The following is a 54,605-nucleotide window of genomic DNA, read 5'->3' as shown; positions in this document are numbered from 1 at the left end:
GGTCTCGATCAGTTTCTCGAGCCCGCCCAGGGACTCGATCTGCGCCTGCTCCTCCGCTGAGAGCTGCTTCTCGAACTCCCGGCGCAGCCAGTCGTCGGGGATCAGCGCCTCGATGGCGGCGTCGAGGTTCTCCAGGCCCTCGAACCAGGCGGCAAAGGCGCGATCGAAGCGGTCGAAGTGGCGCTCATCCTTGACCATCACGGTGCGGGCAATGCGGTAGAAGGCCTCCATGTCGGCGAACACCACGCCGCGCTCCACCACCGCGTGGAGGTCGAGCAGCTCGCGCAGCGATACCGGCACCCCGGCGCGCTTGAGGGTCTCGAACAGGCCGATAAACATGGGTCAGCGCCTCTGGTTGCCCTGGCGGCGCATCATGAAGGCCAGCCGCTCCAGTAACTGCGTATCCTGCTCGTTCTTGACCAGTGCCCCGGCCAGCGGCGGGATCGCCTTGGCGGGGTCGCGCTGGTAGAGCGCCTCCCGGGCCAGGTCGTCGGCCATCAACAGCTTCAGCCAGTCCACCAGCTCCGAGGTCGAGGGTTTCTTCTTGAGTCCCGGCGCCTGGCGCAGCTCGAAGAACACCTCCAGCGCCTCGCCGACCAGCTTCGGGGCGATCTCGGGGAAGTGCACGTCGACGATCGCCTGCATGGTCTCGCGGTCGGGGAACTCGATGTAGTGGAAGAAGCAGCGGCGCAGGAAGGCGTCGGGGAGCTCCTTCTCGTTGTTGGAGGTGATGACGATGATCGGGCGGTGTTTCGCGCGGATGGTCTCGCCGGTCTCGTAGACATGGAACTCCATGCGATCCAGCTCCTGGAGCAGGTCGTTGGGGAATTCGATGTCCGCCTTGTCGATCTCGTCTATCAGCAGCACCACCCGCTCGTCGGCGGTGAAGGCGTCCCACAGCTTGCCGGGCTTGATGTAGTTGGCGACGTTCTCCACCCCTTCGACCCCGAGTTGGGAGTCGCGCAGGCGGCTTACTGCATCATATTCGTAGAGCCCCTGGGCCGCCTTGGTGGAGGACTTGATATGCCAGGTGTGCAGCTCGGTGCCTAATGATGCCGCCAGCTCCTCGGCGAGCAGGGTCTTGCCGGTGCCCGGCTCGCCCTTGATCAGCAGCGGACGCTCCAGGGTCACGGCGGCGTTGACCGCCTGCTTGAGGGCCTCGGTGGCCACATAGGTGGAAGTGGAATCAAACGCCATGAATCTTGCCTCGGCTTGTCGTCAGCGGGTCAAAGGGATTCGAACGAGTGTACGGAAGGGCAGTGGCGGGGACAAATATCGCCCTACATGGGAAATGGCGGGGCAGCCTCGGAGACCCGACCGCTATCTAGTTGCTGGACTACCCGGTTGATCAGCTCCGCGACAGTGGTGGCGAGGTAGGTTGAAAACCTGGCCTTGGAGAGAGTCCTGTCTAGCACGTCCTGGGGCAGGAAGCGCAGCATCTCTTCAGTAAATGGACGGCTCTGTACGATGTCGGCAAGCTGAGCCTGTCGTTGTCTTGCCCTCTCGAGGTAATGTTCCACTCGGTAATCCTCGAGCTTTCTCCGGACAAGGTCGACCTCGACCTTGGCGCCCTGTTGGGCTAGCCAGGCGAGATCCCAGATATCCCGGTGGCGGATATAACGCTGGTTGTTGACTAGCGATACCAGCTTGTCGGCCATGACCTCGTCGAGGGTTTCCATCATGACCAGGGTGTCGCGGTAACCATCCGGAAGGAAGTCATAGTTTAGCCGTAGTGGGCGAGGCTCCCGTGTATAGGCCGGCACATTGGCGATTTCCAGCTTGATGCGCTGCTGGGGAACATCGCGGCGTGCCGGAGCCGTCACTACGGATAGCTGCCATTTATCGACTCGCACATCCGCATAGTTTGGCTCCTGCCGAAGTTCTGCAGGTTGCTTGACGTTAACCGTCAACTGGTAGCGTTTCGCGACGTAATGCTCGAGACATCGCTTGATATCGGCCATCTGAGCGGAAGCGAACAGGCGACCACCGACGAAGTCTAGGTCCTCGCTGAATCGTGAGGCGCCGTGACAGAGTCGCAGTGAGGTGCCTCCCTGAAAAGTGAGGTCCTCGAGCAGGCCCTCCTGGTCGAGTGCGAAGAGCATGTCGTAATGCAGAAGTTCCTTCTCGATCACCGGGCGCATGGCCTTTAGCCCGCTGACCCGCATGGCTCTTTCCACCAGTGTTTCGAAATCCTCGGGCTCAATCCGCATGCAGGGTCTCCATATCGACCAGGTGGCGATTGCGCCCTACACGCTTGAGGTCGGACCAGGCCGCCTCGCGAGTGGCTACGCGCAGAGGTCGCCCAGCATCAACCATGCGCATCAGCAGTTCACGCACGGGGCGCTTGGTATGTGTGAACTCGATAGTGCCGAAGGGGGTTCGATAGGTCCCGCTGCGTCCGGTCGTCATGATAGTCAAGCGGTCAAGCGGAATCTGGGAGATGGCACCGTACTCCGACAAGGCAGACTCTAGGCTGAGGTAGTTGTACTCGCCCCTGCGCAAGGCGGCGGCTAGGCGTTCAAGGATATGGATATCGCCTCCGTCGCCATGTGGGTAGACGTATACTCCACGGCAGGCGCGCACCAGCAAGCCCTGCTTGACCAGCCGGTTGAGGCCCTCCTTGCGTGTTTTGGGGCTATCTTCAGGAAATAGCTTGGCCAGGTCTTGAACCAGGAAGATGTATTTCCCCAGCTGACGCCAGTGCTCAAATCGTACCTGTGCCGTCTTGTAGTCCATTAACAAGTCTACAGTTAGACTATTTGTATTTAGTCTAGTTGTAGACTTGTTGGCTGGCAACCTCACACCCCAGAGCAGACATCATGCGCCACAATATCTTTGCATTGCCTCCAGGCACCCTGGAATCGGAGCAGTTCGATGAGCTGGCGGCCGGCAAGGACGTGCGCATCGAGCGCATCGTCTCCCGTGGCCACACCTCACCGGAGGAGGGCTGGTATGACCAGCCGCAGCACGAGTGGGTGACGGTGCTGCAGGGGCGGGCGGTGCTCGCATTCGCCTCGGGGGAGGAGGTCGAGCTGGCGCCTGGCGACCATCTCACGATCCCGGCCCACTGCCGACACCGTGTGAAGTGGACGGATCCTCAGCAGGCGACTGTCTGGCTGGCGGTGCACTATTCCGCATAGAGCATCCTGCGGGTCATGCCGCCATCCACCACCAGGTTCTGGCCCGTAACGAAGCCCGCCTCGTCGGAGAGCAGGAAGGCCGCCATGGCGGCGATATCCTCGGGGCGCCCCACGCGCCCGACCGGGTGCTGGTCGCGATCGATATCGCGATGCTCGACGGGCGTGCGCCTGGCCGCCTTCTGCTTGTCGCCGACCTCGATCCATCCCGGGCTGATGGCGTTGACGCGAATCTCGGGGCCCAGGCTGACCGCCAGGGCGTGGGTGAGCGCCACCACCCCGCCCTTGCTGGCGGCATACGCCTCGGTGTTGGGTTCCGACTGTAGCGCCCGGGTGGAGGCCATCAGCACCATGGCGCCGTGGCTTGTGCGCAGGTGGGGCGCGGCGTGCTTGGCACAGAGCATCGCCCCGGTAAGGTTGGTGTCGAGGTAGGCCTGCCAGGTGTCGAGAGACAGCGACTCCACCGGGCCCTGGAAGGGGTCGGCCAGGCCGGCATTGTGGATCACACCGTCGAGCCGACCGAAGAGGGCCACCGTCCTGTCGAGGCTTTCGGCCACCTGGCGCTCGTCGCGCACGTCCGAGACCATGGCAAGCAGGCGATCGGGATGTGCGAGGCGCTCGCGGCACTCGGCCACCGCCTCGGCGTCGATATCGGTCAGCGCCACGCGGTAACCGCGGCCGAGCAGGTGCTCGGCGATGCCCAGGCCGATGCCCTGGGCGCCGCCGGTGAGATAGATCACGCGGGGTTCGCTCATGCGCCGCTCCCCTTGCGGGCGGGGCGGTAGGCCTCCACCAGGGTCGCCGGGTCGTGCTCGGCATGGCCGCGGGTGGCGTGGGCGCGCAGCAGCTGGGCGGCCAGGCCGCTCATGGGCGTGGCGCTGGCGCTGCGGCGGCTCTGGGCCACCGCCATGTCCAGGTCCTTGAGCAGGGTACGCAGGTGCCAGGGCGGGTCGGCGAAGTCGCTCGCCGCCATGCGCGGGGTGAGGATCCGGAAGGGGGTGGAGTCCGCGAAGCCGCCTGCCAGCGCCTCGGTCAATCGGCCGGCTTCCACGCCGCTGGCCTCGGCGAGTGCCACCATCTCGGCGAGCACCGCGGCCTGACAGCCCACCACCATCTGGTTGCACACCTTGGTGACCTGGCCGGCACCCACCGGGCCCATATGGGTCACCCGCGTGGCCAGTGGGGCGAGCAGCGGGCGCAGGGCGTCGATCCGCGCCGCCTCACCGCCGGCCATCATCACCAGGCTCCCCGCCTCGGCGCCGGCCACGCCCCCGGAGACCGGGCAGTCGACCCAGGCCATGCCGCAGCGTTCCTCGAGCCTCACGGCGAAGTCACGGGTCGCCTCGGGGTCGCTGCTCGAGAAGTCGATCAGGGTCTGGCCGTGGTGGCCATGCTCCGCCACGCCGCCCTCGCCGAACACCACGGCTTCCACTACCTCGGTATTGGCCAGGCAGAGCATCACCACGTCCACTTTCTGCACCAGCTCGCCAATGGAGCCGGCGACCCTGGCTCCGGCGCTGCCCAACGTCTCTGCCTTGGCGGGGGTGCGGTTCCAGACGGTGACCTCGAAGCCGGCGTCGAGCAGGCGGCGGGTCATGGGGTCGCCCATCAGGCCGAGGCCGATGAAGCCGAGCGTGGGGTGGGGCATGGAGGGTCTCCTGGCGAAGTGGACTGAGAGGCAGCATGCGTGATGGACGGGTTTTTCGGCAACTCGGCGTGTCCGCCAAGGCGCGCTTCCCTTTTATGCCACCGCTTCAGTTCCTGTTCGGCACCGCACCCCTGGGTGCGATGGAGTGGGGCGGCATCCTGGCCTTCGGCGTGGTGCTCTTCTTCCTGGTGGAACTGGAAAAGGCCCTCTTCAGGCGGCGCACCCGGAGCGTGAAGGGACGAGGCCGGCGAAGGAAGGGTCGGCCATGGCGCCGGCCAGGATTTCGGACTAATTTAATGAGATCTCAGGAAGTGGGTGGCAAGACTTGATGCCGCTCAAGACCAGTCGCCCCCCCCTGGCGGGGTCCCATCCCGCTGACACGCCATGCCCGCCAGTGGAGGCGGCATCGACCGGCCACCCAGACAAGGAATCCCTCATGCTGCCTGCCGTTCGCCCCTTGCCACCGCTTTCGCCTGCGACTCATCACGACCATGGGGCCTGTTGCTGCGGCTCCCCGCTGCTGCAGCGCTTCCATGAGCGGATGATGGCGGAGATCAGCCGCCGCCACTTCCTGGGTGGCACGGCCGCCCTCATGGCGCTGTTTGCCGGCCTTCATGCCCCCTTCGCGGTGGGGAAGAAGTCACGGGAGCGCGAGGGACCGCTGCTGCTGACCCACCTGAGGCTGTTCGACGGCAGCGGTTCGCCGCTGCGCGACAACTTGGCGGTGCGGGTGGTGGAGGGGCGTATCGAGGCCATCCTGCCCGGTGATGCCGACCCCGAGGGGGCCGAGGTGATCGATTGCGGTGGCCGTGTGGTGATGCCGGGGCTGATCGATGCCCACTGGCACACCACCCTGGCCGCTATCACCCAGGTGGCGGCGATGACCGCTGACGTGGGCTATATGCACCTGGTGGCGGCCCGGGAGGTGGAGCGCACCCTGATGCGCGGGTGACCAGCGTGCGCGACGTGGGCGGGCCCTCCTTCGCGCTCAAGCGCGCCATCGACGAGGGCATCGTGTCGCGCGGCCATACCTCGCCCGATACCGGCTGGTACGACCAGCCGCGCCACGAGTGGGTGCTGGTGCTCAAGGGCCAGGGAGTGGTGGCCTTCGAGAATGGCGAGTCGGTGAGGCTCGGCCCGGGCGACCATCTCACGATCCCGGCCCACTGCCGGCACCGTGTGAAGTGGACGGATCCTCAGCAGGCGACTGCCTGGCTGGCGGTGCACTACTCCGCATAGAGCAGCATGCCACCGTCCACCACCAGATTCTGGCCGGTGATGAAGCCTGCCTCGTCGGAGAGCAGGAAGGCCGCCATGGTGGTGGATCAATGCGGCTGATGCTGCTCGAGCCTCTCGGCCAGCCAGATCTTGATGATCGATTGTCGTGTCACCCCCAGCCGAGCTGCCTCGCGATCCAGAGAGTCGATCATCCAGGTAGGGAAGTCGACATTGACGCGCTTCTGTTTCCTGAGGGGGCGTCTGGCGTTGTCCAGATCCAGCTCTTCGGTGATGTCGTCACCGTCATCGAAGCACCTGTCGAGTTCAGTCGCTTTCATATAACTCAACCTCTCTGCTGCGGGCCCGCCTGACGGAGATAAAACGGATTCGAGCCCCGCGGTAGGTGATGATACCGGACCAGTGTTTCTCACCAATCCTGCCGATGACCACGTAACGAGGCTCATCGGTCGACTTTGCCGGTATCTCGAGCAGGTCGGGGTCCTGCCAGAGCAGCTGCGCCTCGACAAAATCGATGCCGTGCTTGTCACGATTCGCCTCGCTTTTTCGAGGGTCATACTCGAAGCTGGTCATGAGTAGAAACTATACCTTTTTTGGCGCTTCCGAAAAGCCATTATTCGAGCGGATGAGTGAATGTTTCATTGTCGAGGGCGGTAGGCCTCCACCAGAGTCGCCGGGTCGTGTTCGGCATGGCCGCGGATGGCGTGGGCGCGCAGCAGCTGGGCGCCCACCGGGCCCATGTGGGTGACACTCAAGGCCAACGGGGCGAGCAGCGGGCGCAGGGCGTCGATCCGCGCCGCCTCACCGCCAGCCTTCATCATGCGGTCCGAGGAAAATCACGGCAACCCGTTGCTACCCGTAGACCTGGAAGCTCCCGGCGTTGAGCCACAGGTGCACCAGGATGCTGGCGACATACCCCAGGGCGATTATCGGCGCCCAGCGCAAGTGGCCAGCGAAGGTGTAGTAGCCGCGGGCCTGGCCCATCAGTGCCACCCCGGCGGCGGAGCCGATGGAGAGCAGGCTGCCACCCACGCCGGCGGTCAGGGTGATCAGCAGCCAGTGGCCGTGGGACATCTCCGGCTGCATGGTCAGCACCGCGAACATCACCGGGATGTTGTCCACCACCGCCGAGATCAGGCCCAGGGCGATGTTGGCCCAGGTGGCGTCCCAGCCGGTGTAGAGCGCCTCGGAGAGCAGGCCGAGATAGCCCATGAACCCCAGGCCCCCCACGCACATTACCACGCCGTAGAAGAACAGCAGGGTGTCCCACTCGGCGCGCGCAACACGGTTGAAGACGTCGAAGGGCAACACGCTGCCGAGCTGGGCCAGACGCTTGTCGTCGCCCAGGCGCGTGTAGCGGGCGCGCTTGCGTTCCAGTGAGCGGGGCAGGGTACGGCGCAGGAAGAAGCCGAAGAACTGCAGGTAGCCCAGGCCCGTCATCATGCCCAGCACCGGCGGAAGGTGCAGCAGGCTGTGGCAGGCCACGGCGGTGGCCACGGTGAGCAGGAAGAGCAGCACGATGCGGCGTGCGCCACGCTTGAGTTCCACCTCCTCCTGCACACCCTCCGGGGTGCGATTGCCGATGAACAGGCTCATGGCGAGGGCGGGTACCAGGAAGTTGACCAGCGAGGGGCCCAGGAGGGCGAAGAACTCGTAGAACTTGACCATGCCGGCCTGCCACACCATCAGGGTGGTGATATCGCCGAAGGGGCTGAAGGCGCCGCCGGCGTTGGCCGCTACCACGATATTGATGCACGCCATGTTGATGAAGCGCTTGTCGCCCTCGGCCACCTTGATCACCACCGCGCACATCAGCATGGCGGTGGTCAGGTTGTCGGCGATGGGGGAGATCACGAAGGCCAGGCCGCCGGTGATCCAGAACAGCTGTCGATAGCTGAAACCCTTGCGCACCATCCAGGCGCGCAGGGCATCGAACACCCGGCGCTCCTCCATGGCGTTGATATAGGTCATCGCCACCAGCAGGAACAGCATCAGCTCGGTGAACTCGAGCAGGGTCTCGCGGAAGGCGTGCTCGGCATCAATGGGCATGCCGGCCTGCACATAGACCCAGCCGATCAGCGCCCAGATCAGGCCGGCGGCGATCAGCACCGGCTTGGACTTGCGCATATGCAGCTTCTCCTCGCCCATGACGAGCGCATAGGCGAGGATGAACAGCGCCACCGCCACGAATCCGGAAAGCGACCCGGTCAGGTCCAGGGGGCCGGTGGCGGCATGGGCGGGAGCGCCGGCAAGCAGCAGAACGGAAACGACGGACAGCAGAAGACCCGGCCGGCGGAGGTTCCGCGGCCAGGCTGAAGGGTGACAGCCGGTAGGCATGGCAGTGTGTCCTGGGAAGGAAGGGAAGGGTGGAAAAGCCCCTTCCTTATAGCACGCGATGCTGCGCTGCGGTATCGACGCGCACTCCCCAGGCCATGCCAATTCGGCATGATCCCTCTCGAGCTGCTTCCCGGCCATGGAGTGCGGTAGGCTCCCTCTTCCAATCAACCCGGCACTCGCATGCCCAAGGTGAGGTTAACGCGATGATCTGGATACTCGGTGTCTACCTGCTGGCAAGCCTGGTGGCCCTGGGCCTGTATGGCATCGACAAGGCCGCGGCGCGCCGAGATCGGCGACGCATCCGCGAGTCGACCCTGCAGCTTGTCGCTCTGGTGGGAGGCTGGCCCGGCGCCCTGCTGGCGCGGCGCTGGTTTCGCCACAAGACCCGTAAGCAGCCCTTCGGGATGATCCTCTGGGGATGCGTCGCCTTGAATCTTGGCGCCGTGACCTGGCTGGCCATGGCGGATTCCGCGGCAGGGCTGCGGCGACTGGTCGCCCTGGGGTAGCCCTTTGCCGAGTCGACAAGGATTCATCCTGACCCGCCACTGGCAGGATGCCGCCGAGGGCATCCGGGTGTGGCTGTGGCTGGCCACCGATGAGGGGCCACTGTGCGTCACCCTGCCAGTGCAGCACGCGGTGGCCTTCCTGCCGGCTGAGCAGCGTGCCGAGGCCGAAGCGGTGGTCGGTAGCGAAGCGGGCCTCGAGCTGCGTGGCCTCGAGCTGAAAGACTTTCGGCACCGACCGGTCCTTGGGCTATATGCGCGGCACTATCGTCAGCTGCAGGCGGCGGAGCGTCGCCTGCAGGAGGTTGGCGTCACGCTCTACGAGGCCGACATCCGTCCTCCGGAGCGCTATCTGATGGAGCGGTTCATCACCGCGCCCGTTGAGGTGCAGGGGTCTCCGGACGGGGAGGGTGGCCTGGTCGAGGCGCGCCTGCGCCCGGCCCCCGACTACCGCCCACGTCTGCGCACGGTCTCGCTGGATATCGAGACCAGCGCCCGGGGCGAGCTCTACTCCATTGCTCTGGAAGGCTGCGGGCAGCGCCAGGTCTACATGCTGGGGCCGGCCAACGGCGAGTCAGGCGAGCGGGACTTTTGTCTCGACTACTGCGCCACCCGAGGCGAGCTTCTCGAACGGCTGAACGCCTGGTTCGCCGAGTTCGATCCCGATGCCATCATCGGCTGGAACCTGGTTCAGTTTGACCTGCGTCTGCTGCATGAGCATTCCCGGCAGTTGGGAGTGCCGCTGAGGCTCGGGCGCGGCGGGGCACAACTCGAGCTGCGCGCCCATGGCCACCAGCCCAGCCATCTCTTTGCCACTGCCGAGGGGCGGCTGATCATCGATGGCATCGAGGCGCTGCGCTCGGCTACCTGGAGCTTTCCCTCCTTCAGCCTGGAGAACGTGGCCCAGGCACTGCTCGGCGAGGGCAAGGCGATCGAAGATCCCTACCGGTGCCTCGACGATATCCTGCGCATGTTCGCCGAGGACAAGCCGGCGCTTGCCCGCTACAACCTCAAGGATTGTGAGCTTGTCACTCGCATCTTCGCCAGGACCGAGCTGCTGACCTTCCTGCTGGAGCGGGCCACGGTGACCGGCATGCCCGCCGACCGCAGCGGCGGCTCGGTGGCGGCCTTTACCCACCTCTACCTGCCACGGCTGCACCGGCTGGGATGGGTGGCACCCAACCTCGGTGAGGGAGAGGCGGCCGAGAGCCCCGGTGGCTTAGTGATGGACTCCCGTCCGGGACTTTACGATTCGGTGCTGGTGCTGGATTTCAAGAGTCTCTATCCCTCCATCATCCGCAGCTTCCTGATCGACCCGGCGGGGCTGGTGGCGGGGTTGGCCGAGCCCTCTGACGCAGCTTCGGTGCCGGGTTTTCGCGAGGCCCGCTTCTCGCGCACCCGCCATGCACTGCCGGCCATCGTCGAGCGGGTCTGGGCGGGTCGCGAGGTGGCCAAGGCGGAGGGCAACGCGCCGCTCTCACAGGCGCTGAAGATCATCATGAACAGCTTCTACGGCGTACTGGGTTCCCGGGGCTGTCGCTTCTTCGATGCACGTCTCGCCTCGTCGATCACCCTGCGCGGGCACGAGATCATGCGACGGACGCGTGAACTGATCGAGGATAAGGGATATACCGTTATCTATGGCGACACCGACTCTACCTTTGTCTGGCTCGGGCGGGCCTGTGGAGAGGCCGACGCCGCGGCAATCGGAAAGGCGCTCGTGGACCACGTCAACGCCTGGTGGCGCGACCATCTGGAGGTCGAATATGGCCTGGCCAGTGCCCTGGAGCTGCAGTTTGAGACCCACTATCGACGCTTCCTGATGCCTACCATCCGCGGTACCGAAGCGGGCAGCAAGAAGCGCTATGCCGGACTGGTGTGCGATCCAGCAGGGGAGGAGCGGATCGTCTTCAAGGGCATGGAGACGGTACGCAGCGACTGGACGCCACTGGCGCAACAGTTTCAGCGCGAGCTATACCGGCGCATCTTCCAGGATGAACCGTACCGGGACTACGTGCGTGGCTACGTGGCTGCCTTTATCGAAGGCGCCAGAGGCACGTCGCTGGATGAGCGGCTGGTCTACCGCAAGCGTCTGCGGCGTCGCCTGGAGGAGTACCGACGCAACGTGCCGCCCCATGTTCGGGCGGCCCGCCTGGCCGATGTCGAGAATGATCGGCTGGGCCGTCCGCGCCGCTATCAGCGTGGTGGCTGGATTCGCTACGTGATCACCGTGGCCGGTCCGCAGCCTCTGGAGGCGTGGCATTCGCCCATCGATATCGACCACTACCTGAGCCGCCAGCTGCAACCTGTGGCGGATGCCATCCTGCCCTTCGTGGGCGACGACTTCGCCGCTCTGGTCGATCGCCAGCTGGGGCTGTTCGGCTAGCCCGCTCAGCCGCGCTCGGCGGCGAAGGTGTCGTAGGCTTCCAGCGCCTGGGCGCCGGTGGTGAAGGCCGGGCCGCCACCCATGTAGATACCCACGCCGATGGTCTCCATGATCTCGTCGCGGCTGGCACCGAGATCCGCGGCCGCCTTGGCGTGGAAGGCGATGCAGCCCTCGCAGCGGGTGCTGATGCCGATGGCCAGGGCCATTAGCTCTTTGTGCTTATGGGACAGGGCGCCATCGACGTTGGCCCCCTTGGCCATCTGCGTAAAGCCTTTGGCGACCTCGGGAACGCCCTTGCGTACCTCCTGCATGAGGGCAGAGAGGTCCTGGGTGGTCTTCTTCCAATCCTTGTGCATCGCGCAAACCTCAACGTGGTTATCAGGGTATTCGGTAGCGCGATATGCTAGGGCTCGGACCGATCCGCCACCGTGATCTGGGTCAACTCCCTCACCGTCCAGTGTCGGGCGGAATGTCGCACTCATGAGCCACTGGTGAAGGCATCGCGGGTCTCGACAGACAGGGAAGGAGGGCAGCATGCGCCGACCATAGCGGTCGGGCAAGGTACCCGCATGGCAACTCGGGGTGGCCACAGGGAGGCGCGACGGCGTGTCGCTTGAAGGGGAGGCGGGCAGGCGCCATATTCGAGAGGGATGATTTTCTGCCTGGAGACTCCACCATGTCCGACGCCCTGACCCTGGGATGCCCCTATTGCCACGCCGTCAACCGCGTCAGCCGGGCGCGCCTGAACGACGGTCCCACCTGCGGCAAGTGCAAGCAGCCACTCTTTACCGGCGAGCCGGTGGCGCTGACCTCGGCCAACTTCCGGGCCCTGGTGGAGCGCAGCGAACTGCCTGTGGTGGTGGACTTTTGGGCCGGCTGGTGCGGTCCCTGCAAGATGATGGCGCCGATCTTTGCCGAGGCGGCCCGCGAGCTGGAGCCGCGCATGCGCTTCGCCAAGCTCGATACCGAGGCGGAACAGGCATTGGCCGGGCGCTTCGGCATCCGCAGCATTCCCACCCTGATCGTGTTCAAGGGCGGGCGCGAGGTGGCACGCCAGGCCGGCGCGATGCAGGGGTCACAGCTGCGTCAGTGGTTGCAGCCCCACCTCGTGTGAGTCCTGCTGCCAGGGAGGCACACGGCTATCCCTGGCGCTTGAGCTGCTCCTTCAACTGCTTGGGCACCTGCTTGATGATCAGCCGGTCGCTCTGCTCGTCGTACTCCACGCTGGAGCCCAGCAGGTGGGAGTCGAAGCTGATCGAGACCCCGCCCGCGCGGCCAGTGAAGCGCTTGAACTGGTTGAGGGTCTTCCTGTCCGGCGGGATCTCCGGCGACAGCCCGTAGTCGGCGTTACGAATGTGGTCGTAGAAGGCCTTGGGCTGCTGCTCGTCGAGCAGGCCCGAGAGCTCCTCCAGGGTCACCGGCTCTCCGCGACTGGCTTGCTCGCTGGCATAGTCGACCAGCGTCTCGGTCTTCTCGCGGCTGGCCTCTTCGGCCAGATCCTCCTTCTCCACGTAGTCGCTGAAGGCCTTGAGCAGGGTGCGGGTCTCTCCCGGGGCATCGACGCCTTCAACCCCGCCGAGCAGCGCCGCAAACCCCTCGGCCAGCGCCTTTCCGCCGCGCTCGCGGGTCCAGGAGAGGTACTGCCGGGAATCGCCGCTTTGCCACTGGCTGATATCCAGCCGAGCGGCCAGGCTCATCTGCGTCAGGTTGAGCTGGCGTGCCGGTACCGGCTGCAGGGCCTCGTCGATGGCGAACCCCTCGCGATGGTGCAGCAGGGCCAGGGTCAGGAAGCGCGCATCGCCGAAACGGGTATCCAGCACCATCAGATCGCCGGATACCGAGAGGTGCGCGTCCAGCAGCCTGGCCAGACGCTCGGCGATGCCGCGCGTCAGGGTAACGAAGTCGCGCTTATCCGCGAGGTAGTCGGTGATCTCCGCGGCCAGCGGAGAGGCGGGCGCGTCGGCTTCCTCACCCTCCACGTTGCCGGCCCCCATTGTCGTATCGCTGAAGTGGCCCCAGGCCTTGCTCTTGGCGTGGTAGGCCCGCGTCAGGCCCTCGAGCATGGCCTCCAGGGTATCCGAGGCGGACAGAGGCTCGCTTGCTGCCAGCAGGCGGGCCGGGGCGTCGCCGGCTTTCTCGATGCGATGAACGATGGCGTTGAGAATCGGCATGGGGGCTCCCGCGGTGGTGGACGAGGAGCCGGATGATACCTGTCGCGGTGCCTTGCCGATAGGCGATGTCGCATCAGCGCCCCTCGAGATAGGCGGTCATCGAACCGGCCATCAGCAGGGCGATCAGGTCGGCCTGGCGATGGGTGTCGGTCTTCTGGAAGAGGTTGCGCAGGTGAAATGCCACGGTGGTGGGGGAGACGCTCATCTGCTCGGCGATCTCCTCGGTGCGCAGCCCCTCCAGCAAGGCCAGCGCAATACGGGTCTCGGTGGGGGTCAGCCCGAACAGGCTGGCCAGCACCCCGCGCGGCAGTGGTGGCCGCTGGTCCGGTGCCGACAGCAGCGCCACCACGCTGGCCTCGGTCCCGGCGGCATCCGTCGCTTGTCCCAGGGCGCAGACCAGTACCAGCAGGCCGTGATCCCCCGGTCGATGGGGGAGGCGCAGGGAGAAGACCGGCTCTTCTCCCTGCCGGCTGGCCTGGGTCGCCGCCGTGATGCACTCGCGCAGGCGACGGGCCATGGCCCCGCTTGCCGAGAGCGTCGCGTTCAATGCCAGCACGTCACTCTCGCTTGCCAGCTGTTGTGCGCGCTGGTTAGCGAAGGTGATGCGGCCCTCGCCGTCCAGCAGCACCATGCCGGGAGCGACCAGATCCAGGGCGCGGGTGGCCGCCTGGAAGGCCTGCTGTGAGGCTTCATGGTGGAGTGTCGCCATGGCCTCGCGCAGCTCCTGCAACTCATGGTTGGACTTGTCGCGCATGCGCCGCACCTGGCGCAGGCGGGCGGCAACGGTGGCCAGCAGCAGGTCGTAGTCGATGGGCTTGACCAGGTAGTCATCGGCGCCGAGTCGCTTGCCGTCGACCACGTCTCGAGGGTCGGAGAGTGCGGTCAGGAACACGAAGGGCGTATCGGCCAGGTGAGGTCGGCGTTCTCGCACGGCATCGAGCACCGCGTAGCCGTTGAGGCCCGGCATGTTGATGTCGCAAAGGATCAGGTCCGGGGTACAGGCATCCAGCTGCTGCAGGGTGGCGTCACCATCGGCCGCCTCGAGCACGGCATAGCCGGACTCCCTCAGCTCATCACAGATATCCGCACGCAGGTCCTCCTGGTCCTCGGCACACAGGATCAGCGGTGGACGGGTTGTGGGCTCAGGGCTGCTCATCGCCAGCCTCCCTGGTATCCGCGGCGGGCAGCCACAAGGTCACACGGGTGCCCTCATCCGGCGTTGAGAGCAGTGTCAGGTCGCCGTGCTGGATGCGTGCCAGGTGACGGGCGATGTTCAGCCCCAGGCCGGTGCCGTCGGTGCCCGTGGCGTTGCTGCCGCGGTAGAAGCGTTCGAACAGCTGCGGCTGCTCATCGGCAGGAATCCCGGGACCGAAGTCGGTGACCTGGCAGATTACCCGGTCGCCTTCGCGGGCGGTGGTGATGCGCACCGGCCGATCCCCGGGCGAATATTTCAGGGCATTGTTGACGAGGTTGGCCAGCACCTGCTCGGTCAGGGCGCGGTCGCACCAGGCCCAGGGCTCCGGTGTGCCATGCTGCGTTTTCAGGCGCTGTGTGCCGGTGGCCTCCGACTGCAGCCGGCAGAGGTGGTCGACGATACCGCTCAGGGAGTGGCGTCCCATGCTGGGTTCGACCTGCTTGCCGTCGAGTCGCGCCGCAGTCAGCGAGGACTCCACCAGGCGAGTCATCTGGGCTACCGCCTCGCGCAGCCGCGTATAGCGCTCGCTGCGCTGCTCCGGTGTGAACTGGTGATGACGGCGCAGCAGCCGTTGCAGGCCGGAGTCGATCACCGCCAACGGTGTCCTGAACTGATGCGAGACCATGGCCGCGAAACTACGGTAGAACTCGCTGACGCCGCGTTCGCGGTCGAGTGCCTGGGCAAGGGCCTCGGCGGCCTGTCGGTAGCGGTAGATATGCCGTTCCACCTCCTCCTCCAGGCGGTCACGGTGGGCCATCAGCCCGCGCTGGGCCGCGCGCCGTTGGCGCAGGGCGGTGACCAGCAACATGACCAGTATCGCACCGCTGAGGCCGATACCGACGATGGCGGCGATGACCTTCTCGAGGCTGTTGCGATAGGTATCCAGGCGTGACCCGGTGTTTTCCCACTCGGCCATCATCACCCGGTTGGCGATGCGGTTGAGGCTGGCCATCAGCGCATCCAGGTGAGGCGTGAGTCGCTCGGGCGCGAACTGCGCCTCGCCCGGTGTTGTCGTGATGGTCTCGCGCAAGGCCTGCATCCTGCCCAGCGCCTCGTCGAGACGCGGCTCCAGCCCCTCGGCCGCCAGGTAGCGCCGCTGCGGGCCATCATCCATCAGGGTCAGGCGGCTGGAGAGGATGTCCAGGCGCAGTTCGGGATCTTCGGCGCTGTTGCCCAGTGCCCGTCGGTTGACCGCCTGGTCCAGGCGGTGACTGGCCACCTGCGCCTGGGTGACGACCCATAGCATGTTCTCGTCGACGTTGACGCGCATGGCCTGTTCGACCTGGAAGAGGCGCACCAGGGCAAAGGCCAGGAAGGCGGTCAGGGCCGCGATCACCAGGCTGGGAACGGCGTAGGGTGGTATGGCACGCAGCCTGGTCATCACTCGACCTCGAGGCGGTGCAGCTGCCAGACCCAGCGATAGTCGTAGCGGATGTCCTGCAACTCGGCGTGATCGTCACGGGGATAGACGATCCAGAGTGGCCCCTTGTCGCGCCGGGTCAGGCGCTCGCCGTTCATGGTGTCGGCGAGCAGGACGTCATAGCGCTCGAAGTCCGCGACGGGGATCTCGGCCAGGTAGTCGTTGAGGGCCAGGGCCGTCACCGTTTCACCCTCGGCATGCAGGGCATCCAGCAGGTCGCGGGCCAGAAAGCCTTCGAAGGTCTGGGGGCCATCGGTGACGCTGGTATGGGTCGTCAGTCGTTCACGGGGCAGGGCCGCCAGCATGTCGGCATCCAGATGCGCCTCGTCAGCCACGTTGGTCAGGCCGACCTCGCCGCCCACCGTCAGGACGACCTCCCCCGAGGGCGGTGGCAGAGGGGCAGCGGCGAGGGATGGTGCGGTCAGCAGCACTCCCCAGAGCAGCAGGGCTATCCGCATTGCCTTCACATCGTTCCTCCTTTCCCCAGGCTTGCCCTCAGCCTAGTCGAAGCAACGGCCATGTCTCCCCTGCAAACGAAGGGGGGCGAGTCGGCAGAAAGTGGCTAACCTGCGTTTAACCTGCCAACTCTCGGCGGACTCGCCATGCATGGGCGCCACAGCAACAAGGAGAACCATCATGAAAGCAGGTATCACGTGGATGACGACAGGAGTCCTGGTCGCTGCACTGGGTGCCTCTTCCACTGCCCTGGGGCAGTCGGATGAGGTCACGGAGCAGATCGAGCTGGGCCTGGAGCTCTATCAGGAGCAGGAGTATGGCGCGGCGATCACCGAGCTGGAGTTCGCCATCAGCGATATTCGCAAGTTGATGGCGGGGCGCATCGGCGAGACCTTCCCGGAGCCTCCCGAGGGGTGGAGTGCCGCCGAGGTAGCCTCCAGCGGTGGCGGTGGTGCGGCGGCGATGTTCGGCGGCGGCGGCAGCATGCTGGAGCGTGAGTACCAGCAGGAGGGTGGAGAAGGGCGGCTGACCGCCAAGCTGATGATCGACAACCCCATGATTCAGGCGATGTCGGCCATGTTCAACAATCCGGCACTGATCGCCGCCCAGCCCAATATGGAGCGTATCCGCATCGGCCGTGACTCGGCGCTGCTCAAGTGGAACCCGGAGCGTGGTAGCGCCGAGGTCTCCTTCCTGATGGATGGCCGTATCCTGGTTCAGGTCGATGGCCAGCGGCTGGAGTCCAGTGACCCCGCAGTAGCGCTGCTCAAGGCGTGGGACCTGGACGCCGTTCGCGAGCAGGCCGCGCGCTAGGTTGTCGGCGGTCGGTGCCCATGGGGCCGGCCCCGGTGGCTACTCCACCCGGAAGCGCTGGGGGCCCCTTCATTCAGAGCGGATGGGCCAGTATGGGGGAGGCGATTACGGCTTCAGGCGGTACCCGGTGCGGAAGATCCAGGCCACCAGGGCGATGGCCGCCCCCAGGAACAGCAGGATCATGGCCAGACTGACCAGTGGGCTGACGTCGCTGATGCCGTAGAAGCTCCAGCGAAAGCCACTCACCAGGTAGACCACCGGGTTGGCCAGGGTCACCGCCTGCCAGAAGGGCGGCAGCATATCGATGGAGTAGAAGGTGCCCCCGAGGAAGGTGAGCGGGGTGATAACCAGCAGTGGCACCAGCTGCAGCTTCTCGAAGCCGTCGGCCCAGATGCCGATGATGAAACCCAGCAGGCTGAAGGTCGCCGCCGTCAGCACCAGGAATAGCATCATCATCAGCGGATGCTCGATGGAGTAGGGCACGAACAGTCGTGCGGTGGCCAGCACGATAAGCCCCAGGATCAGTGACTTGCTGGCCGCCGCCCCCACATAGCCGACCACCACCTCCCAGTAGGACATGGGTGCCGAGAGTACCTCGTAGATGGTACCCGAGAAGCGCGGAAAGAAGATCCCGAAGGAGGCGTTGGAGACGCTCTGGGTGAGCAGCATCAGCATGATCAGCCCGGGCACGATAAAGGCGCCGTAGCTCACCCCGTCCACCTCGCTGATCCGCGAGCCGATGGCGGCGCCGAACACCACGAAGTAGAGCGAGGTCGAGAGCACCGGCGAGACGATGCTCTGTAGCACGGTGCGCAGGCTGCGCGCCATCTCGGCAAGGTAGAGGGTCTTCACGGATTCGAGGTTCACGCTGTCTCCTTGACCAGGCTGACGAAGATCTCCTCCAGGGAGCTCTGGCGAGTGTGCAGGTCCTTGACGGCGATGCCGGCCCCCTCCAGGTCGCCGAGCAGCTCGGCGATGCCGGTACCGTCGTCCTCGCCCGCCTCGGCGTCATAGGTGTAGACCAAGGCGTGGCCCTCCTCGGTCAGCGTCAAGCCATGGCCCGAGAGGCGTTGTGGCACCGTCTGCAGCGGGTCGCGCAGGTGGATCGTCAGCTCCTTGCGACCCAGCTTCTGCATCAGCGCCTGCTTGTCCTCCACCAGCACCAGTTCGCCGGAGCGGATCACCCCGATGCGGTCGGCCATCTCCTCGGCCTCCTCGATATAGTGCGTGGTGAGGATGATGGTGACGCCGCTGTTGCGCAGCTGGCGCACCACTTCCCACATGTCGCGGCGCAGGGCCACGTCGACCCCGGCGGTGGGCTCATCGAGGAACAGGATCTCCGGTTCGTGGGCCAGCGCCTTGGCGATCAGCACCCGGCGCTTCATGCCCCCGGAGAGGGTGATCATGCGGTTATTACGCTTCTCCCACAGCGACAGCGAGCGCAGTACCTTCTCGATATGCGCCGGATCGGGTGGCTTGCCGAACAGTCCGCGGCTGAAGCTCACTGTGTCCCACACCTTGATGAAGGCGTCGTTGGTCAGCTCCTGGGGCACCAGGCCGATACGCGCCCGAGCCTCGCGGAACTGGCGCACGTTGTCATAGCCATCGACCAGCACCCGCCCACGGCTGGGGTTGACCAGTCCGCAGATCACGCTGATCAAGGTGGTCTTGCCCGCACCGTTGGGACCGAGGAGGGCAAAGATCTCGCCACGGCGGATCTCCAGGTCGATGTCGCGCAGTGCCTCGAAGCCGCCGGCAAAGCTCTTGCCGAGCTCCTCGACACGGATCACCGCGTCACTCAAGGGTGATGTCCCCGTCGAAGGTCAGTGCCAGGCTGAGGCCGTCCACCTCCACGGTGACCCGTGCCGGAAGACGCTCGTTGCCCTGCAGGTGGCCTGCCTCGAGACCTTCGGCGACCGCCTTCTCGATCTCCTGCTGGGTGGTCACGCCGACGTTCTTGAGCAGCTTGCGAATGCTGTGCTGGAAGGTGTCCTGGTCCATGGTGGGCTCCTTTAGCAAGAGAGGATGAATACCCATCCTACCGCTACTGATCGAGGCTGTCGTGGTGGCATTGACGGTTTCCGTGCCGTCTTGTGGGAGCCCAGATCCTGGGCGATGGCGCCGACAGGCGCCTGGCTGTGTTGTGGTGGCCACTTCCATCGCCGATAAATCGGGCTCCCACAATATCGGGCTCCCACAAGCAGGTATAAAAAAAGCGCCCCTTGCGGGGCGCTTCGTTCATCGACTTCGGGGAGAACCCGGGTCACCGCGGACGGTGGCCTACGATGTTGCGAGCATCGGAGTCGAACCTGAGGATATCAGAATACCGCGTATCAGGCTTCCTGGGCGATCGGAATCACGTTGGAAGCGGCGTTCTGATACTCCTCGATCTCGTGGAAGTTCATGTAACGATAGATCTCGCCGGCCATGGCGTCGAACTCGCCCATGTAACGGCGGTATTCGTCGACGGTGGGCAGGCGACCTTCCACGGCGGCCACGGCCGCCAGTTCCGCGGAGGCGAGGTAGACGTTGGCACCGTCGCCCAGGCGGTTCGGGAAGTTACGGGTGGAGGTGGAGACCACGGTGCTCTTGGCGGCAACGCGGGCCTGGTTACCCATGCACAGCGAGCAGCCCGGCATCTCCATGCGCGCACCGGCGCGGCCGTAGATGCCGTAGTAGCCCTCCTCGGTCAGCTGGTGCTGGTCCATCTTGGTCGGCGGGGCCAGCCACAGGCGGGTCTTCAGGCTGCCGGCCGGCTGCTTCTCGAGCAGCTTGCCCGCGGCACGGAAGTGACCGATGTTGGTCATGCACGAGCCGATGAACACCTCGTCGATCTTCTCGCCGGCCACCTCGGAGAGCAGGCGGGCGTCGTCCGGGTCGTTCGGGGCGCAGAGTACCGGCTCCTTGAGCTCCTCGAGGTCGATTTCGATGACCTCGGCGTACTCGGCGTCCTTGTCGGCGCGCATCAGGCTCGGGTTGGCCAGCCACTCCTCCATGCCCTGGATGCGGCGCTCGATGGTACGGCGGTCGCCGTAGCCATTGGCGATCATCCACTTGAGCAGGGTGATGTTGGACTTCAGGTACTCGCTCACGCTGTCCTCGGACAGGGTGATGGTACAGCCGGCAGCGGAGCGCTCGGCGGAGGCGTCGGAGAGCTCGAAGGCCTGCTCGACGGTGAGGTCCTCAAGGCCCTCGATCTCCAGCACGCGACCGGAGAAGGCGTTCTTCTTGCCGGACTTCTCGACGGTCAGCAGGCCGTTCTTGATGCCGTAGTAGGGAATAGCGTGGACCAGGTCACGCAGGGTGACGCCAGGCTGACGCTTGCCCTTGAAGCGCACCAGCACCGACTCCGGCATGTCCAGCGGCATCACGCCGGTGGCGGCGGCGAAGGCCACCAGGCCCGAGCCTGCCGGGAAGGAGATGCCCAGCGGGAAACGGGTGTGGGAGTCGCCACCGGTACCCACGGTGTCGGGCAGCAGCATGCGGTTCAGCCAGCTGTGAATGATGCCGTCGCCCGGACGCAGCGAGACGCCGCCGCGGTTCATGATGAAGTCGGGCAGGGTGTGGTGGGTATCCACGTCCACCGGCTTCGGATAGGCGGCAGTGTGGCAGAAAGACTGCATCACCAGGTCGGCCTGGAAGCCGAGGCAGGCGAGGTCCTTGAGCTCGTCACGGGTCATCGGGCCAGTGGTGTCCTGAGAGCCCACGGTGGTCATCTTCGGCTCGCAGTACATGCCCGGGCGCACGCCCTCCATGCCGCAGGCCTTGCCGACCATCTTCTGGGCCAGGGTGTAGCCCTTGCCGGTGTCGGCGGGCTGCTCCGGCAGGCGGAAGACATCGGAAGGGGCCAGGCCCAGAGACTCACGCGCCTTGGTGGTCAGACCACGGCCGATGATCAGCGGGATACGGCCACCGGCGCGCACCTCATCGAGGATCACCTGGGTCTTGAGCTCGAAGGTGGTCAGCACCTCGTCGGTGCCGTGCTTGCAGACCTTGCCCTCGTAGGGGTAGACGTCGATGACGTCGCCCATCTCCATCTTGGAGACGTCCATCTCGACGGGCAGGGCGCCGGAATCTTCCATGGTGTTGAAGAAAATCGGGGCGATCTTGCCGCCGAAGCAGAAACCGCCGGCGCGCTTGTTCGGCACGTTGGGGATGTCGTCGCCGAAGAACCACAGCACCGAGTTGGTGGCGGACTTGCGCGAGGAGCCGGTACCGACCACGTCGCCGACATAGGCGACCGGGAAGCCCTTGGCCTTCACTTCCTCGATCTGCTTGAGCGGGCCCTTGACGCCGGGCTCCTCGGGCTCGATGCCATCCCGCTCGTTCTTGAGCATGGCATTGGCGTGCACCGGGATATCGGGGCGCGACCAGGCATCCGGGGCGGGGGAGAGGTCGTCGGTGTTGGTCTCGCCCGGCACCTTGAACACGGTCAGAGTGATCTTCTCTTCCAGGGCGGGCTTGGAGAGGAACCACTCGGCGTCGGCCCAGGACTGGATGACATCCTTGGCCACGGCGTTGCCCGCCTTGGCACGCTCTTCCACGTCATGGAAGGCGTCGAACATCAGCAGGGTGTGCTTGAGCTGCTCGCCCACTTCCTTGGCCAGCTCGGCATCGTCGAGCAGTTCGACCATGGAGACGATGTTGTAGCCGCCCTGCATGGTGCCCAGCAGCTTGACTGCGTGGATCTTGTCGATCAGCGGCGACTCGGCTTCGCCCTTGGCGATGGCGGTCAGAAAGCCGGCCTTGACGTAGGCAGCCTCATCGACGCCCGGGGGTACGCGATTGGTCAGCAGGTCGAGGATGAACTCCTCCTCACCAGCCGGCGGGTTCTTCAGCAGCTCGACCAGGGCGGCGACCTGCTCGGCGTTCAGCGGCTTAGGCGGCACGCCTTCGGCGGCACGCTCCTCGACATGTTGGCGATAGGCTTCAAGCACGTTAGGGCCCTCATTGCTAGTGGGGCCAGAGTGTCGCGACCCGGCAAGAAAAGCATCGCCGGAACAAGCCTCTGGCGCGTGGAACAGGGGTGTGAACTCCCGTCTCAGGTGGCGGCGATTCTACGCGAGACTGTCGACAATGTTAAGCGAGGCCCATGGTGGCGGGCCTTGCACTTTGGTCGGCGGCATGTGGGTTCGGCTACAGGAAACTCCCCCTTGGGGCAGGTCCTAAGAGACTTTGGGGTCTGGCCCCACAGGGAAGTCACAGCTCCAGGCTGAGCTGGCGCCGTGCGTCGGCCTCCACCAGTCGGGTGCCGACACCCAGCAGGCGCACCGGCCGGCGGCCGCGCTCCCAGGCCTGTTCCAGCAGGCGCGCATAATTCTCCGCTGTCGGTGCCAGGCCCCGGCTCTCCAGGGTGGTCAGGCTGAAGTCGTCGAAGCGCACCTTGATCACGATACCGGAGAGGGGCGGGTGGCCATGGCGGGCCAGGCGCTCCTCGAGCTTCTCACACAGCGGCACCAATGCCTCCCGGCAGTGAGCCAGTTCAGGCAGGTCGTGGGCGAAGGTGGTCTCCACGCTCACCGACTTGCGCTCACGCTCGACCCTCACCGGCCGGTCGTCGATGCCGCGGGCCAGCTCGAAGAGGCGCTTGCCGAACTTGCCGAACTCCTCGACCAGCCGCTCCAGGGGCAGTTCACGCAGCTCCGAGCAGGTGCCGATGCCCAGCGCATCCAGCCTTGCCCCGGTTGCTGGGCCGACGCCATGGAGCTTCTTTACCGGCAGGGCAGTGATGAAGTCATCGACACGCTCGGGGGTAATCACCGTGAGGCCATCGGGCTTCTCCCAGTCGCTGGCGATCTTGGCCAGGAACTTGCTGGGTGCTGCACCCACGGAAACGGTGATGCCGGTGCGCCTGAGGCTTTCCTGCTTGATCCATTGCGCCATCCAGGTGGCGCTACCCGAGAAACGCTCCACGCCGGTAACATCGAGGAAGGCCTCGTCCAGCGAGAGTGGCTCGACCAGCGGGGTGAGCTCGTGGAAGATCGCCTGGATCTGGTGGGAGACCTCGCGGTACTTGTCGAAGTCACCGCGCAGCAGGGTGAGGTGAGGACAGAGGCGCAGGGCGCGCGCCGTGGGCATCGCCGAATGGATACCGAAGGCGCGTGCCGGATAGTTGCAGGTAGCGATCACCCCGCGCCGCTCGACACTCCCGCCGATGGCCAAAGGGATGTCGCGCAGCGCCGGGTTGTCGCGCATCTCCACTGCCGCATAGAAACAGTCGCAGTCGGCGTGGAGGATCTTGCGCTCAGGAGAGCGACTGACCGTTACCGCCACGAATCACGCCCACGCCGATACCCTCTATCTCCAGCGGATCATGTCTCAGATCCAGCTCGATGGGAGAGAACTCGGGGTTCTCTGCTACCAGGGTCACCCGGTGGCCCTTGCGCTCGAAGCGCTTGACCGTGACTTCCTCCTCCAGGCGTGCCACCACGATCTGCCCGTTGCGCACCCGGTCGGTCCGGTGCACGGCGAGCAGGTCACCCTCCAGGATCCCCACGTCCTTCATCGAGAGGCCGCGAACGCGCAGCAGATAGTCGGCCCGGGGCGTGAAGTATTCGGGGGGTAACGGGCAGTAGCGATCGATATGCTCGGCGGCCAGGATCGGGCTACCGGCGGCGACCTCGCCGATGATCGGCAGGCCCTGGGATGACGGCTCCTCGCTGGCAGTATCTGTCTCGGCTTCCTGGGCGGGCAGGCGGATGCCCCGCGAGGTGCCGGCGATCATGCGGATGGCACCCTTGCGTTCCAGGGCACGCAGGTGCTCCTCGGCGGCATTGGGCGAGCGGAAGCCCAGGGCGCGGGCGATTTCGGCGCGTGTCGGCGGGTAACCGAGCTCGTGCATGGTCTTGACGATGAAGTCGTAGACGTTCTGCTGGCGCTGTGTCAGGGGGCGAGCCATGGGTCCTCCAGTGCGGATGGCGTAACCGTAGTGATCAAGTATACAGCATGTTGTTCCGTACAGTCATATTTCACATCGTTTCAAACGCTGCGTGGGGCCAGCGTTGAGCCTTAACGTGCGTCTGACGTAGAATTGCACCACGTTTGAAACAATTGTTTATAACCAGGCGCTCCATCCATGGCACAGAACGATACCGTCACCCGGATCCTCGATACCGCCGAGGTGCTGTTCGCCGAACGCGGCTTCGCCGAGACGTCGCTGCGCACCATCACCAGCAAGGCCAAGGTCAACCTGGCGGCGGTGAACTATCACTTCGGCTCCAAGAAGTCGCTGATCCAGGCGGTCTTTGCTCGCTATCTCGACCCCTTCACCGACCGCTTCCACGGCGCCCTGGATGATCTCGAGCGCCGCTATCAGGGCCAGGCCATCCCCCTGGAGGAGTTGCTCGAGACCATGGCGCGCAGCGTGCTGGAGGTGCCGGCAGAGCGCAACAGTCTCAAGGTCTTCATGCGCCTGCTGGGGCTTGCCTACAGTCAGGCCCAGGGCCACCTGCGCCGCTATATCCAGCAGGATTACGGCAGCGTCTTCACCCGCTTCACCGAGCTGATTCGCCAGGCCACGCCCGAGTTGCCCGATGCCGAGCGCTTCTGGCGCCTGCACTTCATGCTGGGCACCGTGATCTTCACCCTCTCCGGCCTGGATGCCCTGCGCGATATTGCCGAGAAGGACTACGACGAGCACGTCACCGTGCGTGACCTGGTTCGTCGCCTGCGTCCGGTGGTGGTCGCCGCCATGCAGGCGCCGCTGCCGGCACCGGCCCCGGCCGGCGCTCAGGAGGCCTGACATGACTGACAGCAACCCCCGGTCTCAACCGCAGCCCCAGCCGCTGGGCCCGGTGATGCTCGACCTCGAGGGAGCGCGCCTGACGCCCGACGAACACCAGCTGCTGCGCCGCCCCGAGGTGGGTGGCGTTATCCTGTTCGCCCGCAATGTCGAGTCCGCCACCCAGGTTCGTGAACTGTGCGACGCGATCCGCCGGGTGCGTCCCAACCTGCTGATCGGCATCGACCAGGAGGGCGGGCGCGTGCAGCGCATCCGCCAGGGCGTGACCCGACTGCCCCCCATGCGTCGCCTGGGTCGCGACGTCGCCAGCCACCCCGAGGTCACCCGGCGACTTTGCCAGGATACCGGCTGGCTGCTGGGCATGGAGATGGCCGCCTGTGGTATCGATATCACCTTCGCCCCGGTGCTCGATGTCGACGGCGGCACCTCCACGGTGATCGGCGATCGCAGCTTCTCGAGTTACCCCGAGACCGTGGCGGCGCTGGCCGGCGCCTTCGTCGACGGCCTGCACGAGGCCGGCCTGGTAGCTGTGGGCAAGCACTTCCCCGGCCACGGCAGCGTGTCTGCCGATTCGCATCATGAGCTGCCGGTGGACGATCGCCCCCTGGAGGCGCTGCGTGCCCACGACCTGGTGCCGTTTCAGCGCCTGGCCTCACGCCTCGATGCAGTGATGCCCGCCCATGTGGTGTATTCGGCGTTCGACACGCGCCCGGCGGGTTTCTCGCCTGCCTGGCTGGGCATGTTGCGCGAGAGCCTGGGTTTCAAGGGGGTGATCTTCTCCGACGACCTCAGCATGGCCGGTGCGGCCTCGGCGGGCTCTCCCGGCGAGCGGGCGCTGGCCGCGCTCTCCGCGGGCTGCGACATGCTGCTGGTCTGCAATGACCGTCAGGCCGCCCTGGAGGTGCTCGACGCCTGTCGTGAGCACCAGCCCGCACCGCGCCTCTCGAAGCTCCGCTTCGCCCGGCCCCGCCCCCAACTGGAGAGCCTCCCGGCGCTCTCCCGCTGGCGCCGCCTGCACGCCCACCTCGAGGCCCTGGGGGCAGACCCCCAAGTGTCCTGAGGGGTCTGACCCCACATTCGATTCAACCACGAGATTTGTTGCCGATGTCCAGACTCGACCCCGAGATCCATCAGTCGTTGACCGATATGCGCGAGCTGATGGCCAGCGCCGATTGCCTGATCAGCCAGGAGGAGGTCGAGCGCGCCCTCGACCGCATGGCCGAGGAGATCACCCGTGACCTGGGTGACAAGCTGCCGGTGTTCTACTGCGTGATGAACGGCGGGCTGATCACTACCGGTCACCTGCTGACCCGCCTCGGTTTCCCGCTGGAGGTGGACTACATCCACGCCACCCGCTACCGCGGCAAGACCCGCGGCGGCGAGCTGTTCTGGCGTGTCTCGCCGGAGGTCCCCATGGCCGGACGCCATGTGGTGATCGTCGACGATATCCTCGACGAGGGAGCGACCCTGGCTGCGATCCTCGACTACTGCCGTGAGGCGGGAGCCGCCAGCATCACCACCGCGGTGCTGGTCGACAAGCAGCACGACCGCAAGGCGGTGCCCGGCCTCAAGGCCGACTACTGCAGCCTGGAGGTCGCCGACCGCTACGTGTTCGGCTTCGGTATGGATATCAAGGGCTACTGGCGCAATGCCCCGGGGATCTTTGCCCCCAAGGGGATGTGACCCCTGGCTGCGCCCGGAGCTGTAAGCTATAAGAAAACCCCACGGGCCGAGAGGCTCGTGGGGTTTTTCTGGGTTTGAATGGTCGAGCCAGCTGTGGGAGCCCGGATTCCGGGCGATGGCGCCGACAGGCGCCTGGCTGTGTTGTGGTGGCCTCTTCCATCGCCGATAAATCGGGCTCCCACAGCAATCGGGCTCCCACAATATCGGGCTCCCACAAATCCAGCCCCCACAAAGAGGTTCCTACCAGCTTACGCCAGTCCCAGCTCGTGAGTCGCTTCCTCGCGCATCTTGAACTTCTGGATCTTGCCGGTGACGGTCATCGGGAACTCGTCAACGAACTTCACGTAGCGCGGGACCTTGTAGTGGGCGATCTGGCCCTTGCAGAACGCCTTGAGGCCTTCCTCGTCGAGCTCCTGGCCGTCGGCGAGCTTGACCCAGGCCATCACTTCCTCACCGTACTTCTCGTCGGGCACGCCGATCACCTGGACGTCGGAGATGGCCGGGTGGGTGTAGAGGAAGTCCTCGATCTCGCGCGGGTAGATGTTCTCGCCGCCGCGGATGATCATGTCCTTGATGCGCCCGACGATGGCCACGTAGCCCTCGTCATCCATGGTCGCCAGATCACCGGTGTGCATCCAGCCGGCCTCGTCGATGGACTTGTCGGTGGCCTCGGGGTTGTTCCAGTAGCCGAGCATCACGCTGTAGCCACGGGTGCACAGCTCGCCGGTCTCGCCACGGGGCACCACGGCGCCGGTCTCCGGGCTCACCAGCTTCACCTCCAGATGCGGATGGATGGTGCCCACCGTGGTGACGCGCTTCTCCAGCGGGGCGTCGGTCTGGGTCTGGAAGCTTACCGGGCTGGTCTCAGTCATGCCGTAGCAGATGGTGACGTCCTGCATGTTCATGCGGTCGATCACCTTGCGCATCACCTCGATGGGGCAGATGGAGCCCGCCATGATGCCGGTACGCAGGTTCGAAAGGTCGAAGTTCTCGAACTCCGGGTGCTCCAGCTCGGCAATGAACATGGTGGGCACGCCGTAGAGGGCGGTGGCCTTCTCCTCGGAGACCGCGCGCAGGGTCTGTTCGGGGTCGAAGCCATCGCCGGGGTAGATCATGGTGGCGCCGTGGGTCACGCAGCCCAGGTTGCCCATCACCATGCCGAAGCAGTGGTAGAGCGGAACCGGGATGACCATGCGGTCCTCCTCGGTGAGCGCCATGGTACGCGCCACGAAGAAGCCGTTGTTGAGGATATTGTGGTGCGAAAGGGTGGCCCCCTTGGGCGCACCGGTGGTGCCGGAGGTGTACTGGATATTGATCGGGTCGTCGAACTGCAGGGTGGCCTGCACCTCGGCCAGGTGCTCGGCGGAGACTTCGTCGGCATGGGCCAGCATCGACTGCCAGCTGAACATGCCGGTGAGTGCGCGGTCGGCATCCAGGCAGATCACCCGCTTGAGCTCGGGCAGTTTGGCGCTCTTGAAGGTGCCGGGACCACCGTCGCGCAGCTCCGGGGCCAGCTCGGCCAGGGTCGCCACATAGTCTGAGGTCTTGAACATGCCCTGCAGGATCAGCGTCGCGGCACCTGACTGCTTGAGCGCGTACTCCAGCTCATGGGTGCGGTAGCTGGGGTTGATGTTGACCAGGATGGCGCCGATCTTCGCCGTGGCGAACTGGGTGATGGTCCACTCGGCGCAGTTGGGCGACCAGATGCCGACCCGCTCACCCTTCTTCACGCCCAGAGCGAGCAGGGCACGGGCGGCCTCGTCCACCGCCGCCTGCAGCTCCTTCCAGGTGTAGCGCAGGCCCTGGTGGCGGCTCAGCAGGGCGTCGCGGTCCGGGAAGCGGGCCACGGTGTCGTCGAAGCAGTCACCGATGGTCTGACCCTTGAGTGGGGTGTCGCTGATGCCGCTGACGTAGCTGATAGGATTGTGTTGGCGTGTCATGAGCGTGTCTCGCGATTGTTGTGGCCTGGAATTGTTGGGCGTTGGGATACCACGATCATGATCCTGGCGGGTGGCTGGCTCAGTCCTTCTGATCACCGAGGCTTGCCAGCACGTCCCGGGCGCGCCGCTCGACATCGTCGAGCTCGAGCTGCATCAGCCGGATATCTTCCAGCTGGCGCTCCAGGTTGGCGCGCTTGTCGGCCAGGATCTCGAGAAGACGCCGCAGCTGACGCCGATTCCCGTCGGGCATGGCGTCGTACATCATCACCACCTCGCGGATCTCGGCCAGCGAGAAGCCCAGGCGCTTGCCACGCAGGGTCAGCTTCAGGCGCACGCGATCCTTCTCATTGTAGATGCGAGTCTGACCACGCCGCTCCGGGGCCAGCAGGCCCTCCTGCTCATAGAAGCGGATGGTGCGCGTGGTCACCTCGAACATCTTGGCCAGCTCGCCGATGCTGTAGGTGCGCCGCTGACGGGGCAGGGGGCCATCCTGAGCGGTGGCGGGAGCCGGGGTGGAGGGTAGTTGAGTCATGAGCGTCTTCCGTTTTTATTGGCAAGCGGAGCGTTGCTCGCCCGCCTGCTGGCAACACTAGCCGAGGTTTACGTTAACGTAAAGTGCTTGTTCGACCATGGGGTGATATGGGATAAACCAAGCAAGTGCTAGGTTGGTGCCATTGCAGCGCACCGCTAAGCACATCACTGTGGTGTCACAAGAATGTTGATGGCGACTTTTCATAACAACGAGACGACGAGGAACCTTCCATGGACTTCTCCTTGACCGACGACCAGAAGGCGCTGGCTCAGGCCGCCGCCGACTTCGCCCGGGCCGAGCTCAGCGACCACGCTGCCGAGTGGGACGCCAACGCCCACTTTCCCGTCGATGTGATCCGCCGCGCCGGGGAGGCCGGCTTCCTGGGCATCTACACCCCGGAGGAGCACGGCGGGCTGGGACTCTCGCGCCTCGACGCCTCGCTGATCTTTGAACAGCTCGCCCAGGGCTGCGTCGCCACCACCGCCTATCTCACCATCCACAACATGGTGGCCTGGATGATCGCCAACTGGGGCGACGACGCCCTGCGCGAGGCCTGGGTGCCCGCCATGGTAGCCGGTGAGGCGCTCGGCTCCTACTGCCTCACCGAGCCCGGTGCCGGTTCCGACGCCGCCAGCCTGCGCACCAAGGCGGTTCGCGAGGGCGACGAATATGTCATTTCCGGCAGCAAGATGTTCATCTCCGGTGCCGGTGCCACCGAGGTGTTGGTGGTGATGGCGCGCACCGGCGCGCCGGACTGCGGCGCTGGCGGTGTCTCCGCCATCGTGGTGCCTGCCGATGCTTCCGGCATCGAGTATGGCAAGAACGAGGAGAAGATGGGCTGGAAGAGCCAGCCGACCCGCCTGGTCAGTTTCGATGGCGTGCGGGTACCGGTGACCAACCGCCTGGGTGAGGAGGGCGAAGGCTTCAAGTTCGCCATGAAAGGCCTCGACGGCGGCCGCCTCAATATCGCCAGCTGCTCGCTCGGTGCCGCCCAGCAGGCGCTGACGCTCTCACGCGACTACCTGGCCGAGCGTAAGCAGTTCGGTCGCGAGCTCAACCAGTTCCAGGCGCTGCAGTTCAAGATCGCGGACATGGCCACCGAGCTCACCGCCGCCCGGTTGATGGTGCGCCAGGCCGCCTGGCGCCTGGACAACAACGACCCTGAGGCCCCTGCCCACTGCGCCATGGCCAAGCGCTTTGCCACCGACATGGGTTTCAATGTCTGCAACGAGGCCCTGCAGTTGCATGGCGGCTATGGTTATATCCGCGAGTACCCCCTGGAGCGGCTGGTGCGCGACACCCGCGTGCATCAGATCCTCGAGGGAACCAACGAGATCATGCGCCTGATTGTCGCCCGGCGCCTGCTCGCCGATGGTGTGATCGAATCACTGCAGCTCACTTGAAAAACCAGGAGACCAAGATGTCGGATCTTCCCGTTATCTTCGACGAGCTGCCCACCGCCTGCGGTGGACGCATCGGCGTCGCCACCCTCAACGCCCCGCGTTCGCTCAACTCGCTGTCGCTGGAGATGGCGCGTCAGCTAGAGGCCAAGCTCGACGCCTGGGCGGTGGACCGTAATATCGTCGCCGTATGGCTCGAGGGCAGCGGCGAGAAGGCTTTCTGCGCCGGCGGTGATGTGGTCGCCCTCTACCGTGCCTTGACCGAGGAGGGCGAGAACCGTGGCTCGGGTCGTCACAGTGAACTTCCCGCTACCTACTTCACCGTGGAGTATCGCCTCGACTACCGCATCCACACCTACCCCAAGCCGGTGATGGTGTGGGCCGACGGTATCGTGATGGGCGGTGGTCTCGGGCTGACCGCCGGTGCCTCTCACCGCATCGTCACCGAGACCACGTTGATCGCCATGCCCGAGATCACCATCGGGCTCTACCCGGACATCGGGGCCAGCTGGTTCCTCAATCGCATGCCGCCCGGGGTGGGTGCCTACCTGGGTCTCACCGGCGCGCAGCTCAACGCCCGTGATGCCCTGGATGTGGGTCTGGCCGACCGTTTCGTGCCCCGCGAACGGCGCGCGGCAGTGCTCGAGGCCCTGGGTGAGGCCGACTTCGGCGATCGCAGCGCCCAGGCTCGCCGCGCCGCTGTTCAGGCGGCGCTCGACCGCTTCGAGGCCCGCGACCAGGCCCCGGCGGGTCAGGTGCAGCCGCATCAAGACACCCTTCAGGCGCTGGTCGGCAACGTCGACGTCGAGACCGCCGTGGCGCGGATCCTGGCCGACGACAGCGACGACAAGTGGCTGGCCGCCAACCGCAAGCGCCTCGCCGCCGGGTGTCCGATCAGCGCCCATCTGGTGTGGCGCATGCTCCAGCGCCACGCCCATACCAGTCTCGCCGACGCCTTCCGCGACGAGCTGGTTCTCTCGGTGCAGTGCGGCCGGCTTGGCGACTTCACCGAAGGCGTGCGCGCGTTGCTGATCGACAAGGACAAGAATCCCCAGTGGACCTACAGCGACGTCGCCAGCGTCCCGCAGACCTTCATCGACGCCATGTTCCAGTCCCCCTGGACCAGCGAAGAGCACCCGCTGCGTGATCTTGGCTGGGGTCATCGGGTGGGGTAGTGTTCAACAATCACAAGGAGTCAATCATGAAAATCGCCTTTATCGGCCTCGGTAACATGGGCGCGCCCATGGCCAGCAACCTGGTCAACGCCGGGCACGATGTCACCGTCTTCGACCTGGTCGAGAGCGCCATGCAGGCGCTGGAGAGCGAAGGCGCCAAGCGCGCCGCCACCGCCGAGGGCGCGGCCAAGGGCGCCGAGGTGGTTATCTCGATGCTGCCCGCCGGCGTCCATGTCAAGGGGCTCTACCTTGGCCGCGACGGTGCCCCCGGCCTGCTCGAGGCGCTGGAAGCCAAGCCGCTGATCATCGACGCCTCCACCATCTCACCGGAGGATGCCCGCACGGTAGCCGCTGCCGCTAAGGAAAAGGGCCTGACCTGGCTCGACGCCCCGGTCTCCGGTGGCGTGGGCGGCGCCAAGGCCGGCACCCTGACCTTTATCGTCGGCGGCGAGGCGGCCGGTTTCGAACAGGCCAAGCCGGTGCTCGAGGCCATGGGCAAGAACATCTTCCACGCCGGCGACAGCGGTGCCGGGCAGGTCGCCAAGATCTGCAACAACATGCTGCTTGGCATCCTGATGAGCGGCACCGCCGAGGCCCTGGCGCTGGGCGTCAAGAACGGCATGGACCCCGCCGTGCTCTCCGAGATCATGAAGCAGAGCAGCGGCGGCAACTGGGCGCTCAACGTCTACAACCCCTGGCCCGGGGTGATGGAAGGCTCCGCCGCCAGCCGCGACTACCAGGGCGGCTTCCTTACCGACCTGATGGCCAAGGACCTCGGCCTCGCCTGGGAACTGGCGCTCGGCTCCAAGGCAACCGTGCCCATGGGCTCACAGGCCCGCAACCTCTTCGCCCTTCACAGCAGCCAGGGCAACGGCGCCATCGACTTCTCCAGCATCCAGAAGCTCTACAGGGCAGGGGAGTAGAAGATAAGCGTTACCTGTGGGGCTCGGCCTTTATTGGAAGCCCGACTCTGCGTGAGCCCGGTTGTTGTGGGAGCTGGGTTTGTGGGAGCTGGACTTGTGGGAGCCCGATTTATCGGCGATGGAAGAGGCCACCGGGAGCCCGATATTGTGGGAGCCCGATTTATCGGCGATGGAAGAGGCCACCGGGAGCCCGATTGTTGTGGGAGCTCGATTTATCGGCGATGGAAGAGGCCACCGGGAGCCCGATATTGTGGGAGCTCGATTTATCGGCGATGGAAGAGGCCACCACAACACAGCCAGGCACCTGTCGGCGCCATCGCCCGGAATCCGGGCTCCCACAAGTGACTCGCCTTCATCGCGGTGCCTCCCAAGGGAGGCCTGCAGCCTCCATCGCCCGGAATCGGGGCTCCCACATCAGCTGCAGGGCACCTCCTCCGGGAAGGCCCGGGCCTATAGCCCTGTGGGAGCCCGATATTGTGGGAGCCCGATTTATCGGCGATTGGTGGCCTCAACATCTCCTGTCTATCTTGATGTCACAGAGTCCGAAGAGCCTCAGTCGCATGTCCCCCCGTTCCCATGCCCTTCGGCGAGGACGCCGTTCGCTGGAGGGTCATTACTATCTTGTAACAGCGGTTACATTGAACCGAGCTCGCTGGTTTGATGTTCCTGAATACGCCCAGGCTGCCTGCCGTGCCTTTAATTCTCAGTCGATTACAGTTGAGGCAGGTACCCTTGCTTTTGTTGTCATGCCTGACCACGTCCACTGGCTGCTGGAGTTGCACGGCAACCTTTCTGAGGCTGTTCGCCGCTATAAGGCCATTGTGAGCCATAGGGTGGGTGCGGGGCTCTGGCAGCGTGGTTTCCATGATCACTGTATTCGTAAGGAGGATAACGTGATCAAGGCCGCTCGCTATATCGTGGCCAACCCACTTCGCGCGGGAATAGTCGACGATATCCTGCAATACCCTTACTGGGATGCCGTCTGGTTGAGTTCAGACTCTTGAGGGATGCGGCCTTGGAGGCACCGCCATCGCCGATAAATCGGGCTCCCACAACAATCGGGCTCCCACACCCACAATATCCTGCTACCACAGGGCCGAGCATGAATCGAGCCAGCTGTGGGATCCCGGGTTCCGGGCGATGGAGGCCGCAGGCCTCCCTTGGGAGGCACCGCTATCGCCGATAAATCGGGCTCCCACAGCAATCGGGCTCCCACAGCAATCGGGCTCCCACATCAGCTGCAGGGGTTATCTGGAGTTCACCCAATCCTCCACCCTTAACCCCGGTACTCGTTCGAACTCCTGCCGGTTGTTGGTGACCAGGATCAGGCCGCGGGATCTGGCATGGCCGGCAATCATCTGGTCATAGGGACCGATGGGAGTGCCGCCGCGGGCGAGTTCGGCCCTTAGCTGACCGCTGTGTGCAGCCGCCTCGTTGTCATAGGCGAGCACGTCGAGGCGCGCAGCGAAGCCCTCTATGACCTCGAGATTTCTCTCAGGCGCTGCCGATTTCTCCGCCCCATAGATCAGCTCCATCAAGGTGATGGTGCTGATGCAGAGTTGATGGTGATGCCGCTTGAAGGCTTCGCGCACCTCGGGTGGACGGTTCTTGATGGTGTAGATGCAGATATTGGTATCGAGCAGGTACTTGAGCATTCAGAAGGCCTCGCGTTCCTGCTCGGGGGGTTGGTCCCGGTCGGCCATGAAGTCGGCCGAGACCGGCGGGCCGTCGAACCAGCTGTCCCAGGATTCCCCGGCCGGGGTGATGATCCGTGTGCGGCCGATGGCGATGATCTCCACGCGTTTAACGTCCTCAGGCAGGGCGACGGCCTTGGGTAGCCGAACCGCCTGGCTGCGATTGGTCTTGAACACGGCTGCCTGTTCCAAGGTGCGGCTCCTTGAGGTTGTGGTAGGTGTGCCATTCAATCCTAGTCTTATGATGGGATATGTCAAAGGGATATGGCAGGCCGGTTCACACCAAGGTCGAATCCCCTCCTATCCGGCCTCTGTTCGCGCTACCATGACGTTTTAACGTTATCTTCACCCGGTGAGACGCGAACCGATCATGTCCGAGACCCTGACCGAGCCAGCTGCCGTGTCCGACACCGGCGCCGCCGTGGCCGATGCCGAGGCGCTGCTTTCTGCCGAGCTGCTGGAATTTCTGGGCTGCCGCACGCCCGATGCGTGGGTGGCGTGGGCGCTGGAGAATCCCGAGCTGCTGTTGATCGACCACGCCCAGTGCGAGAAGAAGGCGGCCTCCACCGCTATGAGCCTGCTTTACCGCTACGTCGACCAGCCGCTGCTTCTAACCAAGATGAGCCAGCTGGCCCGCGAGGAGCTGCTGCACTTCGAGCAGGTGGTCAAGCTGATGGAGGCCCGCGGCATCGCCTACCGGCACCTGAGCGCCTCGCGCTACGCCGAGGGGCTGCGTCGCCACGTGCGACCCGCCGACCCCGAGCGGCTCACCGATATCCTGATCATCGGCGCGCTGATCGAGGCCCGCAGCTGCGAACGCTTCGCGCGGCTGATTCCGCACCTCGATGCCGAACTTGCCAAGTTCTATCGCACTCTGGTTAAGTCGGAGGGGCGCCACTATGAGGACTACCTGATGCTGGCTCAGCACCTGAGCGACACACCGGTCGAGTCCCGAATCGCCTTCTTCGTCGAGCGCGAGGCGGCGTTAATACAAGAGCCGGACACGGCCTTTCGTTTTCACAGCGGTGTGCCGGCCTGATCCCGGCCCGCCGCTCAGGACGCAGGAATACCACGATGCGGGATGCCTCCGACGTCGCCGAGACCCTCACCTCGGCTCGGCTGACACTCTTCGGCCACTTCTCGCTCTCTCTCGGCGAGGACACCCTTACCCAGTTCAGCTACGACAAGGTCAAGGCGCTGCTGGTCTACCTGCTGCTACACCATCAGCCGGTCAGCCGCGCCACCCTGGCCGAGCTGCTGTGGCCCGACCAGGGCCTCTCGTCGGGGCGCACCAACCTGCGTCACGCCTTGCACTGCCTGCGTCAGTCGCTGGGCGAGCACGCCGATGAGGTGCTGGTGGTCTCGCGCCAGACCATCGCCTTCCAGCTGCCCGAGCGCTGGACCCTCGACCTGCACGATATCCAGCAGCTGCTCGACGGTGAGCGTGACCTGCCGACCCTGGCCACATTGCTTGAGCACTATCAGGGTGATCTGGTGGAAGAGCTACAGATCGCCAACTGCCCCGAGTTCCAGCGCTGGATGGTGCAGGTGCGCAACGACTGGCGTCAGCGCGTGATCCGCTTCTCCGAGGCGGTGCTCGAGCGCTTCGAGAGCGTGCCCGACTCGCTCCTCGAGACCCTGGTCAACCGCTTCTCCGGCTACGGCCCCTTCCACGAGCGGCTGGTTCGCCAGTTGGCCGAGCAGGGCCAGCTGGCCGCCGCCCATGAGCAGTACAACGCCTACCTGCAGCTGCTGGCGCTCTCCGGTCAGCAGCCCGAGCCGGGCTTCCTGCAGCTGGCGCGCTACTGGTCCGACGCCCAGGCCGACGCCGCCGGCGCCGGCAGTGTGGGCTTCTCGCGCACCCTGGCGGCGGACAGCGCGCCGCTGCGCGAGGAGGAGATCGAGCAGCGTCAGCTCTCGGTGATGGCCATCCGCCTGCGCCTAAAGGGTGACCTCTCGTCGCGGCCGGCCAGCCGCGCCTGCCTGATGCTGCAGTTCGAGCTGATGCGCTGGCTGGAGGAGCAGTGCCACCACCTGGGTGGCTTCTGGCTGCCCGGCGCCACCGGCGGGCTGGGGCTCGCCTGCTTCGGCACCCATGGCCCGGCGCACCAGCTGGCCGAGCTGGTGGCCCTCTACGAACACTGCCGGCGCATGCTGCCGGAGGAGTCCGCGCGTCACTGGACGGGGGAGGGCGAGCCGCCGCGTGTCGAGCTCGCCGCCGGCCTCAACAGTGGCCGGGTGATCTACCTGCCCGAGCGCCGCCTGGTCGATCCCATGGGCCAGGTCACCCAGGGCTCCCTGGACCTGATGGGCGCCGCCGAAGGCAGCGAGCTGGTGATCTCCCAGGACGCCAGCCAGCATATGCCGCCGGCGCTGGACCTGCAGCCGCGGCTCAGCTCGCGGCTGGTGGCCAGCGACGGCCGCGTACGCCTGCGCGCGCTGGTCCTGGGGGCCAGCGAGGGCGGTCGCGAGGCCCTGCCGCCGAGCCTGGTGGGCCGCGAGACCCAGCTGCGCAGCCTGCGCGACGCCCTGGCCCGCGCCGGCATCGGCCTGCGCCAGAGCGTGCTGGTGCGTGGCCCCTCGGGGATGGGCAAGTCGGCATTGATGGTGGGCTTCCGCCAGCTCGAGCAGAGCCGCGAGGCCGCCATCTGCTGGCAGCCCACCACCCGGCTCTCGGTGCAGGAGCCCTACGGTGTGGCACGCAAGCTGCTGCGCTGGCACCTCGGCCATGAGTGTGATGTGGATAGCCTGCAGGCGCTGTGCGAGGCGCTCGATGCCCCCGAGCTCGACGAGTCGCGCTGCCGCCTGCTGCAGGAGGCCCTGGGCGCCCGCGAGGCCCACGCCGTGGCAGAGCTCACCCAGAGCGGCGAGGCGGTGGAGCTGGTCGTCGGCCTGCTGCAGCGGCTGATCGGCCGGATCGCCGCCGAGCGCACTCTGGTGCTGATGATCGACGACCTGCAGTGGCTCGACGAACCCAGCGTCAAGGTGCTGGCCGGCCTCCAGGCGCGCCTGCCGATCAACTGCGGCTTCATGCTGGTGGCCAGCCACCACGGCCGCGAGGGTCTGCCCGCCAAGCTGCACTGGGACCAGCAGATCACCCTCGGCAAGCTCGACGCCATGCAGTCGTCGCGGCTGCTCTCCCAGCTGGCGCGGCGCTACCGCATCCATATCAGCCCGCGGCTGCGCGGCCAGATCATCGAGCGCTGCGACGGCGTGCCGCTCTACCTGCAGGAGATCGTGCGCCGCGTCGACATGGACCGCCGCGAGGGGCGCAGCGTGCAGCTCGACGAGCTGCCCCACGGCCTGCTTGGCCTGCTCGCCAGCCGCATCGATCAGCTCGACGGCGACCGCGAGGTGGCGCATGTGGCCGCGGTGCTGGGGCGCCGCTTCCGCTACGACTTCCTCGCCGAGTGCAGCGAGCTCGACGGGGCCCGGCTGACCCAGGCCCTGGAGCAGATGCGCCGACTCGAGATCATCGAACCCGTGGAAGGCGATGACGCCGGCCGCGAGTTCCAGTTCACCCACCAGCTGCTGCAGGAGGCCGCCTACCTCTCCTGCCCGCGGGACGTGCGCAGTGCCATCCACCGCCAGGTGGTCGAGCTGATCGAGGAGCGCTTCCCGATGTGGATCGGCCGCCACCCGGGGGACTTCGCCACCCACCTGCGGCGCAGCGGCCACTTCGCCCGGGCCGCGCGCTATTACGAGCTGGCTGCTCGTGAGGCGCTCAAGGTCAGCGCCAATCGCACCGCCCTCAAGATGGCCGACCTGGGGCTGGTCAGCCTGCGCCAGGTGGCGGGCCAGGCCGAGCGCGAGATCAGCCTGCTCACCGTGCGTGGCCAGGCCGCCTTCGCCCTGGAGGGGCATGGTTCGCCCACCGCCCACGAGAGCTTCGTGCGCGCCCGCGAATTGATCAAGGCGCTGGCCGAGGAGGGCGAGAGCGTCGATCTGGAGCAGGCCTTTCTGGTCAAGTGGGGCCTGTGGGTAGGCTGCAGCCAGCGCCACGCCCACGCCGATGCCTTCCGCCTGGCGACCGCGCTGGCCGACCTGGCTCGCCAGCTCGACGACCCACGTTATTCACGCCTGGCCGAGTACGCCCAGGCCAGCTGCGAATACTGGGCCGGGCGCATCCCCCTCGCCTACGACCACCTCGACGAGATCAACCCGCTCGAGTGCGAGATGATGATCGAGTGGCTGCCGTTCTCCGACCACCCGCAGGTGGCCGCGGCCTGCTTCCAGGGCTGGGCGCTCTGCCTGCGCGGCGACTATCGCCGTGCCGAGATCCAGGTGGAGTCGGCCATTCGCCTCGCCGAGCGCATCGGCCACCCCGGCAGCCTGGCCATGGCGCTGATGTACGCCGCCGCGCTCTATCGCCAGCTGGGCCACGTGCACCTCGCCGCCGACCGTGCCGAGCGTGCCCACCGGCTCACCGGCACCCCCGACCTGCACCTCTGGCAGATGGCCGCCCGCGGCGTGCTCGGCTGGCAGCGCGCCATCGCCGGCGACCGCGACGGCCTGGCCCAGATCGAAGCCACTCAGGAGGAGCTCACCGAGCTCACCGGACGCGATCCCTACAGTCGGCCCTCGTTGTGGCTGGTCGATGCCTGCATCGCCCTGGGCGAGGTCTCCCGCGCCGAGGACTACCTCGACCAGGCACTGGTCCTCGCCCGCGAGCGCACCACGCTGTTCGTGCCGGAACTCGCCGTGCAGCTGGTGCGCGTGCGCCACCGCCTGGGTCATCCTCGTGAGGAGCTTGTCGCCCTGATCGAACTGGCCCTGACCCACGCCCGCGAGGACGGCAACCTCCACCAGCAGATCGGTGCCCTGGAAGCCTGGCTCACTCTGATCGATTCCGCCGACGCCGGCGTCCGTCAGGAGTTCCGCCAACTCCTCGCCGAAGTCAGCTACAGCGATGCCCCCATCCTCACCCGCTGGCACAGCCTGCTCGACCGCGCCCAGCCAAGGGCGATGGATACCGCGCTGTAGGAGGGCGCCGTCAGGCGCCCTGCACCTTTACCAAACTTGATAGAATTGCCGGAAATAGCTGGCCACCTGCAGAGCCTCTGGCCCGTAGGCACTTAGCTGACGAAATACCCCACGTATACCGAAAGGAATCAACATGAAGATCGCTATCGCCGGCACCGGCTACGTCGGCCTATCCAACGCCATGCTGCTCGCCCAGCACAACCAGGTCGTGGCGCTGGATATCGTTCCCGAGAAGGTCGAGGCGCTCAACGCGGGCCGCTCGCCCATCGAGGATGCCGAGATCAGCGACTTCCTGGCCCACCGCGAGCTCGACTTCACGGCCACCCTGGACAAGCAGGCTGCCTACCGCGACGCGGATTTCGTCGTCATCGCCACGCCCACCGACTACGACCCGATGACCAACACCTTCGACACCTCCAGCGTCGAGGCGGTGATCCAGGATGTGATGGCCATCAACCCGGCGGCGGTGATGGTGATCAAGTCCACCGTGCCGGTGGGCTACACCGTGGAGGCCAGCCGGCGCTTCGGTACCCAGAACCTGCTCTTCTCGCCGGAGTTCCTGCGCGAGGGCAGGGCGCTCTACGACAACCTGCACCCGTCGCGGATCATCGTCGGCGAGCGCTCGGCTCGCGCCGAAACCTTCGCCGAGCTGCTCAAGCAGGGCGCCGAGAAGCAGGACATCCCGGTGCTCTTCACCAACAGCACCGAGGCCGAGGCAACCAAGCTCTTCGCCAATACCTATCTCGCCATGCGCGTGGCCTATTTCAACGAGCTGGATACCTACGCCGAGACCCACGGCCTCGACACCCGTCAGATCATCGAAGGCGTAGGCCTGGACCCGCGCATCGGCAAGCACTACAACAATCCCAGTTTCGGCTACGGCGGCTATTGCCTGCCCAAGGACACCAAGCAGCTGCTGGCCAACTACCAGGATGTGCCGAGCAACATGATCCAGGCGGTGGTGGATGCCAACCGTACTCGCAAGGACTTCATCGCCGAGCAGGTGTTGGCGCGCAAGCCAAGGGTGGTGGGCATCTACCGACTGATCATGAAGACCGGCTCCGACAACTTCCGGGCCAGCGCCATGCAGGGGGTGATGAAGCGCATCAAGGCCAAGGGCATCGAGGTGATCGTCTATGAGCCGGTGCTGGAGGAGGAGACCTTCTACGGCTCCCGCGTGCTGCGCGACTTCGCCGCCTTCAAGGCCGAGGCCGATGTGATCCTGAGCAACCGCATGGCTGAAGAACTCGCCGATGTGGCAGACAAGGTGTACACGCGGGATCTGTTCGGCAGCGACTGAATATGCCTGATCATTGATCCTGACGACCCAGCCCGGCCATGTGCCGGGCTGGGTGCTTTCCGGGCTTGGATCAGTCGCTGTGGCCCCACACCACGAAATAGGGATTGAGCTTCTCGGCGGGGGTGGCGTAGGAAAGCACCTCCCCCTCCAGGGTCTCCACCCGGCCGCCTGCCTGCTCCACCACCGCCTGGGCGGCACCGGTGTCCCAAAGGCAGGTCGGGCCGAGGCGGGGGTAGACGTCGGCTTCACCTTCGGCGATCAGGCACAGCTTCAGCGAGCTGCCCACGGGCACCATATCGTGGCTGCCCAGCTTCTCCAGCCACTCGGCCAGGTCGGGGCTCGGGTGTGAGCGGCTGCCCACCACGCGCCAGGTGGTGCCTTCGGCGGGCTTGCCGGCCACATGGATCGGCTGACGCTCGCCGCTCTTCTCTTTACCCCAGTCGACCTTGAACGCCCCTACATCCTTGGCGGCAAGATAAGACACTTCCAGCGACGGGGCCACCACCACCCCCAGTACCGGCTTGCCGCTCTCGATCAGGGCGATATTGACGGTGAACTCGCCATTGCGCTTGATGAACTCCTTGGTGCCATCCAGCGGATCCACCAGCCAGTAGCGGCCGTCGGCATCGGCACCGGAGAAGCTCCCGACGTCTTCCTCGGAGAGCACCGGGATGCCCTGAGGCAGTGCCTGCAGGCCCGCCATGATGACCCTGTGGGCGGCCATGTCCGCCTCGGTCAGCGGACTCTTGTCGTCCTTCTCCTCGATGTAAAAGTCGCGTGCGTAGACGGCCATGATGGCATCACCCGCCTGCAGGGCGATGCGCTCGACCTTGGTGAGCAGTTCAGAAAGATTCAACGTCATGGGAGTTCCGTAACAGCGAAAAACGCCGGACCCCGTGAGGGCCCGGCGCTGTCTAGTTTCTATGCGTGAGTGCCGCTTAGAAGCGGTAGGTGACACCCGCGCCGACGGTCAGCGGGTCGAGGCGCACGTCGTCGACGGTCTGGCCGGCCTGCTCGAACTCGGCGTCCACCTCGGTGTAGCGGGCGAAGCCGGTGGCGCTGAGGTTGTCAGTGATGGTCAGGTCCATGCCCAGCTGGCCGGCAAAGCCATAGCTGTCATCCACGTCCATGTCGGCGCCGCTCACGCTGGAGAAGCGGGTGTAGTTCACGCCCACACCGATGAACGGCTGCACTCGTGCGGCCTCGACACCACCCAGCGGGTAGTACTGCAGCAGCAGGTTGGCCGGCATGCGATCGAGCTCGCCGGCCTGGCCGGTCTCGAGCTGGTAGTCGTGCTCCACGTCCTCACCGATGCCCAGTTCCACGCCCAGCTTGTCGTGGAAGAGGTAACCACCGGCCAGACCGAAGGCGTTCTCCTTGGAGAGCTCGTCACCGTTGACGTCGGACTTCTCGAACTCGCCGCGCACGTACACATCACCCGCCTGGTAGGCCATGGCCTGACCAGCAGCCAGCGTCAGCGACAGGGCAGCGGTAGCAGCAATTACGGAATTGAAGCGCATGATGTCATCTCCTTTGGGGTGATCCATCCTGGATGTTCAACGACAGTTTACGATAGTCGAACACTGTTTTCAAATCCTTCCACACCAGTCCATCGCAGCCTAGGCGGAGCATCTGCCGTTTGCACCGTTGTCGAAGGTTATGGTGATTTTGTAGGAGGGCGGCTCCGCCGCGCGAATGGCGCCGCCAGTCGCCCCAGAGGAATTACTCAGCTAACTGGCATCACCAGGGAGGCCTTCGGCCTCCTTCGCCCGGGGAACCCAGCCTCACACAATTCCGCTTGGCCGCTCGCCCCCGTCCCAACTCACCAACAAGCGCGCTTAGCTCTTGGCAACTGAGCATGATTCAGTTGGCTTAGGCCATGGTCACATGGGAGGGTTCTCGATAGAATGCCGGCTAAGAACTCGGGCAACCGAGCTACCGCCAGGGGAGTCGCTAAAGCGACTCCCCTGGCGGTAGCGTGGCCGAACGCCGAATAACCCCAGAAAGGATACCAGTGAATGACCACTCCTGACCTGCCACCAGAGGCCTATAACGACGAGATCGACCTGCGCGATCTGGCACTGATGCTGATCGAAGGCTGGTACTGGATCCTCGGCACCATCGTGGTGGCCGTGGTCGCGGCATTTGCTTACCTGGCGGTGACTACTCCCAGCTATGAAACTCGCTTCAGGGCGGTGCCGGCTCCCAGCGCGAACTTTTCCGGGTTCAGCCTGCTCAATGGGTTTTCGATCTCACCGGGGGAGGCCTACCGTACCCTGGGTAATCGCCTGACCAGCTATCAGAATTTCGAGGCCTTCGTCGAACAGAATCGCGACATGTTCGTTCTTGGCGAAGATGCCAACCTCAGCAGAGTGTTCAGCGGGCGACTAAGTGTCGACGGGCTGACCGCCGACAAGGATGGAGACCTGGTACTGGATCTGACCTACCGCTACCCGGAAGGTGAGCAAGGGGCAGAGGTGCTGAACGCTTATGTACATAGCACTGCTGAAGAAGTTTGGAGCACGCTTCGTAATCGCTTCGATGACTACAACCGAGCCCAATTGGCCCGTCTTCAGACCGACCTTGAGTTGCAGAAGGAGTCCCTTCAAAGCGCCCGCGAAGACCGACTTTTCGCTTTGGAGCAGGCAATCACGGTAGCGAGGCGACTGGAGATCGAGAAGCCGACAACGCCGCAGCAGTTCGGCCGCCAGCCCACTGGTAGCGAAGTGATCTATGCCAATATCAGTGGCGATGGCTCCCTGCCACTTTACTTCATGGGCTACCAGGCGCTGGAAGCGGACCGCGATACCTTGCGTGACGCTATCGACCAGGGGCTGAGCAACGGTGAGATTCGCTCCACCGAGCAGCAGCTGGAGCAACGCCAGCGCATCGCTACCTTGCTAGACAGTGGCCGTCTGTACGGTATCGACGAAGGAGTCGAGCCCAACCACACCGAGCGCGTGGTCGATGTGGTCGAGTACGCCTTCCCGCCGGCTGGCCCCAGCGAGCCCCGCAAGGCGCTGATCCTCGCGCTCTCCCTGGTGTTGGGTGGCATGCTCGGTGTGATGCTGGTGTTCCTGGCGCGGTTTGCGGGGAGTCTGAAGAGCTACCGGCAGCGCCAGGCGTAGACTCGAGGCTCCTTCACGCCGCCATAGAAGTCACCGGCGTGGTCTTCGAAGGCATCGCTACGCCGGATATAGCGCTCGAAGGTGCTCTGCGAACGGTGACCGCTGACGCGCTTGATATCCACCGCGGCCTTGCCGCGACGATGCGCCTCGGTAATGAAGCCGGCCCGAAAGCTGTGTGGTGAGAAGCCGCGATCGGCCATGCCGGCGGCTTCCAGATGGTGGGCCAAGCGCTGGGCCACCACACAGCCGGTCAACCGCCCAGCCCCGAGCTTCCCGCTCAGGCTGATGCTGCGAAACACCGCCCCACGCCGGATGCCCGAGGCCGCCAACCAGGCTTCCAGCAGCCGCACGGGACAGTACGAGAAGGATGCTGGAGCGCGGAGGATCGCCTTGGTCTCTTCAGCCCCCTCCTGATTGGTCTTGCTGCGCCGCAGGCCCACCAGGACGCCGCGGGCCTCCCACTGGATATCCTCCAGGTAGAGTGCCACCACCTCGCTGCGTCGAAAGGCACCGTGGAAGCACATCGCGAAGAGGGCGCTGTCGCGTTTGCCACGCAGGCTTGAGCGGTCGATGTGATCCAGCAGGCGATGCAGGTCCTCAAGCAACAGTGGCGCCTCCTTCTGCCGGGTACCAGCCGAGCGACGGATGCCACGCATCACGGCGCGCACCGGCATGCTCCTCACCGGCGAGGGCAGGTTCATGTAGCGATGCCACATGTGCAGGGAGTTGAGGTAGCGCTCGAGGGTGGCGGGCTTCTTGCCCAGTGCGCGCTGATCCGCGATGAAGTTGGCGATATCGAACTCATCTGCCGGCAGCAGGCCACCCGCACGCTGGTAGACGCGCAGGTCGGCCCGCATGCCGCGGATGGTGTTCTTCGACACGCTGTTGGCAATATGCCGGCGAGCCCGGGCCGAGAGCCGCTTCACCACCTGGGGCAGGCGTTCGAACTCTACTACCGCCTCATCGGATTGGATGAGCTCGCCGGGTCGGCTATCACGGGTCATGGGACACCCCGCTCTTGTCAGGCTGGGCTATACTGGATAAATAGCCAGTATAGCCGTCGCGAGGATAACCGCCATGGCCAAGCACCACGACACAGGTTACAAGGAGTTGTTCACTCATCCTGAGTTCGTGCACAGGCCGATCCCAACAAACAGCGCATCGACGAGATGTTGACATCGACGAGTTTGAGCGATTGGCTCGGGAAGCGATCAGCTATTTCGTTGGCGACGAAAACCGTATATTGGGCAACCTGAAAGTAGTACTTGACGAATATCACCATTGTGGGGGGGAGTCATGACGCTTTCCTTTACACGCAAACGGCTGTATCGGGTCGGCTCGCGCCCTCTCGAGTATGCTGTCGATGACGTGAGGCGGCTAGCCGAGGCTGTCTGGTATCTCGGATATCGCCCGACGCAACCCGAACTGGAATGGCTGCGTAGCGTGATGCCACGTGAGGCATTTCAGCGTACGCTTTGCGTGTTAGAACTGCTTAGTCAGTATCCAGTGTGTCGCCGAGATACCGCACAACATCTGCAACAGCTTACTCGGTATTTCCATGAACAACTGCTGGGAAGCTATGCCCTCCCCAACCAAGGGCGATATTCTCCCAGCAGACGGTGGGGGCTGAACGAAACGGTCGCGCCACTACGTAAAGCATTGCTTCCTTTGCAGACGCGAACATACGCTGATGCAACTGGTCATCGTCATGGGTTGAGTGCCTAATACTGCCTTTCGACCTTTCCGGCAGCAACAACCTCCGTCTTATCGCTAATATATATGAAAATCAGTAGGTTGGCGAAGCCGCCCAAAACGTGAAATCGCATTTTCGGCACTTTTACCGCTGAATTCGTGAAACGCGATTTTCGGAAAAAATGCCGTTTTTGGCTTCCAAACGGCCGGCAGGGAAGGGCAGCAAAACGGCAAAATTTCCGGCCAAGCGGCAATATTGCCGCCGAATTCACGAAATGGCGTTTCCGGAAAAAATGCCGGTTTTTGCTAGCGAGCTAACGAAATTTAGCCGCAAAAAGTTGCCAGCACACCATCTTGCAAGTTCAACTTCCCACGGTGTTCAGCAAACTTTCAGAGGGCCGGTTCACTCTTCGCTGAGAGCACCATGCCCTCACCGCGCCGGGTCAGACTCCCGGCGGCGAGCACTATGAGTGCTGTAGCCATCCAGTATATGAATATTTCAATGGCAGGGTCTGACCCAAGCGGTCCACTGTGGCTTCAACGGGCCACCCCTTGCTTCATGACTCCTCGACTCTTGTAGCGCTTATCCCATGAAACTCCTCATCACCGGCGGCGCGGGCTTTATCGGCTCGGCCGTGATTCGTCATATCATCCGCCACACCGCCGATAGGGTCGTCAACGTCGACAAGCTCACCTATGCCGGCAACCTGGAGTCACTGGCGGAAGTGGCCGACAGCGACCGCTACGCCTTCGAGCAGGTCGATATCTGCGACCGCGCCGAGGTGGAGCGCGTTTTTCGCGAGCATCAGCCGGATGCGGTGATGCACTTGGCCGCCGAGAGCCACGTGGATCGCTCCATCGATGGCCCGGCGGAGTTCATCCAGACCAATATCGTGGGCACCTATACGCTGCTGGAAGTGGCCCGTGCCTATTGGAACGGCCTGGATGCCGAGCGTCGCGACGCCTTCCGCTTCCACCATATCTCCACCGATGAGGTATATGGCGACCTGGAAGGGCCCGAGGGGCTCTTCACCGAAGAGACCTCCTACGCCCCCAGCTCTCCCTACTCGGCCAGTAAGGCCAGCTCGGATCATCTGGTGCGCGCCTGGCAGCGCACCTACGGGCTGCCGACGCTGATCACCAACTGCTCTAACAACTACGGCCCGTATCATTTCCCCGAGAAGCTGATCCCGCTGATGATCCTCAACGCCCTGGAAGGCAAGGCGCTGCCGGTCTATGGCAAGGGCGAGCAGATCCGCGACTGGCTCTACGTGGAAGACCACGCCCGCGCCCTCTACAAGGTGGTGACGGAAGGGGAGGTTGGGGAGACCTACAATATCGGCGGCCATAACGAGAAGCAGAACATCGAGGTGGTGAACACCATCTGCGCGCTGCTGGATGAGCTGGCCCCATCGCGGCACTCCCCCTATGCCAACCTGATCACCTACGTGGCAGACCGCCCCGGTCACGACCTGCGCTACGCCATCGACGCCGACAAGATCGAGCGTGAGCTCGGCTGGCGTCCGGAAGAGACCTTCGAGTCCGGCATCCGCAAGACGGTACAGTGGTACCTGGAAAACCAGGAGTGGAGCCGTCGGGTGCAGGATGGCAGCTACCAGCGCGAGAGGCTGGGCATCACCACTCACATGTAGGAGCGCAGATCCTGCGCGATCCATCGCCAAGCGTTGGCGAGACACAGAACACTGAAAGGAATCACTATGGCACGCAAAGGCATCATCCTCGCCGGTGGCTCCGGCACTCGGCTCTACCCCATCACCATGGGTGTCTCTAAGCAGCTGCTGCCGATCTACGACAAGCCGATGATCTACTACCCGCTCTCCGTGCTGATGCTGGCCGGCATTCGCGAGGTGCTGATCATCTCCACCCCCGAAGACCTGCCCAACTTTGAAAAACTGCTGGGCGACGGCAGCAACTTCGGCATCGAGCTCAGCTATGCCGAGCAGCCCAGCCCCGATGGTCTGGCCCAGGCCTTCATCATCGGCGAGGAGTTTATCGGCGGCGACAGCGTCTGCCTGGTGCTGGGCGATAATATCTTCTACGGCCAGGGGTTCTCACCCAAGCTTAAGGAAGCCTCGTCACGTGCCAGTGGAGCCACGGTATTCGGCTACCAGGTGAAGGACCCGGAACGATTCGGCGTGGTCGAGTTCGATGCCAGCAAGCGTGCCATCTCCATCGAGGAGAAGCCGGCCAAGCCCAAGTCCCACTACGCAGTCACCGGCCTCTACTTCTACGACAACGACGTGATCAAGATCGCCAAGCGCGTAGAGCCGTCGCACCGCGGCGAGTTGGAGATCACCAGCGTCAACCAGGCTTATCTTGAACGCGGCGACTTGAACGTAGAGCTGCTGGGCCGTGGCTTTGCCTGGCTGGATACCGGCACCCATGAAAGCCTGCTGGAAGCGAGTAGCTTCGTGCAGACCATTGAGCATCGCCAAGGGTTGAAAGTGGCTTGTCTGGAAGAGATCGCCTTCAACAATGGCTGGCTCGGTAAGGAAGCGTTAAAAGAGCAGGGACAGGCATTAAGTAAAAATGGCTATGGTCAGTACCTGCTCAGGCTGGCGGGGGAGCAAGTATGAGCATTACCGAGCATCGTATACTGGGTGACCACCGTGGTCAGCTGGTTGCCATTGAAGGCCAGCAAGATGTTCCTTTCGAGGTGAAGCGCGTTTTTTACATCTACGGTACGCAGCCAGGCGTGCCGCGAGGCCAGCACTCACATCACCAAACTCGACAGTATCTAATTGCGGTGAATGGCTCCTGTAAAGTCACGCTGGATGACGGCAAACAGACAATCACCTATGACTTGAACCAGCCCAATATCGGTTTACTTCAGGATGCATTGGTATGGGGAACAATGCACGACTTCACCGCCGACTGCGTGTTGCTAGTACTGGCCAGCGAACACTATGACGAAGCCGACTATATTCGTGATTATGACGACTTCCTTAAGGTGGTGGGTGTATGAGCTTTATTCATCCTCTGGCAGATGTGGCCACTTCATCCATTGGCGAAGGCACACGGGTTTGGCAGTTTGTCGTAATCCTGAAGGGCGCTAAGATCGGTAAAGAGTGTAATATTTGTGCTCAAACCTTGATCGAAGGGGATGTCGTTATTGGCGACAGGGTGACACTGAAATCGGGTGTGCAACTGTGGGAGGGCACGCGCATTGAGGACGATGTATTCATTGGCCCCAATGTTACCTTTACCAATGATCCTTACCCCCGCTCCAAAGAGTATCCTGAACAGTTCTCAGGCATCACGATCAAGCGCAACGCCAGCATAGGCGCCAACGCGACCCTTCTGCCCGGCATCACCATAGGTGAATACGCCATGATAGGCGCAGGCGCTGTAGTCACCAAGGATGTACCTGCACACGCTGTTGTGGTGGGTAATCCCGCGAAAATTTTACGCTACGAAAAATTGAACACTGGTGGGGGAGCAAGTATGCAGCAGAATACTGACGACACGACACGACACGACACGACCTGAGTAACAGTTTTCATGCTGTGAGGCTAGCAGCATGATCAAACTGGAAGGAAAAAATATAAGATTACGTTTAGTAGAAGAGAAAGATGCAGATTTTATTCTCACACTTCGATTAGACAATCGATATAACGCATTCTTGTCTTCAGTAAGCCCTGATGTTGAAGCTCAAAAAAATTGGATTAGAAAATATAAAGATGATGAGAAAAAGGGCATCCAATATTACTTCATCATTGAACGTTTAGATGGCACGCCATGTGGTACTGTTCGGATCTATGATATTCGCAATGATTCGTTCTGTTGGGGTAGTTGGATCTTAAACGAAAACAAAACACGCTATGCTGCTTTAGAAAGCGCGTTCTTGGTTTATGATTTTGGTTTTAAAAAGTTGGGTTTTAAAAAGTCACACTTTGATGTCATGAAAGGTAACAAAGGTGTCATCAATTTCCATGCTCGAATGGGCGCTGTTAAAAACAACGAAGATGAAGTCAACGAGTATTTTGAAATAACAGAAGAAGCTGTTAAAGCTGCAAAAGAAAAATTGGCAGATAAATTTACATGACAATTCCGTTTCTTGACCTAAAAGCAATCAACGCCCAATATCGCCAGGACTTGATTGATGCCGCTACCCGTGTAATCGACTCCGGCTGGTACATACAAGGTACAGAGCTGAAAGCGTTTGAGTCAGAATTTGCGGCCTACTGCGGCACCCAGCATTGTATCGGTGTAGCAAACGGCTTGGACGCATTGACACTGACACTGCGTGCCTGGAAAGAGCTTGGAAAACTCAAGGAAGGCGATGAAGTTATCGTCCCTGCCAATACCTATATTGCCAGTATCCTTGCGATCACTGAAAACCGACTGAAGCCGATTCTGGTTGAGCCAGACGAGCACACCTACAACCTTTGCCCGATTAAAACAACCGCTGCCATTACCCACAACACCAAAGCCATCCTCGCAGTTCACTTGTACGGTCAGTTGGCCCCCATGCCTGAATTGATGGCATTGGCAGATGAACATGGATTATTGGTACTGGAAGATTCTGCTCAGGCGCACGGGGCTGCGATCAACAGTAAAAAGGCGGGCAGCTGGGGTCACGCATCGGGTTTCAGTTTCTACCCCGGTAAAAACCTCGGTGCGCTGGGTGACGCTGGTGCTGTCGCTACCAATGATGATGAACTGGCGAGTACTATTCGCGCTTTGGGCAACTACGGTAGCCACAAAAAATATGAAAACCTCTATCAGGGTGTCAACAGTCGCCTGGATGAGATGCAAGCAGCCATGCTGCGGGTGAAGCTACAGCACCTTGATACAGAAACCCAGCGGCGCAAAGAGATTGCACTGGCCTATGCCAAAGGCATCATGCATCCCGTACTGTCACAGCCAATTCAGGCAAATAGCACACTGGAGTCATTGGAAAATCACGTATTTCATCTCTATGTGATCCGCACAGCAGAACGCGAAGCTTTGCAGGCACACTTGGCTAATGCCGGTGTCCAAACACTGATCCACTACCCGATCCCTCCGCATCAGCAGCAGGCCTACGCGCAGTGGGACGAGCAATCTTACCCGCTGACAGAAGCCATTCATCAGGAAGTCCTGAGTCTGCCGATAAGCCCCGTGATGACCGATGAGCAAGTACATGCAGTTATTGTCGCCTGTAATCACTTTGAGATGCGTTGACGCATGACACTGATCAAAACCAGCTTGCTGAACGGCATTGCTGTCGTGATCAAAATGCTGACTTTGCTGGGCCTGAACAAAATACTGGCTATCTATGTCGGCCCAGCAGGTTATGCAGCGTTAGGGCAGTTCCAAAACGCCGTACAGATGATCACAACATTGGCCAGTGGCGCGATCAATACAGGTGTGACAAAGTACACGGCTGAGTACCACAATGACGAAGCCCGGCAACATGCCGTTTGGCGAACAGCCGGAACTATCTCGCTGATCGGCTCTGTACTAGTAGGGATTGGCGTAATTGTATTCAACAAACCCTTGGCAGGCTGGTTTCTAAAGGATGAAAGCCTTGGCAGCGTTTTTGTGTGGTTTGCGGCAACACTGGTGCTGTTCGTGTTCAACACCCTCTTACTTGCTATCCTTAATGGAAAGAAAGAGATACAACGTTATGTAACCGCCAATATTGCCGGTAGTCTCTTTGCACTGGTGGTAACTACCCTCATGGCGATCCAGTTGGGTCTGTACGGCGCACTGGTTGCTCTGGCAATATACCAGTCACTTACCTTCTTTGTTACCCTGACGCTCACCTACAAAGCCAGCTGGTTCAATCTGCGCTACCTGCTCGGTGGTATCGACAAGCAGTCTGCCAAGGGCTTGGCAAAATTCACCGCAATGGCGCTCACAAGCGCCGCCTGTGTACCCCTCAGTCATATCCTAATCCGCAACCATCTAGGCGAAACACTTGGTTGGGAGGCTGCAGGCTACTGGGAAGCTATGTGGCGACTTAGTGCAGCTTATCTGATGCTGGTAACAACGACATTGAGTGTTTATTATCTGCCAAGGCTTTCGGAGCTTCAAGACCCAGCCGATATTAAAAAAGAAATTTTGCAAGGCTACAGGGTTATACTGCCTGTGGCGGCATCCTGTGGCTTTATTATCTACCTCTTGCGAGATTTTGTGATCAGAATACTGTTCACTTCCGAGTTTATCCAGATGGAGGCTTTGTTTGGCTGGCAAATGGTAGGTGATACATTAAAGATCGGGAGTTGGATATTGGCTTACTTGTTGTTAAGTAAAGCCATGACAAAGTTATTTATCTTGACCGAAATAACTTTTGCCATATTTTTTTACGGGCTAACTTATCACTTTGTAAACATTTGGGGATTGCAGGGTGTTGCTATTGCACATTCTGTGAACTATCTTTTTTATTGGGCCGTCATGGCAATTATTGTTATTAGTTATTTAATGTCCTGGCGTTCTGGTTTTCTAAGTTTTTTATGGCGTTAATGCTGGTGCTCATGGAAAGTTCAGAGATGGTGTTTTCCTGATACATTTCGGCTCTTCGTCGTTGGATGTGGAATTCGCCGCCTGAGCTGGGCCAGGATATGACCTCCACGACGACAGGGGGGCATGACGTGGACGGGCACCCAGATTCTGACCCTCGGCCTGGGCCTCCCGAGTTCGACACTTCCAGCCCGATTTTGGCCTGTAATCGGCACCCATGGTCTGAGAATTCAGTGACTTAGCCATTTCTGGCCGAATTCTCTGTAGTGACACGTTTTTCTCTTGGTGCCTTGCCAGTCATGGGTTGACCGGTCTATCGTGGTGACATGTTCGTCAAAGTCACCAAATCCGGCCCACGCCGCTACGTGAAGCTCGTCGAGTCCTATCGCGACGAGGCCGGCAAACCGCGCCAACGTGTGATCGCGACGCTGGGACGCCTGGAAGCCGTCACGGCCGGGGAATCCAGCGCGCTGATCAATGGCCTGCTGCGCGTCACCGGCCAGCCCACACTCGAGGAAGGCACCGGTGAGACTGACTTCGCGCCGGCACGATCCGTTGGCGATACCTGGCTGCTGACGTCACTTTGGAAAGAGCTCGGCCTGGATGACGCCTTCCGGCGTGTCTTGCGTAGCAAGCGCCAGTTCGATGCCGAGCGGCTGCTGCGGGTCATGGTGTTCAATCGTCTATGTGATCCGGAATCCAAGCTCGGGGTGCTGCGCTGGCTGGAAGATGTACTGGTGCCCGACGTCGACACGGTCTCGATCAGTCACCAGCATCTGCTGCGCACCATGGATACCCTGTCGGACTGCAGCGAAGCCCTCAATGACGTCCTGGCACAGCAGCTCAAGCCACTGATCGACCAGGAACTCTCGATCGTCTTCTACGACCTCACCACGATCCGGGCAGAAGGTAGTACCTCGCTCAACGGTGATGTTCGTCACTACGGTCCCTCGAAGGAGGGCGGAATCGCCCGCCAGTTCATGCTCGGTGTCGTACAGACGGCGGAAGGCTTACCCATTCACCACGAAGTCTTCGATGGCAATGTCGCGGAAACCCGCACGTTGCTGCCGACCATCGAGACGGTGGTCAAGCGTTTCAACGTGCGGCGAGTCGTGTTGGTCGCCGACCGTGGCCTGCTCTCCCTGGACAATCTGGCCGCCCTATCCGCCGTGCGTATCGAAGATCGCCCTCTGGAATTCATCCTGGCGGTGCCGGGACGCCGTTATGGCGAGTTCGATGCGCTGCTGAAGGCGTTTCATCAGACGCATTGCCAGGACGCCGAACGTGAAGCCTACGGCGAGATGGCATGGCAGGATCATCGGCTGATCGTGGCGCACCGGCCGGAGGTCGCCAAGGCGCAGACGGCGGCACACGATCAGAAGATCGAGGCGCTGCAGGCCGATGCGCGCCAGTGGTTCGAAAAGCTGGACAACCAGGATGCCGGGCGTCGCTATCGCGGCAGAAAGCTCTCCGATGCCGGCGTCACCGCCAGGTTCTACAAGGCCGTCACCGACGCTCACCTCGGGCATATCTTGAAGGTCGATCTGACCGCCGAGACGTTCAACTATGTCCTGGATCAGCGGGCGCTCGATCGCGCCAGGATGATGGACGGCAAGCTGCTGCTGGTCACCAACATGGCCGACCACGACCCGCAGGAGATCGTAGAGCGCTACCGTGCGCTGGCAGACATCGAGCGCGGCTTCCGGGTGCTGAAGAGCGACATCGAGATCGCGCCGGTCTACCACCGGCTGCCGGATCGTATCCGCGCCCATGCGCTGATCTGCTTCCTCGCGCTGGTGCTTTACCGAGTGCTCCGGATGCGGTTGAAGACCAGCGATCACCCACTGTTACCGACGCGGGCACTGGAGATTGCCCGCAAGATCCAGTTCCACCAGGTCCTGCTTCACCGTCGCGAGACGGCGAGCGGCCTGACCAAATTGAAGCCTGAACAACGCGATCTCTTCGAAGCCATTGGCCTGCCGGCACCGACTACATCTCGCTTGTAGTGCCAATTTTGAAAACGCGTTTCCAGGATAATCAATAGTTTACGCTTCTATCTGTCGAACTCGGGGGGCCTGGAAGCGCCCTGGATCCTCAAGGACCAGCACCTGGATACCTCCGTGTCACCCCATCGCCTGGACCTCTACGTCGAGGCCGAGCGCCCCTGTCCTGAGTGCGGCAAGGCCTGCCCGGCTCACGATTTCTTCGCCGACAAGACCTGGCGGCATCTGAACTTCTTCCAGCACCACTGCTACCTGCACGTCCGCGTGCCCCGCGCCAAGTGCCCGGAGCATGGCGTCAAGCGCATCGAGGTGCCCTGGGCCCGGCCAGGCAGCGTGTTCGAGCAAGCCGCCATGTCGCTGGTCAAGGAGATGCCGGTACTGGCCGTCTCCCGGTAGCTGGAGATCTCCGACAAGCGGCTGTGGCGCATCGTGCACCACTACGTCGGCCGGATGCTGGGGGAGCTAGACCTGAGCAATGTGGCCACCGTCGGTGTCGATGAAACCGCTTCCCAGCCAGGGAAAACGCATGAAAAACCGCTCTACGACGGGCTTCGTAGCGCTTTACCAGTAGGAGCTAATGTGGTCATCTAACGGCTTTTGCTCATGGATGACCCGATGCTTACACCGTCCCTTATGCACCA

General features: G+C 63.5%; 57 protein-coding genes (1 of these 57 running past the window's edge). 28 read left to right on the top strand and 29 right to left on the bottom strand.

Going from position 1 to position 54,605, the window contains the following annotated elements; all coding sequences use genetic code 11:
- The 4 genes from LWH48_RS00285 to abiEi all read right to left on the bottom strand — a co-directional run.
- On the bottom strand, positions 1–339 hold the start of the coding sequence (locus LWH48_RS00285; RefSeq protein WP_232910821.1) for a vWA domain-containing protein. It extends 852 nt beyond the left edge of the window; only the first 339 of its 1,191 coding nucleotides appear in the window; the start codon lies at positions 337–339; its stop codon lies off the left edge, out of view.
- 3 nt (positions 340–342) lie between these two features.
- Positions 343–1,197, bottom strand: coding sequence for an AAA family ATPase (locus LWH48_RS00280; RefSeq protein WP_213313138.1), 855 nt, complete (start codon positions 1,195–1,197; stop codon positions 343–345).
- Positions 1,198–1,280: 83 nt separating this feature from the next.
- Entirely contained in the window at positions 1,281–2,210 is a 930-nt protein-coding gene (locus tag LWH48_RS00275) for a nucleotidyl transferase AbiEii/AbiGii toxin family protein (protein WP_232910820.1), read from the bottom strand.
- Positions 2,200–2,736: a type IV toxin-antitoxin system AbiEi family antitoxin gene (gene abiEi / locus LWH48_RS00270; protein WP_232910819.1), complete on the bottom strand. Its 537-nt coding sequence runs from the start codon at positions 2,734–2,736 to the stop codon at positions 2,200–2,202. The genes LWH48_RS00275 and abiEi overlap by 11 nt, the downstream gene beginning before the upstream one ends.
- 83 nt (positions 2,737–2,819) lie before the next feature.
- Between abiEi and LWH48_RS00265 the strand changes: the two genes are divergently transcribed.
- A complete protein-coding gene (locus LWH48_RS00265; RefSeq protein WP_232910818.1) occupies positions 2,820–3,140 on the top strand; it encodes a cupin domain-containing protein in 321 nt (106 codons plus the stop codon).
- Here the strand turns inward: LWH48_RS00265 and LWH48_RS00260 are convergent.
- Positions 3,128–3,892: an SDR family oxidoreductase gene (locus tag LWH48_RS00260; RefSeq protein WP_232910817.1), complete on the bottom strand. Its 765-nt coding sequence runs from the start codon at positions 3,890–3,892 to the stop codon at positions 3,128–3,130. The genes LWH48_RS00265 and LWH48_RS00260 overlap by 13 nt on opposite strands.
- Positions 3,889–4,785 (bottom strand): NAD(P)-dependent oxidoreductase, encoded by an 897-nt coding sequence (locus LWH48_RS00255; RefSeq protein ID WP_161430456.1) that lies wholly within the window; start codon positions 4,783–4,785, stop codon positions 3,889–3,891. The genes LWH48_RS00260 and LWH48_RS00255 overlap by 4 nt, the downstream gene beginning before the upstream one ends.
- A 35-nt stretch (positions 4,786–4,820) precedes the next feature.
- Between LWH48_RS00255 and LWH48_RS00250 the strand changes: the two genes are divergently transcribed.
- The 3 genes from LWH48_RS00250 (at position 4,821) to LWH48_RS18330 (ending at position 6,024) form a co-directional block, all read left to right on the top strand.
- Positions 4,821–5,114 (top strand): cation transporting ATPase C-terminal domain-containing protein, encoded by a 294-nt coding sequence (locus LWH48_RS00250; protein ID WP_232910816.1) that lies wholly within the window; start codon positions 4,821–4,823, stop codon positions 5,112–5,114.
- A 107-nt stretch (positions 5,115–5,221) separates the two neighbouring features.
- Positions 5,222–5,737: an amidohydrolase family protein gene (locus LWH48_RS00245; RefSeq protein WP_232910815.1), complete on the top strand. Its 516-nt coding sequence runs from the start codon at positions 5,222–5,224 to the stop codon at positions 5,735–5,737.
- Positions 5,738–5,742: 5 nt separating this feature from the next.
- Positions 5,743–6,024, top strand: a complete 282-nt coding sequence (locus LWH48_RS18330) for a cupin domain-containing protein (RefSeq protein WP_232910814.1) — start codon at positions 5,743–5,745, stop codon at positions 6,022–6,024.
- Here the strand turns inward: LWH48_RS18330 and LWH48_RS00235 are convergent.
- The 5 genes from LWH48_RS00235 to nhaD form a co-directional block, all read right to left on the bottom strand.
- Positions 6,012–6,101, bottom strand: a complete 90-nt coding sequence (locus tag LWH48_RS00235) for an SDR family oxidoreductase (RefSeq protein ID WP_232910813.1) — start codon at positions 6,099–6,101, stop codon at positions 6,012–6,014. The two genes, LWH48_RS18330 and LWH48_RS00235, sit on opposite strands and share 13 nt — an antisense overlap.
- A gap of 9 nt (positions 6,102–6,110) precedes the next feature.
- A complete protein-coding gene (gene brnA / locus LWH48_RS00230) occupies positions 6,111–6,341 on the bottom strand; it encodes a type II toxin-antitoxin system BrnA family antitoxin (RefSeq protein WP_161430464.1) in 231 nt (76 codons plus the stop codon).
- Entirely contained in the window at positions 6,328–6,594 is a 267-nt protein-coding gene (locus LWH48_RS00225) for a BrnT family toxin (RefSeq protein ID WP_161430466.1), read from the bottom strand. Before LWH48_RS00225 ends, brnA begins: the two co-directional genes overlap by 14 nt.
- Before the next feature lie 65 nt (positions 6,595–6,659).
- A complete protein-coding gene (locus LWH48_RS00220) occupies positions 6,660–6,839 on the bottom strand; it encodes a hypothetical protein (RefSeq protein WP_232910812.1) in 180 nt (59 codons plus the stop codon).
- A 34-nt stretch (positions 6,840–6,873) separates the two neighbouring features.
- On the bottom strand, positions 6,874–8,358 hold the full coding sequence (gene nhaD / locus LWH48_RS00215; RefSeq protein ID WP_232910811.1) for a sodium:proton antiporter NhaD: 1,485 nt from the start codon (positions 8,356–8,358) through the stop codon (positions 6,874–6,876).
- 203 nt (positions 8,359–8,561) lie between these two features.
- Here nhaD and LWH48_RS00210 point away from each other — a divergent pair, with 203 nt between their 5' ends.
- Entirely contained in the window at positions 8,562–8,864 is a 303-nt protein-coding gene (locus tag LWH48_RS00210) for a DUF1294 domain-containing protein (RefSeq protein ID WP_232910810.1), read from the top strand.
- A gap of 4 nt (positions 8,865–8,868) precedes the next feature.
- Positions 8,869–11,247: a DNA polymerase II gene (locus LWH48_RS00205; RefSeq protein WP_232910809.1), complete on the top strand. Its 2,379-nt coding sequence runs from the start codon at positions 8,869–8,871 to the stop codon at positions 11,245–11,247.
- A 5-nt stretch (positions 11,248–11,252) separates the two neighbouring features.
- Here LWH48_RS00205 and LWH48_RS00200 read toward each other — a convergent pair whose 3' ends face one another.
- Positions 11,253–11,603: a carboxymuconolactone decarboxylase family protein gene (locus tag LWH48_RS00200; protein ID WP_213313143.1), complete on the bottom strand. Its 351-nt coding sequence runs from the start codon at positions 11,601–11,603 to the stop codon at positions 11,253–11,255.
- A gap of 320 nt (positions 11,604–11,923) precedes the next feature.
- On the opposite strand from LWH48_RS00200, the gene trxC reads away from it, so the two are divergent.
- Entirely contained in the window at positions 11,924–12,361 is a 438-nt protein-coding gene (trxC, locus tag LWH48_RS00195; protein WP_232910808.1) for a thioredoxin TrxC, read from the top strand.
- A gap of 25 nt (positions 12,362–12,386) precedes the next feature.
- Here the strand turns inward: trxC and LWH48_RS00190 are convergent, their stop codons facing one another.
- The 4 genes from LWH48_RS00190 to LWH48_RS00175 all read right to left on the bottom strand — a co-directional run bounded on the left by LWH48_RS00190 (position 12,387) and on the right by LWH48_RS00175 (position 16,491).
- Positions 12,387–13,418, bottom strand: a complete 1,032-nt coding sequence (locus tag LWH48_RS00190; protein ID WP_232910807.1) for a nucleoid-associated protein — start codon at positions 13,416–13,418, stop codon at positions 12,387–12,389.
- 73 nt (positions 13,419–13,491) lie between these two features.
- Entirely contained in the window at positions 13,492–14,574 is a 1,083-nt protein-coding gene (locus LWH48_RS00185) for a response regulator (protein ID WP_232910806.1), read from the bottom strand.
- The gene (locus tag LWH48_RS00180) at positions 14,561–15,994 is read right to left on the bottom strand and encodes a sensor histidine kinase (protein ID WP_232910805.1); all 1,434 of its coding nucleotides are present in this window, start codon (positions 15,992–15,994) and stop codon (positions 14,561–14,563) included. The genes LWH48_RS00185 and LWH48_RS00180 overlap by 14 nt, the downstream gene beginning before the upstream one ends.
- Positions 15,994–16,491 carry a molybdopterin-dependent oxidoreductase gene (locus LWH48_RS00175; protein ID WP_232910804.1) on the bottom strand — a complete coding sequence of 166 codons (498 nt, stop codon included), beginning with the start codon at positions 16,489–16,491 and terminating at the stop codon, positions 15,994–15,996. Before LWH48_RS00175 ends, LWH48_RS00180 begins: the two co-directional genes overlap by 1 nt.
- A 178-nt stretch (positions 16,492–16,669) precedes the next feature.
- Between LWH48_RS00175 and LWH48_RS00170 the strand changes: the two genes are divergently transcribed.
- Complete coding sequence (locus LWH48_RS00170; RefSeq protein ID WP_232910803.1) at positions 16,670–17,302, top strand: hypothetical protein; 633 nt, start codon at positions 16,670–16,672, stop codon at positions 17,300–17,302.
- A gap of 105 nt (positions 17,303–17,407) precedes the next feature.
- On the opposite strand, the gene LWH48_RS00165 is transcribed toward LWH48_RS00170, so the two are convergent.
- The 6 genes from LWH48_RS00165 to lexA form a co-directional block, all read right to left on the bottom strand.
- The gene (locus LWH48_RS00165; protein WP_232910802.1) at positions 17,408–18,169 is read right to left on the bottom strand and encodes an ABC transporter permease; all 762 of its coding nucleotides are present in this window, start codon (positions 18,167–18,169) and stop codon (positions 17,408–17,410) included.
- Positions 18,166–19,104 carry an ABC transporter ATP-binding protein gene (locus tag LWH48_RS00160; RefSeq protein ID WP_232910801.1) on the bottom strand — a complete coding sequence of 313 codons (939 nt, stop codon included), beginning with the start codon at positions 19,102–19,104 and terminating at the stop codon, positions 18,166–18,168. The genes LWH48_RS00165 and LWH48_RS00160 overlap by 4 nt, the downstream gene beginning before the upstream one ends.
- Positions 19,097–19,303, bottom strand: a complete 207-nt coding sequence (locus LWH48_RS00155; RefSeq protein ID WP_161431938.1) for a DUF6494 family protein — start codon at positions 19,301–19,303, stop codon at positions 19,097–19,099. Before LWH48_RS00155 ends, LWH48_RS00160 begins: the two co-directional genes overlap by 8 nt.
- A 332-nt stretch (positions 19,304–19,635) precedes the next feature.
- Positions 19,636–22,239 (bottom strand): bifunctional aconitate hydratase 2/2-methylisocitrate dehydratase, encoded by a 2,604-nt coding sequence (gene acnB / locus LWH48_RS00150; RefSeq protein ID WP_161431939.1) that lies wholly within the window; start codon positions 22,237–22,239, stop codon positions 19,636–19,638.
- 262 nt (positions 22,240–22,501) lie between these two features.
- Positions 22,502–23,575, bottom strand: a complete 1,074-nt coding sequence (gene dinB / locus LWH48_RS00145) for a DNA polymerase IV (RefSeq protein WP_332875596.1) — start codon at positions 23,573–23,575, stop codon at positions 22,502–22,504.
- Positions 23,547–24,200 (bottom strand): transcriptional repressor LexA, encoded by a 654-nt coding sequence (lexA, locus tag LWH48_RS00140; RefSeq protein ID WP_232910800.1) that lies wholly within the window; start codon positions 24,198–24,200, stop codon positions 23,547–23,549. Before lexA ends, dinB begins: the two co-directional genes overlap by 29 nt.
- 177 nt (positions 24,201–24,377) lie before the next feature.
- Here lexA and LWH48_RS00135 point away from each other — a divergent pair, with 177 nt between their 5' ends.
- The 3 genes from LWH48_RS00135 to LWH48_RS00125 are packed head-to-tail and all read left to right on the top strand — an operon-like array spanning position 24,378 to position 26,726.
- A complete protein-coding gene (locus LWH48_RS00135; RefSeq protein WP_232910799.1) occupies positions 24,378–25,043 on the top strand; it encodes a TetR/AcrR family transcriptional regulator in 666 nt (221 codons plus the stop codon).
- Between the two features lies 1 nt (position 25,044).
- Positions 25,045–26,103: a beta-N-acetylhexosaminidase gene (gene nagZ, locus LWH48_RS00130; protein ID WP_232910798.1), complete on the top strand. Its 1,059-nt coding sequence runs from the start codon at positions 25,045–25,047 to the stop codon at positions 26,101–26,103.
- A 44-nt stretch (positions 26,104–26,147) separates the two neighbouring features.
- Positions 26,148–26,726 carry a hypoxanthine-guanine phosphoribosyltransferase gene (locus LWH48_RS00125; protein ID WP_161431944.1) on the top strand — a complete coding sequence of 193 codons (579 nt, stop codon included), beginning with the start codon at positions 26,148–26,150 and terminating at the stop codon, positions 26,724–26,726.
- 248 nt (positions 26,727–26,974) lie between these two features.
- On the opposite strand, the gene LWH48_RS00120 is transcribed toward LWH48_RS00125, so the two are convergent.
- Positions 26,975–28,666 (bottom strand): AMP-binding protein, encoded by a 1,692-nt coding sequence (locus LWH48_RS00120; RefSeq protein WP_232910797.1) that lies wholly within the window; start codon positions 28,664–28,666, stop codon positions 26,975–26,977.
- A 79-nt stretch (positions 28,667–28,745) separates the two neighbouring features.
- Positions 28,746–29,198, bottom strand: coding sequence for a MerR family transcriptional regulator (locus tag LWH48_RS00115; protein WP_269816039.1), 453 nt, complete (start codon positions 29,196–29,198; stop codon positions 28,746–28,748).
- A 230-nt stretch (positions 29,199–29,428) separates the two neighbouring features.
- On the opposite strand from LWH48_RS00115, the gene LWH48_RS00110 reads away from it, so the two are divergent.
- The 4 genes from LWH48_RS00110 (at position 29,429) to LWH48_RS00095 (ending at position 33,700) form a co-directional block, all read left to right on the top strand.
- Positions 29,429–30,601: an acyl-CoA dehydrogenase family protein gene (locus LWH48_RS00110; RefSeq protein ID WP_232910796.1), complete on the top strand. Its 1,173-nt coding sequence runs from the start codon at positions 29,429–29,431 to the stop codon at positions 30,599–30,601.
- Between the two features lie 17 nt (positions 30,602–30,618).
- On the top strand, positions 30,619–31,773 hold the full coding sequence (locus LWH48_RS00105; RefSeq protein WP_232910795.1) for an enoyl-CoA hydratase/isomerase family protein: 1,155 nt from the start codon (positions 30,619–30,621) through the stop codon (positions 31,771–31,773).
- 26 nt (positions 31,774–31,799) lie between these two features.
- Complete coding sequence (gene mmsB / locus LWH48_RS00100; RefSeq protein ID WP_232910794.1) at positions 31,800–32,696, top strand: 3-hydroxyisobutyrate dehydrogenase; 897 nt, start codon at positions 31,800–31,802, stop codon at positions 32,694–32,696.
- A 560-nt stretch (positions 32,697–33,256) separates the two neighbouring features.
- Positions 33,257–33,700 carry an REP-associated tyrosine transposase gene (locus LWH48_RS00095; protein ID WP_232910793.1) on the top strand — a complete coding sequence of 148 codons (444 nt, stop codon included), beginning with the start codon at positions 33,257–33,259 and terminating at the stop codon, positions 33,698–33,700.
- Between the two features lie 243 nt (positions 33,701–33,943).
- On the opposite strand, the gene vapC is transcribed toward LWH48_RS00095, so the two are convergent.
- Both vapC and vapB read right to left on the bottom strand, forming a co-directional pair.
- A complete protein-coding gene (gene vapC / locus LWH48_RS00090) occupies positions 33,944–34,351 on the bottom strand; it encodes a type II toxin-antitoxin system tRNA(fMet)-specific endonuclease VapC (RefSeq protein ID WP_023004962.1) in 408 nt (135 codons plus the stop codon).
- Positions 34,352–34,582, bottom strand: a complete 231-nt coding sequence (gene vapB, locus LWH48_RS00085) for a type II toxin-antitoxin system VapB family antitoxin (protein ID WP_023004963.1) — start codon at positions 34,580–34,582, stop codon at positions 34,352–34,354. It abuts the gene before it with no gap.
- A 178-nt stretch (positions 34,583–34,760) separates the two neighbouring features.
- Here vapB and LWH48_RS00080 point away from each other — a divergent pair, with 178 nt between their 5' ends.
- The 3 genes from LWH48_RS00080 (at position 34,761) to LWH48_RS00070 (ending at position 40,673) form a co-directional block, all read left to right on the top strand.
- A complete protein-coding gene (locus LWH48_RS00080; RefSeq protein ID WP_232910792.1) occupies positions 34,761–35,429 on the top strand; it encodes a tRNA-(ms[2]io[6]A)-hydroxylase in 669 nt (222 codons plus the stop codon).
- A gap of 35 nt (positions 35,430–35,464) precedes the next feature.
- The gene (locus LWH48_RS00075; protein WP_232910791.1) at positions 35,465–39,373 is read left to right on the top strand and encodes an AAA family ATPase; all 3,909 of its coding nucleotides are present in this window, start codon (positions 35,465–35,467) and stop codon (positions 39,371–39,373) included.
- 133 nt (positions 39,374–39,506) lie between these two features.
- Positions 39,507–40,673: a nucleotide sugar dehydrogenase gene (locus LWH48_RS00070; RefSeq protein WP_232910790.1), complete on the top strand. Its 1,167-nt coding sequence runs from the start codon at positions 39,507–39,509 to the stop codon at positions 40,671–40,673.
- 70 nt (positions 40,674–40,743) lie between these two features.
- Here LWH48_RS00070 and cysQ read toward each other — a convergent pair whose 3' ends face one another.
- Positions 40,744–41,535: a 3'(2'),5'-bisphosphate nucleotidase CysQ gene (cysQ, locus tag LWH48_RS00065; RefSeq protein ID WP_232910789.1), complete on the bottom strand. Its 792-nt coding sequence runs from the start codon at positions 41,533–41,535 to the stop codon at positions 40,744–40,746.
- Positions 41,536–41,611: 76 nt separating this feature from the next.
- The gene (locus tag LWH48_RS00060; RefSeq protein WP_232910788.1) at positions 41,612–42,193 is read right to left on the bottom strand and encodes an OmpW/AlkL family protein; all 582 of its coding nucleotides are present in this window, start codon (positions 42,191–42,193) and stop codon (positions 41,612–41,614) included.
- A 498-nt stretch (positions 42,194–42,691) separates the two neighbouring features.
- Between LWH48_RS00060 and LWH48_RS00055 the strand changes: the two genes are divergently transcribed.
- A complete protein-coding gene (locus LWH48_RS00055; RefSeq protein ID WP_232910787.1) occupies positions 42,692–43,801 on the top strand; it encodes a Wzz/FepE/Etk N-terminal domain-containing protein in 1,110 nt (369 codons plus the stop codon).
- Here the strand turns inward: LWH48_RS00055 and LWH48_RS00050 are convergent.
- Positions 43,780–44,805, bottom strand: coding sequence for a site-specific integrase (locus LWH48_RS00050; protein WP_232910786.1), 1,026 nt, complete (start codon positions 44,803–44,805; stop codon positions 43,780–43,782). The genes LWH48_RS00055 and LWH48_RS00050 overlap by 22 nt on opposite strands.
- A gap of 1,278 nt (positions 44,806–46,083) precedes the next feature.
- Between LWH48_RS00050 and rfbB the strand changes: the two genes are divergently transcribed.
- The 9 genes from rfbB (at position 46,084) to LWH48_RS18405 (ending at position 54,360) form a co-directional block, all read left to right on the top strand.
- Positions 46,084–47,145, top strand: coding sequence for a dTDP-glucose 4,6-dehydratase (rfbB, locus tag LWH48_RS00045; protein ID WP_232910785.1), 1,062 nt, complete (start codon positions 46,084–46,086; stop codon positions 47,143–47,145).
- 66 nt (positions 47,146–47,211) lie between these two features.
- Complete coding sequence (rfbA, locus tag LWH48_RS00040; RefSeq protein WP_232910784.1) at positions 47,212–48,090, top strand: glucose-1-phosphate thymidylyltransferase RfbA; 879 nt, start codon at positions 47,212–47,214, stop codon at positions 48,088–48,090.
- Positions 48,087–48,479 (top strand): sugar 3,4-ketoisomerase, encoded by a 393-nt coding sequence (locus LWH48_RS00035; protein ID WP_232910783.1) that lies wholly within the window; start codon positions 48,087–48,089, stop codon positions 48,477–48,479. Before rfbA ends, LWH48_RS00035 begins: the two co-directional genes overlap by 4 nt.
- Positions 48,476–49,003 carry an acyltransferase gene (locus LWH48_RS00030; protein WP_232910782.1) on the top strand — a complete coding sequence of 176 codons (528 nt, stop codon included), beginning with the start codon at positions 48,476–48,478 and terminating at the stop codon, positions 49,001–49,003. The genes LWH48_RS00035 and LWH48_RS00030 overlap by 4 nt, the downstream gene beginning before the upstream one ends.
- Before the next feature lie 31 nt (positions 49,004–49,034).
- Positions 49,035–49,559 carry a GNAT family N-acetyltransferase gene (locus LWH48_RS00025; RefSeq protein ID WP_232910781.1) on the top strand — a complete coding sequence of 175 codons (525 nt, stop codon included), beginning with the start codon at positions 49,035–49,037 and terminating at the stop codon, positions 49,557–49,559.
- Positions 49,556–50,680, top strand: coding sequence for a DegT/DnrJ/EryC1/StrS family aminotransferase (locus LWH48_RS00020; protein ID WP_232910780.1), 1,125 nt, complete (start codon positions 49,556–49,558; stop codon positions 50,678–50,680). Before LWH48_RS00025 ends, LWH48_RS00020 begins: the two co-directional genes overlap by 4 nt.
- 3 nt (positions 50,681–50,683) lie before the next feature.
- Entirely contained in the window at positions 50,684–51,964 is a 1,281-nt protein-coding gene (locus LWH48_RS00015) for an O-antigen translocase (RefSeq protein WP_232910779.1), read from the top strand.
- A 323-nt stretch (positions 51,965–52,287) separates the two neighbouring features.
- The gene (locus LWH48_RS00010) at positions 52,288–53,967 is read left to right on the top strand and encodes an IS1634 family transposase (RefSeq protein WP_232910778.1); all 1,680 of its coding nucleotides are present in this window, start codon (positions 52,288–52,290) and stop codon (positions 53,965–53,967) included.
- A 114-nt stretch (positions 53,968–54,081) separates the two neighbouring features.
- A complete protein-coding gene (locus LWH48_RS18405; RefSeq protein ID WP_442908281.1) occupies positions 54,082–54,360 on the top strand; it encodes a transposase family protein in 279 nt (92 codons plus the stop codon).
- The last annotated feature ends 245 nt before the right edge of the window (positions 54,361–54,605 follow it).

The organism is Halomonas sp. G15, assembly GCF_021282295.1.
GTDB classification, from domain to species: Bacteria; Pseudomonadota; Gammaproteobacteria; order Pseudomonadales; family Halomonadaceae; genus Halomonas; species Halomonas alimentaria.
This window is presented reverse-complemented; position numbering and strand designations above follow the sequence as displayed.

What these genes read in the sequence shown, in the direction of transcription:
- LWH48_RS00280 (WP_213313138.1), bottom strand. Translation starts at nt 1,197, where the DNA reads ATGGCGTTTGATTCCACTTCCACCTATGTGGCCACCGAGGCCCTCAAG.
- LWH48_RS00275 (WP_232910820.1), bottom strand. Translation starts at nt 2,210, where the DNA reads ATGCGGATTGAGCCCGAGGATTTCGAAACACTGGTGGAAAGAGCCATG.
- abiEi (WP_232910819.1), bottom strand. Translation starts at nt 2,736, where the DNA reads ATGGACTACAAGACGGCACAGGTACGATTTGAGCACTGGCGTCAGCTG.
- LWH48_RS00265 (WP_232910818.1), top strand. Translation starts at nt 2,820, where the DNA reads ATGCGCCACAATATCTTTGCATTGCCTCCAGGCACCCTGGAATCGGAG.
- LWH48_RS00260 (WP_232910817.1), bottom strand. Translation starts at nt 3,892, where the DNA reads ATGAGCGAACCCCGCGTGATCTATCTCACCGGCGGCGCCCAGGGCATC.
- LWH48_RS00255 (WP_161430456.1), bottom strand. Translation starts at nt 4,785, where the DNA reads ATGCCCCACCCCACGCTCGGCTTCATCGGCCTCGGCCTGATGGGCGAC.
- LWH48_RS00250 (WP_232910816.1), top strand. Translation starts at nt 4,821, where the DNA reads ATGCGTGATGGACGGGTTTTTCGGCAACTCGGCGTGTCCGCCAAGGCG.
- LWH48_RS00245 (WP_232910815.1), top strand. Translation starts at nt 5,222, where the DNA reads ATGCTGCCTGCCGTTCGCCCCTTGCCACCGCTTTCGCCTGCGACTCAT.
- LWH48_RS00235 (WP_232910813.1), bottom strand. Translation starts at nt 6,101, where the DNA reads ATGGCGGCCTTCCTGCTCTCCGACGAGGCAGGCTTCATCACCGGCCAG.
- brnA (WP_161430464.1), bottom strand. Translation starts at nt 6,341, where the DNA reads ATGAAAGCGACTGAACTCGACAGGTGCTTCGATGACGGTGACGACATC.
- LWH48_RS00225 (WP_161430466.1), bottom strand. Translation starts at nt 6,594, where the DNA reads ATGACCAGCTTCGAGTATGACCCTCGAAAAAGCGAGGCGAATCGTGAC.
- LWH48_RS00220 (WP_232910812.1), bottom strand. Translation starts at nt 6,839, where the DNA reads ATGAAGGCTGGCGGTGAGGCGGCGCGGATCGACGCCCTGCGCCCGCTG.
- nhaD (WP_232910811.1), bottom strand. Translation starts at nt 8,358, where the DNA reads ATGCCTACCGGCTGTCACCCTTCAGCCTGGCCGCGGAACCTCCGCCGG.
- LWH48_RS00210 (WP_232910810.1), top strand. Translation starts at nt 8,562, where the DNA reads ATGATCTGGATACTCGGTGTCTACCTGCTGGCAAGCCTGGTGGCCCTG.
- LWH48_RS00200 (WP_213313143.1), bottom strand. Translation starts at nt 11,603, where the DNA reads ATGCACAAGGATTGGAAGAAGACCACCCAGGACCTCTCTGCCCTCATG.
- trxC (WP_232910808.1), top strand. Translation starts at nt 11,924, where the DNA reads ATGTCCGACGCCCTGACCCTGGGATGCCCCTATTGCCACGCCGTCAAC.
- LWH48_RS00190 (WP_232910807.1), bottom strand. Translation starts at nt 13,418, where the DNA reads ATGCCGATTCTCAACGCCATCGTTCATCGCATCGAGAAAGCCGGCGAC.
- LWH48_RS00185 (WP_232910806.1), bottom strand. Translation starts at nt 14,574, where the DNA reads ATGAGCAGCCCTGAGCCCACAACCCGTCCACCGCTGATCCTGTGTGCC.
- LWH48_RS00180 (WP_232910805.1), bottom strand. Translation starts at nt 15,994, where the DNA reads ATGACCAGGCTGCGTGCCATACCACCCTACGCCGTTCCCAGCCTGGTG.
- LWH48_RS00175 (WP_232910804.1), bottom strand. Translation starts at nt 16,491, where the DNA reads ATGCGGATAGCCCTGCTGCTCTGGGGAGTGCTGCTGACCGCACCATCC.
- LWH48_RS00170 (WP_232910803.1), top strand. Translation starts at nt 16,670, where the DNA reads ATGAAAGCAGGTATCACGTGGATGACGACAGGAGTCCTGGTCGCTGCA.
- LWH48_RS00155 (WP_161431938.1), bottom strand. Translation starts at nt 19,303, where the DNA reads ATGGACCAGGACACCTTCCAGCACAGCATTCGCAAGCTGCTCAAGAAC.
- lexA (WP_232910800.1), bottom strand. Translation starts at nt 24,200, where the DNA reads ATGGCTCGCCCCCTGACACAGCGCCAGCAGAACGTCTACGACTTCATC.
- LWH48_RS00135 (WP_232910799.1), top strand. Translation starts at nt 24,378, where the DNA reads ATGGCACAGAACGATACCGTCACCCGGATCCTCGATACCGCCGAGGTG.
- nagZ (WP_232910798.1), top strand. Translation starts at nt 25,045, where the DNA reads ATGACTGACAGCAACCCCCGGTCTCAACCGCAGCCCCAGCCGCTGGGC.
- LWH48_RS00125 (WP_161431944.1), top strand. Translation starts at nt 26,148, where the DNA reads ATGTCCAGACTCGACCCCGAGATCCATCAGTCGTTGACCGATATGCGC.
- LWH48_RS00120 (WP_232910797.1), bottom strand. Translation starts at nt 28,666, where the DNA reads ATGACACGCCAACACAATCCTATCAGCTACGTCAGCGGCATCAGCGAC.
- LWH48_RS00115 (WP_269816039.1), bottom strand. Translation starts at nt 29,198, where the DNA reads ATGACTCAACTACCCTCCACCCCGGCTCCCGCCACCGCTCAGGATGGC.
- LWH48_RS00110 (WP_232910796.1), top strand. Translation starts at nt 29,429, where the DNA reads ATGGACTTCTCCTTGACCGACGACCAGAAGGCGCTGGCTCAGGCCGCC.
- LWH48_RS00105 (WP_232910795.1), top strand. Translation starts at nt 30,619, where the DNA reads ATGTCGGATCTTCCCGTTATCTTCGACGAGCTGCCCACCGCCTGCGGT.
- mmsB (WP_232910794.1), top strand. Translation starts at nt 31,800, where the DNA reads ATGAAAATCGCCTTTATCGGCCTCGGTAACATGGGCGCGCCCATGGCC.
- LWH48_RS00095 (WP_232910793.1), top strand. Translation starts at nt 33,257, where the DNA reads ATGTCCCCCCGTTCCCATGCCCTTCGGCGAGGACGCCGTTCGCTGGAG.
- vapC (WP_023004962.1), bottom strand. Translation starts at nt 34,351, where the DNA reads ATGCTCAAGTACCTGCTCGATACCAATATCTGCATCTACACCATCAAG.
- LWH48_RS00080 (WP_232910792.1), top strand. Translation starts at nt 34,761, where the DNA reads ATGTCCGAGACCCTGACCGAGCCAGCTGCCGTGTCCGACACCGGCGCC.
- LWH48_RS00075 (WP_232910791.1), top strand. Translation starts at nt 35,465, where the DNA reads ATGCGGGATGCCTCCGACGTCGCCGAGACCCTCACCTCGGCTCGGCTG.
- LWH48_RS00070 (WP_232910790.1), top strand. Translation starts at nt 39,507, where the DNA reads ATGAAGATCGCTATCGCCGGCACCGGCTACGTCGGCCTATCCAACGCC.
- cysQ (WP_232910789.1), bottom strand. Translation starts at nt 41,535, where the DNA reads ATGACGTTGAATCTTTCTGAACTGCTCACCAAGGTCGAGCGCATCGCC.
- LWH48_RS00060 (WP_232910788.1), bottom strand. Translation starts at nt 42,193, where the DNA reads ATGCGCTTCAATTCCGTAATTGCTGCTACCGCTGCCCTGTCGCTGACG.
- LWH48_RS00055 (WP_232910787.1), top strand. Translation starts at nt 42,692, where the DNA reads ATGACCACTCCTGACCTGCCACCAGAGGCCTATAACGACGAGATCGAC.
- LWH48_RS00050 (WP_232910786.1), bottom strand. Translation starts at nt 44,805, where the DNA reads ATGACCCGTGATAGCCGACCCGGCGAGCTCATCCAATCCGATGAGGCG.
- rfbB (WP_232910785.1), top strand. Translation starts at nt 46,084, where the DNA reads ATGAAACTCCTCATCACCGGCGGCGCGGGCTTTATCGGCTCGGCCGTG.
- rfbA (WP_232910784.1), top strand. Translation starts at nt 47,212, where the DNA reads ATGGCACGCAAAGGCATCATCCTCGCCGGTGGCTCCGGCACTCGGCTC.
- LWH48_RS00035 (WP_232910783.1), top strand. Translation starts at nt 48,087, where the DNA reads ATGAGCATTACCGAGCATCGTATACTGGGTGACCACCGTGGTCAGCTG.
- LWH48_RS00030 (WP_232910782.1), top strand. Translation starts at nt 48,476, where the DNA reads ATGAGCTTTATTCATCCTCTGGCAGATGTGGCCACTTCATCCATTGGC.
- LWH48_RS00025 (WP_232910781.1), top strand. Translation starts at nt 49,035, where the DNA reads ATGATCAAACTGGAAGGAAAAAATATAAGATTACGTTTAGTAGAAGAG.
- LWH48_RS00020 (WP_232910780.1), top strand. Translation starts at nt 49,556, where the DNA reads ATGACAATTCCGTTTCTTGACCTAAAAGCAATCAACGCCCAATATCGC.
- LWH48_RS00015 (WP_232910779.1), top strand. Translation starts at nt 50,684, where the DNA reads ATGACACTGATCAAAACCAGCTTGCTGAACGGCATTGCTGTCGTGATC.
- LWH48_RS00010 (WP_232910778.1), top strand. Translation starts at nt 52,288, where the DNA reads ATGTTCGTCAAAGTCACCAAATCCGGCCCACGCCGCTACGTGAAGCTC.